45 protein-coding genes, 1 tRNA gene and 1 pseudogene (2 of these 47 only partly in view) are annotated in these 57,326 nt (G+C 72.1%); 20 read left to right on the forward strand and 27 right to left on the reverse strand.

What is annotated here, in order from left to right; all coding sequences use genetic code 11:
* Together ACZ4Z4_RS30600 and ACZ4Z4_RS30605 are read right to left on the reverse strand one after the other, a co-directional pair.
* A protein-coding gene (locus tag ACZ4Z4_RS30600) for an ATP-grasp domain-containing protein (RefSeq protein WP_468334378.1) crosses the window boundary here: on the reverse strand, nucleotides 1–704 show its 5' portion. Its footprint begins 559 nt before the window's first position; 704 of the gene's 1,263 nt are visible here — the first part of the coding sequence; the start codon lies at nucleotides 702–704; the stop codon falls past the left edge of the window.
* Nucleotides 705–1,284: 580 nt separating this feature from the next.
* Complete coding sequence (locus ACZ4Z4_RS30605; protein WP_468334381.1) at nucleotides 1,285–2,037, reverse strand: 3-hydroxybutyrate dehydrogenase; 753 nt, start codon at nucleotides 2,035–2,037, stop codon at nucleotides 1,285–1,287.
* Between the two features lie 269 nt (nucleotides 2,038–2,306).
* Between ACZ4Z4_RS30605 and ACZ4Z4_RS30610 the strand changes: the two genes are divergently transcribed.
* Genes ACZ4Z4_RS30610 through ACZ4Z4_RS30630 form a run of 5 tightly spaced genes read left to right on the forward strand, consistent with a single transcriptional unit; the run spans nucleotide 2,307 to nucleotide 8,886 of the window.
* A complete protein-coding gene (locus ACZ4Z4_RS30610) occupies nucleotides 2,307–3,512 on the forward strand; it encodes a radical SAM protein (protein ID WP_468334384.1) in 1,206 nt (401 codons plus the stop codon).
* A gap of 9 nt (nucleotides 3,513–3,521) precedes the next feature.
* Nucleotides 3,522–5,672 carry a DegT/DnrJ/EryC1/StrS family aminotransferase gene (locus ACZ4Z4_RS30615; RefSeq protein WP_468334387.1) on the forward strand — a complete coding sequence of 717 codons (2,151 nt, stop codon included), beginning with the start codon at nucleotides 3,522–3,524 and terminating at the stop codon, nucleotides 5,670–5,672.
* Nucleotides 5,669–6,853, forward strand: coding sequence for a hypothetical protein (locus ACZ4Z4_RS30620; RefSeq protein WP_468334390.1), 1,185 nt, complete (start codon nucleotides 5,669–5,671; stop codon nucleotides 6,851–6,853). The genes ACZ4Z4_RS30615 and ACZ4Z4_RS30620 overlap by 4 nt, the downstream gene beginning before the upstream one ends.
* Nucleotides 6,850–7,977 (forward strand): hypothetical protein, encoded by a 1,128-nt coding sequence (locus ACZ4Z4_RS30625; RefSeq protein ID WP_468334393.1) that lies wholly within the window; start codon nucleotides 6,850–6,852, stop codon nucleotides 7,975–7,977. Before ACZ4Z4_RS30620 ends, ACZ4Z4_RS30625 begins: the two co-directional genes overlap by 4 nt.
* 48 nt (nucleotides 7,978–8,025) lie before the next feature.
* A complete protein-coding gene (locus tag ACZ4Z4_RS30630; RefSeq protein ID WP_468334396.1) occupies nucleotides 8,026–8,886 on the forward strand; it encodes a phytanoyl-CoA dioxygenase family protein in 861 nt (286 codons plus the stop codon).
* A gap of 6 nt (nucleotides 8,887–8,892) precedes the next feature.
* Here ACZ4Z4_RS30630 and ACZ4Z4_RS30635 read toward each other — a convergent pair whose 3' ends face one another.
* Together ACZ4Z4_RS30635 and ACZ4Z4_RS30640 are read right to left on the reverse strand one after the other, a co-directional pair.
* Nucleotides 8,893–9,843 (reverse strand): Gfo/Idh/MocA family protein, encoded by a 951-nt coding sequence (locus ACZ4Z4_RS30635; RefSeq protein ID WP_468334399.1) that lies wholly within the window; start codon nucleotides 9,841–9,843, stop codon nucleotides 8,893–8,895.
* A 19-nt stretch (nucleotides 9,844–9,862) separates the two neighbouring features.
* Entirely contained in the window at nucleotides 9,863–10,864 is a 1,002-nt protein-coding gene (locus ACZ4Z4_RS30640) for a zinc-dependent alcohol dehydrogenase (protein ID WP_468334402.1), read from the reverse strand.
* 256 nt (nucleotides 10,865–11,120) lie between these two features.
* Here ACZ4Z4_RS30640 and ACZ4Z4_RS30645 point away from each other — a divergent pair, with 256 nt between their 5' ends.
* On the forward strand, nucleotides 11,121–12,674 hold the full coding sequence (locus ACZ4Z4_RS30645; protein ID WP_468334405.1) for a glycoside hydrolase family 3 protein: 1,554 nt from the start codon (nucleotides 11,121–11,123) through the stop codon (nucleotides 12,672–12,674).
* Here ACZ4Z4_RS30645 and ACZ4Z4_RS30650 read toward each other — a convergent pair.
* Together ACZ4Z4_RS30650 and ACZ4Z4_RS30655 are read right to left on the reverse strand one after the other, a co-directional pair.
* Nucleotides 12,646–14,976: a collagenase gene (locus ACZ4Z4_RS30650; RefSeq protein ID WP_468334408.1), complete on the reverse strand. Its 2,331-nt coding sequence runs from the start codon at nucleotides 14,974–14,976 to the stop codon at nucleotides 12,646–12,648. The two genes, ACZ4Z4_RS30645 and ACZ4Z4_RS30650, sit on opposite strands and share 29 nt — an antisense overlap.
* 167 nt (nucleotides 14,977–15,143) lie before the next feature.
* A complete protein-coding gene (locus ACZ4Z4_RS30655; protein WP_468334932.1) occupies nucleotides 15,144–16,304 on the reverse strand; it encodes an MFS transporter in 1,161 nt (386 codons plus the stop codon).
* A 243-nt stretch (nucleotides 16,305–16,547) separates the two neighbouring features.
* Here ACZ4Z4_RS30655 and ACZ4Z4_RS30660 point away from each other — a divergent pair, with 243 nt between their 5' ends.
* The 7 genes from ACZ4Z4_RS30660 (at nucleotide 16,548) to ACZ4Z4_RS30690 (ending at nucleotide 23,218) form a co-directional block, all read left to right on the forward strand.
* Entirely contained in the window at nucleotides 16,548–17,294 is a 747-nt protein-coding gene (locus tag ACZ4Z4_RS30660) for an AraC family transcriptional regulator (RefSeq protein ID WP_468334411.1), read from the forward strand.
* 86 nt (nucleotides 17,295–17,380) lie between these two features.
* The gene (locus ACZ4Z4_RS30665; RefSeq protein ID WP_468334414.1) at nucleotides 17,381–18,613 is read left to right on the forward strand and encodes an NAD(P)/FAD-dependent oxidoreductase; all 1,233 of its coding nucleotides are present in this window, start codon (nucleotides 17,381–17,383) and stop codon (nucleotides 18,611–18,613) included.
* A complete protein-coding gene (locus ACZ4Z4_RS30670) occupies nucleotides 18,603–18,932 on the forward strand; it encodes a (2Fe-2S)-binding protein (RefSeq protein ID WP_468334416.1) in 330 nt (109 codons plus the stop codon). Before ACZ4Z4_RS30665 ends, ACZ4Z4_RS30670 begins: the two co-directional genes overlap by 11 nt.
* Nucleotides 18,913–20,478 carry an FAD-dependent oxidoreductase gene (locus ACZ4Z4_RS30675; RefSeq protein ID WP_468334419.1) on the forward strand — a complete coding sequence of 522 codons (1,566 nt, stop codon included), beginning with the start codon at nucleotides 18,913–18,915 and terminating at the stop codon, nucleotides 20,476–20,478. Before ACZ4Z4_RS30670 ends, ACZ4Z4_RS30675 begins: the two co-directional genes overlap by 20 nt.
* Complete coding sequence (locus ACZ4Z4_RS30680) at nucleotides 20,475–21,383, forward strand: dihydrodipicolinate synthase family protein (protein ID WP_468334422.1); 909 nt, start codon at nucleotides 20,475–20,477, stop codon at nucleotides 21,381–21,383. Before ACZ4Z4_RS30675 ends, ACZ4Z4_RS30680 begins: the two co-directional genes overlap by 4 nt.
* Before the next feature lie 52 nt (nucleotides 21,384–21,435).
* Complete coding sequence (locus ACZ4Z4_RS30685; protein ID WP_468334425.1) at nucleotides 21,436–22,440, forward strand: proline racemase family protein; 1,005 nt, start codon at nucleotides 21,436–21,438, stop codon at nucleotides 22,438–22,440.
* 103 nt (nucleotides 22,441–22,543) lie between these two features.
* Entirely contained in the window at nucleotides 22,544–23,218 is a 675-nt protein-coding gene (locus tag ACZ4Z4_RS30690) for a GntR family transcriptional regulator (RefSeq protein WP_468334428.1), read from the forward strand.
* Nucleotides 23,219–23,239: 21 nt separating this feature from the next.
* On the opposite strand, the gene ACZ4Z4_RS30695 is transcribed toward ACZ4Z4_RS30690, so the two are convergent.
* Together ACZ4Z4_RS30695 and ACZ4Z4_RS30700 are read right to left on the reverse strand one after the other, a co-directional pair.
* Entirely contained in the window at nucleotides 23,240–24,757 is a 1,518-nt protein-coding gene (locus ACZ4Z4_RS30695) for a PQQ-dependent sugar dehydrogenase (RefSeq protein WP_468334431.1), read from the reverse strand.
* A 121-nt stretch (nucleotides 24,758–24,878) separates the two neighbouring features.
* Nucleotides 24,879–25,550, reverse strand: coding sequence for a lytic polysaccharide monooxygenase auxiliary activity family 9 protein (locus ACZ4Z4_RS30700; RefSeq protein WP_468334434.1), 672 nt, complete (start codon nucleotides 25,548–25,550; stop codon nucleotides 24,879–24,881).
* A 794-nt stretch (nucleotides 25,551–26,344) separates the two neighbouring features.
* Between ACZ4Z4_RS30700 and ACZ4Z4_RS30705 the strand changes: the two are divergent.
* The 3 genes and pseudogenes from ACZ4Z4_RS30705 to ACZ4Z4_RS30715 form a co-directional block, all read left to right on the forward strand.
* A pseudogene (locus ACZ4Z4_RS30705) lies at nucleotides 26,345–27,127 on the forward strand (GH12 family glycosyl hydrolase domain-containing protein); the annotation flags it as partial.
* A gap of 84 nt (nucleotides 27,128–27,211) precedes the next feature.
* A complete protein-coding gene (locus ACZ4Z4_RS30710; RefSeq protein ID WP_468334437.1) occupies nucleotides 27,212–28,699 on the forward strand; it encodes a glycoside hydrolase family 6 protein in 1,488 nt (495 codons plus the stop codon).
* A 100-nt stretch (nucleotides 28,700–28,799) separates the two neighbouring features.
* The gene (locus tag ACZ4Z4_RS30715) at nucleotides 28,800–29,891 is read left to right on the forward strand and encodes a lytic polysaccharide monooxygenase (RefSeq protein ID WP_468334440.1); all 1,092 of its coding nucleotides are present in this window, start codon (nucleotides 28,800–28,802) and stop codon (nucleotides 29,889–29,891) included.
* Between the two features lie 120 nt (nucleotides 29,892–30,011).
* On the opposite strand, the gene ACZ4Z4_RS30720 is transcribed toward ACZ4Z4_RS30715, so the two are convergent.
* Nucleotides 30,012–30,099 (reverse strand) — tRNA-Leu (locus ACZ4Z4_RS30720).
* Nucleotides 30,100–30,273: 174 nt separating this feature from the next.
* Here ACZ4Z4_RS30720 and ACZ4Z4_RS30725 point away from each other — a divergent pair.
* Entirely contained in the window at nucleotides 30,274–31,605 is a 1,332-nt protein-coding gene (locus tag ACZ4Z4_RS30725) for a DUF2254 domain-containing protein (RefSeq protein ID WP_468334935.1), read from the forward strand.
* 110 nt (nucleotides 31,606–31,715) lie between these two features.
* On the opposite strand, the gene ACZ4Z4_RS30730 is transcribed toward ACZ4Z4_RS30725, so the two are convergent.
* From ACZ4Z4_RS30730 to ACZ4Z4_RS30815, 18 genes are all read right to left on the reverse strand, one after another.
* Complete coding sequence (locus tag ACZ4Z4_RS30730; RefSeq protein ID WP_468334443.1) at nucleotides 31,716–32,813, reverse strand: sugar phosphate isomerase/epimerase family protein; 1,098 nt, start codon at nucleotides 32,811–32,813, stop codon at nucleotides 31,716–31,718.
* A 167-nt stretch (nucleotides 32,814–32,980) separates the two neighbouring features.
* Nucleotides 32,981–34,357, reverse strand: coding sequence for a nucleotide pyrophosphatase/phosphodiesterase family protein (locus ACZ4Z4_RS30735; protein WP_468334446.1), 1,377 nt, complete (start codon nucleotides 34,355–34,357; stop codon nucleotides 32,981–32,983).
* Nucleotides 34,354–35,523: a metabolite traffic protein EboE gene (eboE, locus tag ACZ4Z4_RS30740; RefSeq protein ID WP_468334449.1), complete on the reverse strand. Its 1,170-nt coding sequence runs from the start codon at nucleotides 35,521–35,523 to the stop codon at nucleotides 34,354–34,356. The genes ACZ4Z4_RS30735 and eboE overlap by 4 nt, the downstream gene beginning before the upstream one ends.
* Before the next feature lie 3 nt (nucleotides 35,524–35,526).
* Entirely contained in the window at nucleotides 35,527–36,378 is an 852-nt protein-coding gene (locus tag ACZ4Z4_RS30745; protein ID WP_468334452.1) for a TatD family hydrolase, read from the reverse strand.
* An 8-nt stretch (nucleotides 36,379–36,386) separates the two neighbouring features.
* On the reverse strand, nucleotides 36,387–37,070 hold the full coding sequence (locus ACZ4Z4_RS30750) for an EboA domain-containing protein (RefSeq protein WP_468334455.1): 684 nt from the start codon (nucleotides 37,068–37,070) through the stop codon (nucleotides 36,387–36,389).
* On the reverse strand, nucleotides 37,067–38,008 hold the full coding sequence (locus ACZ4Z4_RS30755; protein ID WP_468334458.1) for a sugar phosphate isomerase/epimerase family protein: 942 nt from the start codon (nucleotides 38,006–38,008) through the stop codon (nucleotides 37,067–37,069). Before ACZ4Z4_RS30755 ends, ACZ4Z4_RS30750 begins: the two co-directional genes overlap by 4 nt.
* Nucleotides 38,005–39,078, reverse strand: coding sequence for an SCO3242 family prenyltransferase (locus tag ACZ4Z4_RS30760; RefSeq protein WP_468334460.1), 1,074 nt, complete (start codon nucleotides 39,076–39,078; stop codon nucleotides 38,005–38,007). Before ACZ4Z4_RS30760 ends, ACZ4Z4_RS30755 begins: the two co-directional genes overlap by 4 nt.
* A 112-nt stretch (nucleotides 39,079–39,190) precedes the next feature.
* A complete protein-coding gene (locus ACZ4Z4_RS30765) occupies nucleotides 39,191–40,381 on the reverse strand; it encodes an inositol-3-phosphate synthase (protein WP_468334463.1) in 1,191 nt (396 codons plus the stop codon).
* 174 nt (nucleotides 40,382–40,555) lie between these two features.
* The gene (locus tag ACZ4Z4_RS30770; protein ID WP_468334466.1) at nucleotides 40,556–41,962 is read right to left on the reverse strand and encodes a ThuA domain-containing protein; all 1,407 of its coding nucleotides are present in this window, start codon (nucleotides 41,960–41,962) and stop codon (nucleotides 40,556–40,558) included.
* A 15-nt stretch (nucleotides 41,963–41,977) separates the two neighbouring features.
* Nucleotides 41,978–44,452, reverse strand: a complete 2,475-nt coding sequence (locus ACZ4Z4_RS30775; RefSeq protein ID WP_468334469.1) for a PQQ-dependent sugar dehydrogenase — start codon at nucleotides 44,450–44,452, stop codon at nucleotides 41,978–41,980.
* A 221-nt stretch (nucleotides 44,453–44,673) separates the two neighbouring features.
* A complete protein-coding gene (locus ACZ4Z4_RS30780; RefSeq protein WP_468334472.1) occupies nucleotides 44,674–45,672 on the reverse strand; it encodes a sugar phosphate isomerase/epimerase family protein in 999 nt (332 codons plus the stop codon).
* A gap of 12 nt (nucleotides 45,673–45,684) precedes the next feature.
* On the reverse strand, nucleotides 45,685–46,899 hold the full coding sequence (locus tag ACZ4Z4_RS30785) for a Gfo/Idh/MocA family protein (protein ID WP_468334475.1): 1,215 nt from the start codon (nucleotides 46,897–46,899) through the stop codon (nucleotides 45,685–45,687).
* Nucleotides 46,900–46,947: 48 nt separating this feature from the next.
* Nucleotides 46,948–47,988: a substrate-binding domain-containing protein gene (locus tag ACZ4Z4_RS30790; protein WP_468334478.1), complete on the reverse strand. Its 1,041-nt coding sequence runs from the start codon at nucleotides 47,986–47,988 to the stop codon at nucleotides 46,948–46,950.
* Nucleotides 47,989–48,028: 40 nt separating this feature from the next.
* Nucleotides 48,029–49,048 carry an ABC transporter permease gene (locus ACZ4Z4_RS30795; protein ID WP_468334481.1) on the reverse strand — a complete coding sequence of 340 codons (1,020 nt, stop codon included), beginning with the start codon at nucleotides 49,046–49,048 and terminating at the stop codon, nucleotides 48,029–48,031.
* Nucleotides 49,045–50,562, reverse strand: coding sequence for a sugar ABC transporter ATP-binding protein (locus ACZ4Z4_RS30800; protein ID WP_468334484.1), 1,518 nt, complete (start codon nucleotides 50,560–50,562; stop codon nucleotides 49,045–49,047). Before ACZ4Z4_RS30800 ends, ACZ4Z4_RS30795 begins: the two co-directional genes overlap by 4 nt.
* A 147-nt stretch (nucleotides 50,563–50,709) precedes the next feature.
* Nucleotides 50,710–51,891, reverse strand: coding sequence for an ROK family transcriptional regulator (locus ACZ4Z4_RS30805; protein ID WP_468334487.1), 1,182 nt, complete (start codon nucleotides 51,889–51,891; stop codon nucleotides 50,710–50,712).
* A gap of 249 nt (nucleotides 51,892–52,140) precedes the next feature.
* A complete protein-coding gene (locus ACZ4Z4_RS30810; RefSeq protein WP_468334938.1) occupies nucleotides 52,141–52,776 on the reverse strand; it encodes a GNAT family N-acetyltransferase in 636 nt (211 codons plus the stop codon).
* Nucleotides 52,777–52,912: 136 nt separating this feature from the next.
* A complete protein-coding gene (locus ACZ4Z4_RS30815) occupies nucleotides 52,913–53,860 on the reverse strand; it encodes a beta-ketoacyl-ACP synthase III (protein ID WP_468334490.1) in 948 nt (315 codons plus the stop codon).
* Nucleotides 53,861–54,131: 271 nt separating this feature from the next.
* Between ACZ4Z4_RS30815 and fdhD the strand changes: the two genes are divergently transcribed.
* The 3 genes from fdhD to ACZ4Z4_RS30830 form a co-directional block, all read left to right on the forward strand.
* The gene (fdhD, locus tag ACZ4Z4_RS30820; RefSeq protein ID WP_468334493.1) at nucleotides 54,132–54,980 is read left to right on the forward strand and encodes a formate dehydrogenase accessory sulfurtransferase FdhD; all 849 of its coding nucleotides are present in this window, start codon (nucleotides 54,132–54,134) and stop codon (nucleotides 54,978–54,980) included.
* 240 nt (nucleotides 54,981–55,220) lie between these two features.
* Nucleotides 55,221–57,110, forward strand: a complete 1,890-nt coding sequence (locus ACZ4Z4_RS30825; RefSeq protein WP_468334496.1) for an exo-alpha-sialidase — start codon at nucleotides 55,221–55,223, stop codon at nucleotides 57,108–57,110.
* Between the two features lie 10 nt (nucleotides 57,111–57,120).
* On the forward strand, nucleotides 57,121–57,326 hold the beginning of the coding sequence (locus ACZ4Z4_RS30830) for a DUF4185 domain-containing protein (protein ID WP_468334499.1). 1,051 nt of this gene lie beyond the right edge of the window; 206 of the gene's 1,257 nt are visible here — the first part of the coding sequence; its start codon is at nucleotides 57,121–57,123; its stop codon lies off the right edge, out of view.

The following is a 57,326-nucleotide window of genomic DNA, read 5'->3' on the forward strand; positions in this document are numbered from 1 at the left end:
CCGGTCTCCTCGAAGTACGGGGAGAGGGCGCCCTCCTTGCCGGAGAGCCTGCGGGCCAGGAAGAGGGGCGTGTAGCGGCCTGCGTGGACCACGCCGTCGACGCTGATCTCCGGCCCGTCCAGATACTCCTCCACGAGGATGCCCACGCGGTACGTCGGGACGCCCGGCCAGTGCGCCGCCCGCGCCTGGTCGAACAACCCCCGGAGTTCGGCCGCCGAGCGGACCAGTGCGACGCCCCGGCCGGCGCCGAGGCCGCGCGGCTTGACCACCACGGGATAGCCGATCCAGTCGGCCGCGGCGGCCGCCTCCGCGAGGTCGGCGACCACGGCGTGCCGGGGCTGCGGGAGCCCGGCGTCGCGCAGCAGGGCGCGGGTGCGGTGCTTGTCGCGGCAGTTGCGCACGGCGGTCAGGGACGGCCCCGGCACGTCGAGGGCCTCGGCGAGCCGGGCCGCGGGCAGGATCAGCGCCTCCTCGTGGCAGAGGACGCCGCGCGCCTTCCGGGTCTCCGTGACCGCGCGGGCCGCGCGGATCAGGGCGTGCGGGTCACCGGGGTCGAGCTCGGTCGAGCCGGTGAGGTACGGGGCCTGCCAGGTGGGCGCCGCCGCGTCGAGCAGCCAGAGGTCGGCGCGGAGCGCGGCCGACCGCAGCAGGTGCTCGCGGTACTCCTGGGTGCCGCTGCCGACCACCAGGACGGTGCCGGCCACTCGGTCCACTCCGGCCGCCCCGGTATCTCCAACGCCCCCCGTGGCCATGTACTCCTCGGCGGGCCTCATCGGCCCTCCTCCGCCGGGCACCCGCTTCGCCCGGCGTCTGTGTCCGTGCCCGTGCCCGTGCCTCCGACAAGGGCGTAGGCGGTCCGGTCCCCGACCGGGCCGTCGGGGCTGAACCCGGCCATGAAGACGTCCCGCACCCGAGCGGGGGTGCCGTCGGGCACCCCCGTCCCCCGCCCTCGCGACGGTCGCTCCCCCGTCCCCGGGCGGACCACCCGTGCGTACACCCCCGTAGTACGTCCGGTCACCGTCTCTTCCCCCCGATTCGGTGTTTTCAGGTCCGCCGCGGCTCCGCGACCGTGGGTACACCATGGACCCGTACATGGGCGGGGGCGACCGTGAAAACCCTGGGGTCCGGGGCCGGTGGCCGGGGTGGGCGGCCGGGCTCCGCGGGACGGGCGGGGCTGGTGGGGCGTACGACTTCGGACGCGGGGCACGTGAACCGTTGGTTCCGCCGTTCAACCACTTCGGTCGGCGGCCGAACCCAGGGTTTTCCTCTGGCGGTCCGGCGTGGTCAGCTCGCCCCCCAGCCACCGTCCACGGGGAGCGAGGCTCCGGTGACGTACCCCGTGTCGGGTCCGCAGAGCCAGCGGGCGACGGCGGCGACCTCCGACGGTTCGATGAGCCGTTTGATCGCGGACCGGTCGAGCAGGACATCCGTGACGACGTCCTGCGGAGCGACGCCGTGCACGGCGGCCTGGTCGGCGATCTGGCCCTCGACCAGCGGTGTACGGACGTAGCCGGGGTTGACGCAGTTGCTGGTGACGCCGTGCGCGGCGCCTTCGAGGGCGGCGACCTTGCTGAGCCCTTCCAGACCGTGCTTGGCGGCGACGTACGCGGACTTGTAGGGGCTGGCCCGCACTCCGTGCACGCTGGAGATGTTCACCACCCGGCCCCAGCGCCGCCGGTACATGTGCGGCAGGCAGTGTCTCAGCAGCAGGAAGGGCGCGGTGACCATCAGGCGCTGGATCAGTTCGAAGCGGGCGGGGTCGAACTGCTCGATGGGGGCGACGTGCTGGGTTCCCGCGCTGTTGACCAGGATGTCAACGGCGGCGGGCAGCCCGGGGATCGCGTCCGCGTCGGTGAGGTCCACGGCGTGCGGGACGCCGCCGACGGCATCGGCCACGGCCTTGGCCGACTCCGCGTCGATGTCGACGACGTGGACCAGGGCGCCTGCGGCGGCGAACGCCTCGGCGCAGGCCCGCCCGATGCCGCTCCCGCCCCCGGTCACGAGGGCGGTACGACCCGTGAAGTGTTCGCTCGTCATGCCCGGAACGCTAGAGAGGCGGGGGCGGCTCCTCCCATGGTCGCGGGCACCACAGTGCGGGCCGGCAGGGTGTGGGCGGCCGCCGTGCCGACCACGGTCACCGAGGGGGGCGCTCCCGTCACTTCGATCCATAATTCCGCCATCAACCACATGATTTCGCCATCAACCAGCGGGTTGTCTAGACCCATTGACAGCCTTTCTGCGGCTCCCTAGTGTCCCCAGCACCGCTTGGAAAACCACACCGCACATCGATCATGCGTGGGGGGCTCGTGGACAGCACAGCTGGTACCGGCGACATCGGAATGGCGGCCCCCCGAAATCGAGAAGGCCTGCCCGTCGTCAGTCTCGACCAGGCGCACTCGCCGCAGAAGGTCCTCGCCCACGGCGAATTGCTGCGACGGTTCGTCGCGGGCGAGGAGATCAAGCCGGTCCACATGCGGATCGGCATCATGGGCGCCTGCAATATGCGGTGCAATTTCTGCAACTTCCACTCGCCCAACGAAGAACAGTTCTACGACCTGTTCTCGTTCAAGGATTCGATCGCCACCGACAAGGCGGTCACTCTGCTCCGCGAGTTCGCCGCGAACGACGGGCGCGCCGTGACGTTCTGCGGCAGCGGCGAGTGCACCATCCACCCCGGGTACACGGAGATCTGCCGCGCCGGGCACGCGGCCGGGCTGCGCATCGGGCTGATCACCAACGGCTCGCGGCTCGGCCGGCCGAAGGTCGCCGACTGTGTCGCCGAGACGCACACCTGGGTCCGCATCGGTCTGAACGCCGGCACGGAAGCCACCTTCGACGCCGTCACGCGGGACCGCGAGCAGACGTTCTCGCACTTCATCGGCTCGGTCGGCAGGCTCAGGGAGAACGCCGCCGCCCCGGACTTCCGCATCGGCTTCAACTACGTCATCACCCTCCAGAATTACCGGGAGATCATGGAGGCGGCCCGCATCGCCCGTGAGTCCGGCGCGCATTACGTACGTTTCGAGCCCGAGTTCTACAGCGCCCTCGGCCACGAGACCATCGAATCCGTGATGCCGGAGATCTCCGAATCACTCCGGCACGCCGCCGCGCTCTCCACGGAAGCCTTCGAAGTGTCGGTGCCGAAACTGGACCGCGGCCCGATGGACCAGGTGGAAGAGGTCGAGGGCGACTTCGAGCACTGCCACTACAGCCGTTTCGTCACGGCCGTCGGCGCCGACGGAAATCTCTATCCGTGCCCGCAGGTGCACCTCAACAGCCGCTATCTGATCGGCAATGTCGTCGAACAGGGATACGCGGAAGTCCTGGAGGGCGGCCCGCGCGCCGAGTGGGAGGCGTCCAATCCGCGCAGGACCGACCTGTGCAAGTCGTGCTTCTACCGTCCGCAGAACGAGCTCCTGGAACTCCTCAAACGCGGCCGGATCAAACTCGACGAGGCGCTGGACGCCTACAAACTGGAAGTGCCGAGCACCCTGCACGGCGACTTCGTCTGAGCCGCGCGCATGCAGCTGCGTCACCTGCGCGGGCTCCTCGCCGCCGAGCCCGCCCTGCACCACGACAAGAGCCACGAGGAGAGCGCCGAGGGGCACGCCGTGCGGGCCCGCCGGGTGCGGGCCGTCGTCGAGCGGCTGGCCCGCGTCGAACGGGCCCCGCTCACCACCGCCGAGTCGACCGTCACCGAGCGCGCCGGTCTGCGCCGTGAGCGGCTCCTGTTCGCCTCGCCCGTACGCGGCTCCTTCCAGGGCACCCTCCTCGCACCGACGGAACCCGTTCCGGGCACCTCCCCTGCCGCCCCCGCCCGACCGGCCGTCCTCGTCCTCGGCGGCAAGAACGCCCGCCTGGACCAGCTCACCGGCGACGTGCCGCCGGACCACCCCGACCGCAACGTCGCCGAACAGCTGGCGCACGCCGGTTTCGTCACGCTCTCCTTCGACCACGGCATCGGCGGCGCCATGGACGCCGCGCGCCGGGCCGGACGGGACGAAGGGACGCTGCTCGCCCACGCGTTCGCCCTCACGGGACGCTCCCTGCTCGGCGCCCTCACCGGTGACGCCCTGGGCGCGCTCGACGTCCTCGCCGCGCATCCGCTCGTCGACCCGTGCCGCGTCGGCCTGTTCGGCCACAGCCTGGGCGCGGCCGTCGCCCTGCACACCGCGCTGCTCGGCGGGCGCGAGGGCATCCCGCTCTGCGCGGCAAGCCATGTGGGCAGCTACCAGGCGCTGTACGAACGGCTGTTGACCGGCCATGAGGGTGCCGTGCTCCCCGGCATCCTGGAGTACGCCGACCTGCCCGACCTGTACGGCGCCCTCGCCCCGGCGCCGCTCCAGCTCCAGTACGGCACGGCCGACTCCTACCTGGAACCCGCCGACGCGCGCGCGGCGGCGGACACGGTCAAGGACGCGTACGCAGCCGTCGGGGCCGAGGCGGAGGTCCACGCACTCCCCATGGGCCACGGCACACATGTCGGTCACGCGGCGGACTTCTTCACCCGCACACTCGCCGGGCCCGCACCCCGGGGCCCTGACGTGCCGGCCCAGCGCATCCGCTTCGAGGTGTCCGAGCGCCACGCCGTGCTGGACCGCGTCGACGCGGCGCTGGCCTCGGGCGTCCTCACGCAGGGCCCGCAGGTGGCCCGCTTCGAGGAGCTCGCCCGGCCCTGGACCGGCCGGGAGACGGCGGCCGTCGCGTCCGGCTCTGCGGCCCTGGAGATCGCGCTGCGCGTCATCGGCGTGGCGGGCCGCACGGTGCTCGTGCCGGTCAACACCTTCTTCGCGACGGCGGCCGCCGCCGTGCGCGCCGGGGCGGCCGTGCGCTTCATCGACATCGAGCTCGACGGCCTCGGCATGGACCCGGACGCCCTGCGCGCCGCACTCGACCGGCATCCCGACACCGCCGCCGTCCTGCCGGTGCACATCGGCGGCATCGTCGCCCCCTCGCTGGACGCGGTGCTCGCCCAGTGCGAGCAGCGCGGCATCCCCGTCGTGGAGGACGCCGCGCACGCCTTCGGAGCCACGCTCGCCGGGCGCCCGGCCGGTGGTTTCGGCCGGTTCGGCGCCTTCTCCTTCTTCCCGACGAAGGTCGCCATCAGCGGTGAGGGCGGGCTGCTGTCCGCGTCGGCGGCCGACCTGGAGCAGGTGCGGCGCTGGCGCGACCACGGCAAGAGCGCCCAGGGCTCCACGCTGCACGACCGGCCCGGCGGCAACTGGCGGCTGAGCGAACTGCACGCCGCCGTCGGCACGGTGGACCTGGAGCGCTTCGCCCGTACCCTCGCCGCACGCCGCGCGCTCGCCGCCCGGTACGACGCGCTGCTCGCCGACGTGCCCGGCGTCCGCCCGCACGCCGTGCCGTCGGCGGCGGGCAGCAACTACTACAAGTACCTGGCCCATCTGCACCCCGACGCGCCGCTGGACCGCCCGCTGCTGAAGAAGCGGCTGCGGGAGCGGCACGGCGTCTCCCTGGCCGGTGAGGTTTACGACCATCTGCTGTGCGACCACCCGCAGTTCGCGGCGCGGCGCGGCCAGGACGCGGCGGACGGCGCCTTCCACCGGGCCCGTTGGTTCGCACGGCACCACATCGCTCTGCCGTTGTACCCGTCCCTCACGGAGGCCGAGCAGTCACGGGTGGTCGCCGCGCTCCGCAGCGAGCTGCCGTGACCGCCGTGCTCCACGCGTTCCGCCGGGGCGAGTGGCGGACGTCCCTGGACCGGGCGCCCCTGCCCGGCCCCGGAGGGCGCGAGCTCGCCCTCGTACCGGAGATCGTCGCCGACGCGGACCGGCGATGGTGGGACAGCGCCCTGCCCGCCCTGCCCGACCTCACCGGCCGCCGCCAACTGCTGCTCGACGCGCTGGAGTTGTTCGGCCGCGGCACCGTCACCGTCGGAGGCGTCGGCGAGCAGAGCGCCGAGGACTTCCGCGCGGCGCTGTGGGAGAGCGCGGGACTGCCGGGGCCGCTGGTCGACCGGTGGGGCGCGATGCTGCGGGACCACCTTCTGAAGCGCGGTGACCCGCCCCGACCCGACGGGCGGCTGGCCCTCGTCGCGCTGCCGGGCAACACCTTCACCTGCCTGGAGTCGGTCTGCGACCAGGCCGAGCGGTCGGCGGGCGTGTGGCTGCGGCCGAGCCGGCGCGAACCGCTCTCCGCCGCCCGGCTCGTCGCCGCGCTGCTCGCGGCGGGCTGGCCTCCGGCCCGCATCGGCCTGTACCCCGCCGAACAGCGCGCCCTGCCGGGGCTCCTGCGGCTCACGGACCGGCAGGTCGTCTACGGCGGCGCCGGACTCGCCGCGAGGCTCCGCGCCTCCCCCGCGCTCACCGTGCACGGCCCCGGCCGGGGCTGCGCGCTGGTGCCCCGCGGGATGCCGGCCGACGAGGCCGTGGCGTGGCTGCTGCCCTTGGTGGCGGCGGACTCCGGGCGGTTCTGCAATAACGTACGCACCGTCGTGTGCGAGGCACCCGACGCGGCGGAACAGCTGGCGCCCGCGCTGGCCGCCGCCCTCGACGCCCTGCCCCCGGACGGCGCGTGGCCCCTGGCCGCCTTCCGTGAACCGGGCGCGGCGGAGCGCGCGACCGGCACCGTCCGCGACCGGCTCCGCCCCGGCGACCGCGTCCTGACCCGCCGCCCGCCCGTACTGACCGGCGCGGCGCACGACGTGTACGCGCTGCCCCATCTCACGCTGCTCGCGGGCCACTTCACGCACAGCGCCCCGTCCCATCCACTGATCGGCCACGAGGTCCCCTTCCCCTCCGCCGCCGTCCTGAGCGCCTCCCCCGAGGCCGCGCGGGCCATCACCGCCGCCTCCCTGTTCGTGTACCGCCCGGTGAAGCGAGGCCCCTCATGACCACCGTCTTCAGCGCCCTGTCCGACACGCTGCGCGAGCGCGTTCCCGAGCTCGGCGTGGACCTCGACACATGGACGCGCCGCATGATGCGCTGGCACTTCGACCTGGAGACCGGCAGCCCCTTCTGGGTCGCGCGGCGCGGCGCGCTCGGCTTCGACCCGGTCGAGGACATCGGCGGCTTCGCCGACCTGACGCGCTTCGGCCTCTTCGACAAGGCCGAGCTGCGCGCCGCGCACGCCCGCGACCTGCTGCCCCGCGGCTACCGCGACCGCCCCTTCCGGGTCTTCGAGACCGGTGGCAGCACGGGCGCTCCCTGCCGGATCGTCAACGTCACGCGTCTCGCGTACGACGTGGAGATCTACCGCACCGTCCTGGAGGCGCGCGGCGTGGCGGGCGGCGACGTGCTCGCGATGACGCCGAGCGGGCCGCACGCGTACGGGCACTTCGTGGAGGGTCTCGCCGACAGCTGGCGGGGTGCCGTGCACGCCATCGACTTCGATCCGCGCTGGGTGAAGGCCGAGCTGCGCTCGGGCGGCGACGCGGGCGCCTACACCGCGCACCTGATCGACCAGACCCTCACCCTGCTGACCGCCGAACGGCCCGCGCTGCTCTTCACGACCTCACGGCTGCTCGTCCAGCTCGCGATGCGGCTGCCCCGCCCCCTGCACACGTACGGCCTGCGTGCCGTGTGCACGGGGGGCACCTCGTGCAGCGCCGCCGAGGCCGCGTTCCTGCGCGAGGAGCATCTGCCGGGGGTGCGGTGGATCGACACCTACGGCAACACGCTGGTCGGCCACGCGCTCCAGGCCGACGCGGCGGCGGGCACGGCGGCGGGCGTTCCGGAGGTGCCGGGCGGCGGTGGGCACTCCTACCATCTGCCGCCGCCCTTCGCCGTGTTGACGGTCGTCGACCCGGCCGACCCGTGGCGCGAGGTCGAGGTCGGGCAGCGGGGCCGCGTCCGCGCCACGACCCTCCTGGAGGACCTGTTCCTGCCGGGCCTCCTGGAGCGGGACAGCGCGGTCAGGACCGGGCCGCATCCGTGGTTCCCCTGGGACGGGGTCGCCGCCGTGCGGCCCTTCCGCGGGTCCGGGGCCGCCGAGGAGGCGGTGGAAGGCGTCTACTGACCGGTCCACCGGCCGGTCCACCGACCGATGGATCGAGGGACACGCATCGTGAACCTGTCGTCGAACGGCGTACCCATACCCTTCACGCCGGAGCTCTTCGGCCCGCTGCGGCCCAGCGCGGACCTGCTGGCGCCGCGGGACCCCGGCGCGCTGCGGGAGCGGCTGCACGCGGACGGCTATCTGTATCTACCGGGGCTGCTCGACCGTGCGGAGGTGCTGCGGCTGCGGGGCGCGTACTTCTCGCTCTTCCCGCCGGGTCTCCTCGCGCCGGGCACCGACGCCAAGGACGGGGTGTTCTCCGGGCGGGTGCCCGAGGGCGTTCCCGAGTACGGGGTGGCGGGGCACCCGGCGTACGCGTTCGTCCGTTCCCCGCACTTCGACCGCTTCGTCGCCGACCCCGTCCTCTCCACCCTCGCCGCGCAACTCCTCGGCGCCGACGCGGAGATGCTGCCGCGCCGCATCCTGCGCCACTTCCACCGGGGCACGCGGCGCGCCTCCCGCGCCCACGTCGACTTCGATTACATGGACCGGGGCTCCCCGCGCGTCGTCACCTTCTGGATCCCCGTCGGCGACTGCCCGCCGCGCACCGGCGCCCTGGTCTACCTGGAGCGTTCGCACCGGCTGCCGCCCGAGGCGTACGCCCCGCTGCGCGACGTCACCGACCGGCCCGGCGACCGCCGGCAGATCTGCCACGACCTGGAGCTGACCGCCCGCACGCTCGGCCGTCGCTGGCTGTGGGCGGATTTCGCGGCGGGTGACGTCATGGTGCACCTGCCCCGCGTCATCCACGCGTCCCTGGACACGACGACGGACGCGATGCGGCTCTCCGTGGACGTCCGTTTCGTACGCTCCGGCGACACTCCCGACCCGCGCTGGCTGCACCCCTGGTCGGCGGATGACGGGGCGTGAGCCGGTTCAGACCCCGGTCGTGACGGTTCTGCCGCCCGCCGCGTCCGAGCGTTCCGCCGCGACGAGCACGTCGTCGACGAGGCGGGCCTCGGCCACCGGGCAGACCGGGGCGGTGCCGGTCGCCACGGCGGCCGCGAAGTCGGCGAGCAGGGGCTGGTGGGGGTTGGGCGCCGGGGGCAGCAGGAGAGGTGACCCGGTGGTTCCTTCGAGGCGGCCGGAGTCGAGCGGGTCGAGCGTCACCGCGCGTCCGCCGCCGCTGAACCGGATGCGGTCCACGGGCGGCCCGTCGCCCCACTCCACGAGGCAGTGCGCCCGCAGCCCGGACCGCCAGCGCAGGACGAGCTCGGCCTGGCGCTCGGCGCCGCGCGGGAAGCGGCGGCCGAGCCGCGCCGCCACCTTGTCCGGCCGTCCGAAGAGGTGGAGCAGCAGATCGATCCGGTGGCTCCCGGCGTCGGCGAGGACTCCGCCGCCGGACACGGCGGGATCGGCGCGCCACCGCTTCGGGTCGCCGGGCCCCGGCGCGAAGGCGCAGCGGAACCGCACCTCCACCCGCTCGGGCGTCCACCCGGCGAGCTCCTCGCGCAGCCGCCGCACGGCGGGCGCGAGCCGCCGGTAGTAGGCGACGCCCGCGCACCGCCCCGTCGTGTCGAGCGTGCCACCGGTGCCGAGCCCGCCCGCGAGCGGCTTCTCGATCAGCACGGGTAGGCCCGCGTCCAGGACGGCCCGGGCGACCGGCACGTGGAGCGCGACGGGAGTGGCGACGTACACGGCGTCGACGCCGGACAGGAGGAGGTCCGGGTCGGCGCCGGACCTCGCGATCCCGTACCGCCCGGCGGTGCGCGCGGCGCGGTGCGGGTCGCGGCCCCACAGGGCCACCGGTTCCTCGCCGAGCGCGTGCAGGGCGGGCAGCGCGCGACGCGTCACGATGTCGCCGTATCCGGCGATGCCCCATCTCATGCGCTCGACCTCCGGCCGTTCAGGGGACGATCGCCACCTTGAGGGTCTCGGGCGGCGGTCCTTCGTAGGGGGCCTGTGCGGCGTCCGGGTAGAGGGAGCGGCTGGCGGAGAGCTGTTCCAGGGCCTTGGGGAGTTCGTCGAGGGGGTAGGTGTGGGTGTGCAGGTCGGGCAGGCGCAGGAGGTCGGTGCGGCGGTGGGCGAGCCGTTCGGCGGTGGCGAGCGCCTCGGCGCGCGCGGTGTCCAGCGGCTCCGCGGAGCTGTGCACGCGCAGCCCCTTGCGCTCCCAGGTGACCAGGTCGACGGTGACGTGCGTGTCGACGTGGTGGGTGCCGAGGAGGACGACGAGGCCGTTCTGCCGTACGAGGCGCACGCAGGCGTTGAGGGTCGTGGGGGTGCCGACGGCGTCGACGGCCACGTCGAAGTCCGCCCCGACGGAGGCCAGTTGTTCCGCGCTGCCGTCCACCCGGCGTACGTCGTCGGCGCCCGCGGCGGCCGACCGCTCCAGGCGCCAGCCGTCGAGGTCGACGGCGACGACCTCGGCGGCCCCGCGCGCCAGCGCGACCCGCAGCGCCAGCTGCCCGACGGGTCCCTGTCCGACGAGCGCGACGCGGTCGCCGAGCCGGACGCCGCGGGTGGCGTGCACGGCCAGCGGCAGGAGTTGCAGGATCGCGCCCTGCTCGAAGGGCACGTCGTCGGGGAGTGCGCCCACGGAGATCTCGCGGGCGAGCGCGTAGTCGGCGTACCCGGTGGTGAGCGGGGTCCGCACGAAGACCCGCTGTCCGGGCACCACCCGCCGGACGCCCGCGCCGGTCGCCTCGACGGTTCCGGCGATCTCGTGGCCGAAACACCCCTGGGAGCAGTGCTCGCGCAGTCCGTAGTAGTGGAAGTAGGCGAGGTCGCTGCGGTTGCAGACCGTGCAGGCCCGGACGCGGACGACGACCTCCGACGGTCCGGGTTCCGGCACCGCGACATCGGTGACCAGCCTGATGTCACGCCGGCCGACGAGCTCGTACCTGCGCATGGCCCTCTCCCCTCAGCGGATGCGATCTGCGGAAGTCCCAAGGATTCCCCAACTCTCCCTCCGGGTTGGTGGATTCGCCCGTCTCGACCTGTTCCGACTCCTTGACAGCCCTGATTGGTACGAGCCAATATCCACTATCCGATTGGCCTGGACCAATCAGCAGGAGCCCCGCCACACACCCGCTCACCCCGTGCACCTTGCACATCCCGTGCCCCGTACGTCTCCCGTACGTACCCGCAACTTCGGAGGTCGCGCCATGGCATCGAGCAGTGACCCGACTCTGGAGCACCTCGCCCACTCCGTGCTTCAGCCCGGCTTCGAGGGCACCACGGCCCCCGACTGGGTGCGCCGCAGGATCTCCGAGGGCCTGGGCTCCGTCGTGCTGTTCGCGCGGAACATCGAGACGCCCGAGCAGGTCGCGCGGCTCACCTCGGACCTGCGCGCGGAGAACCCCGACCTGATCGTCGCCATCGACGAGGAGGCGGGCGACGTGACGCGCCTGGAGGCGTGGACCGGCTCGTCCCGCCCCGGAAACCTGGCCCTCGGCGCCGTCGACGACATCGACCTGACCGAGCGCGTCGCCCACGACATCGGCCGCGACCTGCACGCGGCGGGCGTCTCCCTGAACTTCGCGCCCAGCGCCGACGTGAACTCCAACCCGCTCAACCCGGTGATCGGCGTACGCTCCTTCGGCTCCCGCACCGACGTCGTCTCCCGCCACACGGCCGCCTGGATCCGCGGCCTCCAGGAAGCGGGCGTCGCCGCCTGCGCCAAGCACTTCCCCGGCCACGGCGACACCGTCGTCGACTCGCACTACGGCCTGCCCCAGGTGCAGGGCTCCGCCGAGGAGATCGCGCTCACCGCGCTGCCGCCGTTCATCGCGGCGATGGAAGCGGGGGTGCGCGCCGTGATGACCGCGCACCTCCTCGCCCCCGCCTACGACCCGGAGCTGCCCGCGACCCTCAGCCACCGCATCCTGGTGGACCTGCTCCGCGGCGAGCTGCGCTTCGACGGCCTCCTGGTCACCGACGGCATCGAGATGGGCGCGGTCACCGACCGCTACGGCATCGACGGCGCGACCGTGAAGGCGGTGGCCGGCGGCGTGGACGCGGTGTGCGTGGGCGGCGAGAGCGCCGACGAGGCCACGTTCGACCTGCTCTCCACCGCTCTGGTGAAGGCCGTGCTCGACGGCACGCTGCCCGAGGCCCGCCTGGCCGAGGCGAGCTCGCGCGTGCGGGAGTTCGCCGCCTGGTCCGGCGCGCGCTCCCGGGCCGTGGGGCGCGCCCCGGAACCCTCCGAAGTCGGCGCCATCGGCCTGGTCGCGGCCCGCCGCGCCGTGCGGGTGCACCACCGCTCCGGCACGGCGAACGCGGCGCTCCCCGTCGCGGGCGTGCCGCACGTCGTGGAGCTGTCCCCCACGATGAACCTGGCGATCGACGGGCACACCCCGTGGGGCGTCGCCGAACCGCTGCGGGACCTGCGCCCCGGCACCACGTCCGTACGCCTCACGGAGACCGACCTCGCCCACGTCGGCGACCTCCTGGACCGCGAGGTGCTGACCCCGGCGACGGGCCGCGCCCTGGTGGTCGTGGTCCGTGACGCGGCCCGGCACCGCTGGGTGACCGACACCCTCAACCGCATCCTGCGCTGCCGCCCCGACGCCCTGGTCGTGGAGATGGGCGTCCCGGCGGGCGACGCGCTCGGCGCCACCCGCCTGATCACCCACGGCGCGACCCGTGTGTCGGGGATCGCGGCGGCGGAGCTGCTCGCGGGCGGCGGTCTCACCCCTTCAGCGGCCCCTCGCAGCTGAAGTCCGCACTTCCCGCGCGCCGGTCGGACCAGATGTCCACCTCGCCGAACGAGCAGTTCATGTCGGTGAGGTTGTTGTCACCGGCCGTGGAGCGGTCGAGCAGGAAGTAGTCCACCGTCTCCGACATGTCCTTGAAGACGGTGTCGGGGTTGTCGGCCGCAGTGAGGTTCGCGGTGATCCTGCCCGTGCAGGTGTACCGCGGGCGCTCCGGTGCGCCGTTCGAGCGGCAGTCGGGCGTGATGCCCGTCGTCGCGGCGATGGAGGCGCGGACCTGGGCGGCGGTGGTGTCGCGGAGCTCGGCGACCGGTACGTACTTGGTGTCGGGCACGAAGAGGTCGTCGACGTGTGCGATCTGCTTGTCCAGGAAGGCGTCGTACTGGCTTTGCAGGCCGCGGTCCTCGCCGAGCCGGTCGCGCCAGGCGTCGAAGGCCGCCGGGTCGTCGGCCCGCAGGTGCTTGTACATCTCCTTGACGAGGGCGGGGCGTTCGGTCCACAGGAACTCGAAGAACGTGCCCGCGTAGTCGTAGAAGCGGAAGCCGTCGCCTTCGTACGTGGCGTGCAGGAGCTGGTCGACGGTCATCCGCGGGCCGCCGTTCGCCGTGTCGTCGATGATGCCCCGGACCAGTGACTTGCGGACCTTGATGCCGTCGTCGCGGGTGGCGCCGTCGAAGAACTCCGCGGTGCCCTCGTCCATGGCGGTGGTCCGGTCGCCCTGGTACCAGGGGCCCTCGCCGAAGAAGCCCGGTACCGCCCAGCGGCCGTTGAGGTAGTGCGTGTACTCGTGGCGGAAGAGCTCCTCCAGCGTCAGCGTGGAGTCCTGCGGGACGCGCCGCTGGTAGGTGTAGAAGGTCGCACCGCGCTCGATGTAGACGCCGCCGTTGTTCGTGTCCATCCCGGTGAGCAGCGGGTGGTAGTTCTCGTAGTCGGCGCGCGAGGCGTAGAGGACCGTGGTCAGCGTGGTGTTGGGGTCGCCCGCGAGCGGCTCCTCGGTGCCGACGACCCGGTGGAACTGCGCCTTGACCTGCTTGCTCGCGTAGTACAGCTGGTCGACGGTCGTGCGGTCCAGCGCCGTGCGGACCTTCATGCCGCCCTTGTCGTACGTATAGGTCTGCGGGAAGACGCGGCGCTCGATGTCGGCCTTGCACACGTTGTACGGCGTGCAGGCGTCGTACTCGTTGAGCCAGAGGGCCACCTTCGCCCAAGGGGCGCTGCCCTCGCCGAAGTTGCGGACGGTGACGGGCAGCAGGCCGCCGAGGCCGGGGACGATCTCGCCGGTGAGGCCGTCTATCTGGCCGAACCTGCCGTACTCGCTCAGCGCGTCCCGCACCACCCAGGCGTTGGCCGTGCCCTTGAGGTGGGTGTGTCCGCCGAAGGCCTTGAAGGCGGCGCGGTAGGCCGGGTCGGCCTTGACCGCCGCGTGAAAGGCGGTGTCCTTGTTGCCGGGGTACACGCCGAGGTAGCTCAGGGAGAGCGCGGCGAGCGCGGAGCCGGCCCAGGCGGTGTCCTTGGCGGTGTCGGGGTGCTTGGCGTCCATGGTGGCCAGGACCCGTTTGACCAGCGGCAGTTGGTGCTGGCGCAGCCCGGGGGCGCTCGCGGCGTAGAGCGCCTCGCGCAGCGATTCGGCGTTGGTGCGGGTCACGTCGAAGGTGCGGGCAGCCGAGCCGAAGGCGGCGACGGCGCGGCGCATGGCGTCCACGGTCGGCGCGTCGGTGACGTCGATCTCGTCGTGCGAGAAGTCCTGGTAGGCGACGGCGTGCAGATAGGTGAGCAGTTCCAGGAGGTTGCTGCCGTTCCTGCCGTCGTGGGCCGGCGCGAGGCGGGTGACGCGGCCGGAGACGGCCTGGACGTGCGCGTCCGACATGACGGGGGCGAGCCGCGGGTCCCAGGTCCAGACGAGATTCCGCAGACAGCCGTCGGCGGTGACGGCCGGGTCGGCGAGGAAGTCGGCGAACCGCTCGGGTGACAGACCGGTGACGCCGTCGAGGGTGCAGGGCGCGACCGCGGCATCCGCCGTGACCTGCTTCGCGGGCTTCGGCGTGCGGGCGCCGGGGATCCGGCCCTCCTTGAGGCCACCGGGCGCGGGGATCTCGAAGGCGCTCGGCCTGGGAGCCTTCGCCCTGCGGTCGACCACGTCGTGGGGGTTCGGTTCGGCGGGTGCGGGCGCGGACGCACGTGGGGGCTGGGACGCCGCGCGGGAGGGTTCGGCCGCGTGGCCGTACTGGGCGGCCGAGAGGCAGAGGGTCGCCGCTGTCGCACCGGCGAGCACGGATCTGCGCAGGGTTCGTAGGCGTGGCTGGGACACCGAGGGCTCCTGTGTGGGAGGTGGGGGCAAGAGGTGAGGCAACGCTGAACTGGCGCGTGAGCAGCCCCAGTTGGGGGCTGCCCTAGCGTCATGTGATGCGTAACGTAGTAATGTGAAATTGCACTGACAACCCCTCAGGAGACCCTGGCTGAACCGGAATTAGTGGCTCAGGAGTGGGGTACCTGCTCCGCCCCCGGCTCACGCAGGGTGCGCAGGAGGAGCCAGCCGAGAGCGGGCAGCACGATCAGCGGCGCGAGGGCCACCCGCAGGGAAGTGGCGTCCGCGACCGCTCCGATCAGCGGGCTCGCGAGACCGCCGATGCTCACGGTCAGCCCCAGCGTGACCCCGCTCGCCGTGCCCATGCGGCGCGGCAGATAGTCCTGGCCGAGCGTGATGTGCAGGGAGAACGGCACGTACAGACCGGCCGAGACGAGCACGACGAAGACGTACAGCAGCGGCCCGGGGACGAGGACGACGCCCGCCACCGCGAGGACCGTCGAGGCGTACGACCACCGGACGACCGGGATGCGGCCGTACCGCGCGGCGAGCCACCCGCCGGCGACGGTGCCGACCGCACCGCCGAGGTAGAGCACGAACAGCGCGACGGTACCGGCGGCCGCACCGCCGCCGGTGCGCTCCCGCACGTACAGCGCGATGAACGTACTCAGCCCGGTGAAGACGATCGAGCGGCAGACAATGGCACCGGACAGCTTGACGAAGGACGGCCAGTCGTCCTCGGCGACCGGGTCGGGCATGCCCCGCGGGCCCCGGGAACCGCCCTCTCCGTCGGCGGCCTCCCGCGCCCTGACGCTCCGCAGCGCGGCCACGCAGAGCGCGGCTCCGGCGAGGGCGGGCACGACCAGGAGCGGGGACGCGCGCAGGCCGCCCGTCGCGACGACGGCCGAGACCAGCAGGGGCGCGGTCGCGAAGCCGACGTTGCCGCCGAGGGAGAACCAGCTCATCGCCGTGTGGCTGCCCCGGCTCGCCTGCCGCGCGACACGCGCCGCCTCCGGGTGGTAGGCGGCGACACCGATGCCGGACACGGCGACGGCGAGCAGCGTCAGCGCATAGTTCCCGCCGACGCCCGCGAGGGCGACCCCCGCACCGCCCACCAGCGTGCTCACCGGCAGCAGCCACGGCATGGCCCACTTGTCGGCGAGCGCGCCGAACAGCGGCTGCACCACGGAGGAGAGCAGCGAGGCGGCGAGCACGATGCCGGACGCGGCGGCGTACGTATAGGCACGCTCGGCGACGAAGAACGGGACGAGGGCGGCGACGGCGCCCTGATAGACGTCCACGCAGGCGTGGCCGAGGGAGAGGAGGGGGATGGGGCGGGGGGCCTGTGGGCGGGGTGCGCGTGTTGCGGGTGTTGTGTGTGCGCACCCGGGTGCAGGTGGGACTGAAGGCGCAGGTGAAGGGGATGGCGGAGGTGACGGTGAAGGGGGTGGCAAAGGTGACGGTGATGGCGGAGGTGACGGGGGTGGCGAAGGTGACGGGGGTGGCTGGTTCGTCGGCATCGCCCCATCCTCGCCACGCCCCCGCATGGCCCGCTTCCGATAAAGTGCCAACCTGTGCCGAAGATCCGCCACACCCCCCAAGCCCCCACCGTCACCCGGGAACTCGCCCCCGGAGAGCGCATCGACGCACACCGACACGACGACCACCAGATCATCTACGCGGGCTCCGGCGTCGTCGCGGTCACCACCGACGCGGGGACCTGGTTCGCACCGGGCACTCGGGCCATCTGGGTCCCCGCCGGATGCGTGCACGCGCACCGCGCCCACGGCCACCTCGCCCTGCACCTGCTCGGCCTGCCCGCGGCCACGAATCCGCTCGGCCTGGACTCCCCCACCGTCCTCGCCGTCAGCCCGCTCCTGCGCGAACTGATCCTCGCCTGCACCCGCGCCCCGCACGACGAATCCCCGCAGCGCCGCCGGTTGCGCGCCGTGCTCCTCGACCAGTTGCGCGCGTCACCGCAGCAGCCCGTGCAGCTGCCCGCCCCTGCGGACCCCCGCCTCGTCGCCGTCTGCGACCTGCTGCTCAGCGACCCCGCCGACCCGCGCGGCCTGGCCGAGCTGGCCGCCGTGGCGGGAGCGGGTGAACGCACCCTGAGCCGGCTGTTCCGCCGGGAGCTCGGGATGACGTTTCCGCAGTGGCGGACCCAACTGCGCCTCTACCACGCGCTGCGCCTGCTGGCCGAGGGCATGCCGGTCACCACGGTCGCGCACCGCTGCGGCTGGTCGTCCACCAGCGCGTTCATCGACGTGTTCCGCCGCGCCTACGGATACACGCCGGGCACCCATCAGCGCCGCGCCTGAGCACCCACTCCTGACTGTCGGATCGGTCAACTGCCTTGTGCGTACGCACCCTTGGCAGCGCCAGTGCCATGTGAAATATTACTGCCGTGCTCACGAGACATCCGTCCGGACAGCCGGACCTCATCATCGTGGGGGCGGGCGTCGTCGGCGCCGCGTGCGCCTACTACGCCGCCCGTTCCGGCCTCGACGTCACCGTCATCGACCGCGGCCCCGTCGCGGGCGGCACCACCGGAGCGGGCGAGGGCAACCTCCTCGTCTCCGACAAGGAGCCGGGCCCAGAGCTCGAACTAGCCCTATTCTCGGCCCAGTTGTGGCGCGAGCTCGCGGCCGAAATTCCCTCGCGTGTCGAGTACGAGGCGAAGGGCGGCCTGGTCGTCGCCTCGACCGCGCCGGGGCTCGCCGCGCTGCGGGACTTCGCCGCGGCGCAGACACGCGCGGGCGTCAAGGCGACCGAGGTCCCCGCCGACTGCCTCGCCGACTTCGAACCGAACCTCGCCCCCGGCCTCGCGGGCGGCTTCCACTACCCCCAGGACGCCCAAGTGCAGCCCGCTCTCGCCGCCGCGCACCTGCTGCGAGCGGCGGCCGACTCCGGACGCCTGACACTGCGGCTCGGCGAGGAGGTCACGGCGGTCCTGACCGGCACGAAGGGCGAGGTGCGGGGCGTACGGACACGGCGGGGAGAGGTGCGGGCGCCGCACGTGCTCAACGCCGGCGGCACGTGGGGCGGTGAATTGGCGCGCCTGGCGGGCGTGGAGCTGCCGGTGCTGCCCCGCCGCGGCTTCGTCCTCGTCACCGAACCGCTGCCGCGCGTGGTGCGCCACAAGGTGTACTCCGCGGAGTATGTCGCCGACGTCGCCAGCGGATCGGCGGCCTTGCAGACCTCGGCCGTGGTGGAGGGCACTCCGGCGGGCCCGGTGCTGATCGGGGCGAGCCGGGAGCGGGTGGGTTTCGACCGGACGCTGTCCGTGGAGGTCCTGCGGCGGCTCGCGGCCCAGGCGGTCGGCCTGTTCCCCGGCCTCGCCGCGGTGCGTGCGATCCGGACGTACGCGGGGTTCCGCCCCTACCTTCCGGACCACCTCCCGGCGATCGGCCCGGACCCGCGCGTGCCCGGCCTGCTGCACGCGTGCGGCCACGAGGGCGCGGGCATCGGCCTGGCTCCGGCGACCGGGGCGCTGATCGCGGCGATGCTGGTGGGAGGCGAACTCCCTGTCACGGCACGCCCGTTCGCTCCTGAACGCTTCGAGTACGAAGGCCCACGCGAGAATTCGGCTGAGGTCCCGCTCAAGGCCGCCGAGAGGAGCACCCCCCATGACATGTGAAGACCGGACCGGGTCCGCCGCCGAACTCGTCGGGGCGCCTTCCGGCACCTCCTTCACGATCACCTTCGACGGGCGGCACATCGGCGCGCTGCCAGGCCAGTCCATCGCCGCCGCGCTCTGGGCCGCGGGGATCCTCTCCTGGCGGACCACGCGCGTCGGTGGCCGCCCGCGCGGCGCGTTCTGCGGCATCGGCCAGTGTTATGACTGCCTCGCAACCGTCAACGGCCGTCCCAACAGGCGGGCTTGCCTGGTCACCGCCCGTCCGGACGACACGGTCACCACCCAGGAAGGGAACGGGCATGCCGGGCTCGACGACTGAGGCCACCGCGGCGCCGGAGGGCCCGCCGCCGTACGACCTCGTGGTGCTGGGCGCCGGGCCCGCGGGCCTCGCCGGTGCGGTGACGGCAGGGGAACTCGGTCTCTCCGTAGCCCTGTTGGACTCGGCTCCACAACCGGGCGGGCAGTTCTACCGGCACCCCGCGGCGGCCACACGCGCCGCCCGCACCGAAGCCCTGCACCACGACTGGTCCACCTTCGCCGACCTGCGCGACCGGCTGGCGGCGAGCGACGTCACCCGCCTCTTCGACCATCACGTCTGGACGGTCACGCGTGAGGCGGAGGACCACTGGACGGTCCACGCCCTCACGGGCGAGGACGGCGCGCGTGACGCGGGGCAGCGTCCAGTGGTCGTCCGGTCCCGCGCCCTCCTCCTCGCCACCGGCTCGTACGAACGGCATCTCCCCTTCCCCGGCTGGACCTTGCCCGGTGTCGTGGGCGCGGGCGGCGCCCAGGCCATGCTCAAGTCGGGCCTGGCCCTGCCCGGCCGGCGCGTGGTCGTCGCCGGGAGCGGCCCCCTGCTGCTCGCGGTGGCCGCGTCGCTCGCCGAGGCCGGGGCGGAGGTGCCCGAACTGATCGAGGCCTCCGGATACCTCGGCTACGCCCGCCACCCGGCCGTACTCGCCACCCAGCCCCACAAGTTGGCGGAGGCCGCGCTGCACGGCGCGAGCCTGCTCCGCCACAAGGTGCGCCCGCGCACCCGCCACGCGGTGACCGAGGCGCACGGCACGGACCGGCTGGAGGCGGTGACCGTCTCCCGGCTCGACCGCGACTGGCGGCCGGTGCCGGGCACGGGCCGCCGCATCGCCTGCGACGCGCTGGCCGTCGGTCACGGCCTGGTCCCGCAGACAGACCTGGCCACCGCCCTGGGGTGCGCCACCCACCGCACCGTCGACGGCACGCACGCCCTGACACTGACCCCGTTGCAGGAGACGTCACTGCGCGGCCTGTGGGCGGCGGGCGAGACCTCGGGCGTCGGCGGCGCCCAAGCAGCCCTCGTCGAGGGCGAGTTGGCCGCGCTGGCCGTCACGGCCCGGCTGACGGGATGCCGTCCCGCCCCGGTCGCGCGTCTGCGCACCCTGCGCCGTCGCCGTGACCGCACGGCCGCCTTCGCCGCCGTCATGGCCGCGGCGCACGCGCCGGGCCCCGGCTGGACCCGGTGGCTCTCCGACGACACGGACGTCTGCCGCTGCGAGGAGGTTCCGGCGGGCCGGATCCGCGAGGCCGTCACGGAGTACGGCGCCCGCGACGCACGCACCGTGAAACTCCTGACCCGAGCGGGCATGGGCTGGTGCCAGGGCCGCATGTGCGGCTGGGCGACGACCTGTCTCGCATCGCCACCACCCCCGCCTTCCTCCTCGGCGCGCCACCCCCACCGCACTCCGGCCCCGCCCGCATCCCCCGACCGCCGCCTGCTGGCCACACCCGTGCCGCTCGGCACCCTCGCGGCCCTCCCGGCGGCCCCCGCCCCTCTACCTTCCGCTCCCCACCCGGCAGGCTCCCACCCGACAGAAGGACACCCCTCATGACCGCCACCACCTGGACCGCCGACCGCCCCTGGCGCGGCATCATGGTCGCCACCGCGCTCCCCCTGCGCGACGACCTCTCCATCGACTACGACGCCTACGCCGAGCACGTCAGCCACCTCATCGGCAACGGCTGCGACGGCGTCGTCCCCAACGGTTCCCTCGGCGAGTACCAGACCCTCACCCACGACGAGCGCGCCCGCGTCGTCCGCACCGCCGTGGCGGCCGCCGGCGACGGGGCCCGCGTGATGCCCGGCGTCGCCGCCTACGGCAGCGCCGAGTCCCGCCGCTGGGCCGAACAGGCCGCGGAGGCGGGCTGCGGCTCCGTGCTCCTCCTCCCGCCGAACGCCTACCGCGCCGACGAACACGCCGTACGCGCCCACTATGCCGAGGTCGCCGAGGCGGGCCTGCCCGTGGTCGCGTACAACAACCCGTTCGACACCAGGGTCGACCTGACCCCGGACCTGCTGGCCGGACTGCACGGTGACGGCACCGTCGTGGCGGTGAAGGAGTTCACCGGGGACGTCCGCAGGGCGTACGAGATCGCCGAGGTCGCCCCGGAGCTCGACCTGCTGATCGGCGCCGACGACGTACTGCTCGAACTCGCCCTCGCGGGCGCGGTCGGCTGGATCGCCGGCTACCCGAACGCCTTTCCCGCCACCTGCGTGGAGCTCTACGACGCCGCCCGCGCCGGGGACCTGGAGACCGCACTGCCCCTCTACCGGTCGCTGCACCCGCTCCTGCGCCAGGACTCCAAGACGGAGTTCGTGCAGTCCATCAAGTTGTCGATGGACATCGTGGGCCGGCGCGGCGGCCCGACCCGCCCGCCGCGCTCGCCGCTGTCCGGCGCCACGGAGGCGCTGGTGCGCTCGGCCACGGAGAAGGCGATGGCGGCAGGCCACCGCTGATCTCTCTCCCGTGTCCGCACCCGCCCCGCCATGAGAACCGGAAGGGACACCCATGCGCACCCGTCACGTCTTCCACGCCGTCGACTCGCACACCGAAGGCATGCCCACGCGCGTGATCACCGGAGGTGTCGGAGTGCTGCCCGGCGCCACCATGGCCGACCGCAGGCTGCACTTCATCGAGCACCTGGACCACCTCCGCACCCTCCTGATGTACGAGCCGCGCGGCCACTCCGCGATGAGCGGCGCGATCCTCCAGCCCCCGACCCGTCCGGACGCCGACTACGGAGTCCTCTACGTCGAGGTGTCCGGGCTCCTCCCCATGTGCGGCCACGGCACCATAGGTGTGGCCACGGTCCTGGTGGAGACCGGCATGGTCCGCGTCACCGAGCCGGTCACCACGGTCCGCCTCGACACCCCGGCGGGCCTGGTCTCCGTGGACGTACGGGTGAGCGACGGCGCGGCCACGTCGGCGACGCTCACCAACGTGCCCGCGTTCTGTCTCGCCCTGGACCGCAAGGTCGAGGTGCCGGGGCACGGCACGGTGACGTACGACATGGCCTACGGCGGAAACTTCTACGCCTTCGTCCAACTCGACGCGCTCGGCCTGCCGTTCGACCGCGCGCGCAAGGACGACCTGCTGGCGGCGGGCCTCGCCGTCATGGAGGCGATCAACGCGTCGCCGGACCGCCCGGCCCACCCCGAGCAGCCGGAGATCGCCGGGGTGAAGCACGTCTACCTGGCCGCGCCCGGCTCGGACGCGCGCCGCTCGCGGCATGCCATGGCCATCCACCCGGGCTGGTTCGACCGCTCGCCGTGCGGGACGGGCACGTCCGCGCGCATGGCGCAACTGCACGCACGCGGCGAGCTGCCGCTGGACCGCGACTTCGTCAACGAGTCCTTCATCGGCACTCGGTTCACCGGACGGCTGGTGGCGGAGACGGAGGTGGCGGGCCTGCCCGCGGTCGTCCCGCGGATCACCGGACGGGCCTGGATCACCGGCACGGCCCAGTACTTCCTCGACCCGGACGACCCTTTCCCGGCGGGCTTCCTGCTCTGAGCCCCGAGTGAGCCCTCCCCCGTACCTCCCGGCCCCCCAACTTGCCACGTGACATTGTACTTTGGTGATCCGCGCGGGCGCGGGGACCACCGGAGGGGACACCATGGGGCACCTGAAGCAGAAGAACCTCATCACCACCAGGGAGCGGCTGCGCGACCAGGTCGGCCACGCCCTGCGCGCCGCCCTGATCTCCGGCGAACTGCGCCCCGGTGAGATCTACTCCGCTCCCGGCCTCGCCGAGGACTTCGGCATCTCTGCGACACCGGTGCGCGAGGCGATGCTCGACCTGGCCAGGGAGGGCCTCGTCGAGCCGGTCCGCAACAAGGGCTTCCGGGTCACCGAGGTCAATGAACGCGACCTCGACCAGTACACGGAGATCCGCGGCCTGATCGAGGTCCCCATGATCGGCCGGATCACCCGCACCGCCGCCCGCGAGGACCTGGAGGTGCTGCGCCCGGTCGCCGAGGAGATCGTGCGCGCCGCCCGCGACCACGATCTCATCGCCTATCTGGAGGCCGACCGCCGCTTCCACCTCTCGCTCCTCGCCCTCTCGGGCAACGACCGGCTGGTCGAGACGGTCGGCGACCTGCGTAAGCGCTCCCGCCTCTACGGCCTGACGACCCTGGACGAACGCGACCAGCTGACCCCGTCGGCCGAGGAGCACATCGAACTCCTCGACCTCATGCTGTCGGGCGACGCCGAGGCCGCGGAGAAGTGCATGGCCCGGCACCTCGGCCACGTGCGGTCGCTGTGGGCCGAGAACGACAGCCGCCCGTGACGTCACACCCGTGACGGAAGGTCACCGCCCCACGGCGCATGCGTCCCCGTTGAGGAGGAAGCGCGGCGGTGGCGTGCTGTCCCCGGTGTGGTCGGCGAGGTAGCCGAGAGTGACACGCCCTCCCGGCGGGATGGAGGCGTTGTACGGGGCGTTGGCGGCCGTGACGGTGTTGCTTCCCTGGGTCAGGTCGGTGCCCCAGTCGGAGACGACGGTCTGGCCGAGGGCGAGGGGGAACTCCAGCCGCCAGCCGTTCACGGGCGTGGCGCCCGTGTTGGTGAGGGTGAGGTCGACCTTCGTTCCCGTGCCCCAGCTCTGCACGGTCCGGTCCACGCGGCAGGTGGGTTCCTCCCGTGCGAGCGAGAGGCGGTGCAGGCCGCCGGGCAGGTCGTTGACCATGTAGAGCTCCCCGTCGACGGTCGCGCCGATGGACGTCACCTGAGTGGGCAGTTCGCCGATCTCCGCCTGCTCGTAACCGCCGCTGCCGTCCGGGCGCAGCGCCCAGACGGTCGAGGAGCAGTAGTCCGTGGCGAGATACGTGCCGTCGGCCAGGTCGGCGTACTTCTTGCCGCGGTAGACGTGACCGCCGATCACCGAACACCCGCCCGTGTACGGGGAGTACGTGAACACCGGCTCGGTGTACCGCTCCCCCGGTGTGCAGTCGCCGCCCGCGAACCGTTCCAGCCCCTCGTAACAGGACCAGCCGAGGTTGAGCCCGCCGCGCCCCGGCGCGATGTGGTCGATCTCCTCCCAGCGGCCCTGCCCGACGTCACCGATCCACAGCGAGCCGTCGGCCCGGTCGAAGGAGAACCGCCACGGGTTGCGCAGCCCGTACAGCCAGATCTCCGGGCGGGCGCCGGGGACGTCGACGAAGGGGTTGTCGTCGGGGACGCAGTAGGCGAGCTCTCCGCACGTGCGGTCCACGTCGACGCGCACGATCTTGCCCAGCAGCGTGTCCAGCCGCTGCCCGGCGCGCAGGGGGTCCGCCGAACCGCCGCCGTCGCCGATGCTCCAGTAGAGGTGCCCGTCGGGGCCGAAGGCGAGCTGGCCGCCGTTGTGATTGCTGTACTCGGCGTGCTCCTGGGAGAGCAGGGGCTCCAGACGGGCGCCGTCGAGCCGGTAGCGGGCGAGGGTGACCGCGCCGTCGGGCAGGGCCGTGTACGCGAGGTACAGCTGCCGGCTGGTGGCGAAGTCGGGCGGGACGGCGATGCCCAGCAGTCCGCGTTCGTTGCCCGACTCGTCGACGGAGGACTTGATGTCGAGGAGGGGCGTGGTGGCCAGACCGGTGTCGGGGTGGTAGACGCGGACGGTGCCGGACTTCTCGGTGACGAAGAGCCGGCCGGTGCCGTCGTCGGGGGCGGCGAGGGCGGTGGGCCGTCTCAGTCCGGACGCGACCTGCGTGGTGGTGGCGTGTAGCGAGGTCAGGGGGACGTCAGCGGCGCGCGGGGTCGCGGCGGCGGTCACCGGGGCGGCGAGGGTGCTCAGCAGGAGGCTGAGGAGGACGAGGGGGAGGAAGGTGCCGATGCAGAGTCTTGGGGGCATGTCGGCTCCAGGAGGAGGGGGCACCGGGGGAAAAGGCACCGGAAGGAGGGGGCTCGAGCCGAGCCGGGCGCGTCCCGCCGGGCATGGCGCTGCCCGGCGGGACGGTACTCGGCCGTCACGATCAGCCGAAGTCGACGTCACTACAGAGGAAGTACGTCTGGTCCATGTGCGACGCCTGCCAGATCGTGTACACCACGTGGCGGCCGCTGTAGCCGGAGGTGTCCACGGGGATCGAGTAGTTCTGGCTCGGCGCGTACTTGCCGGTGCGGGCGACCAGTTCGAGATCGCTCCAGCGCAGGGGCTGGGTGACGGGGTCGTAGCCCTGCCGGCTGACGTAGACCTCGAAGTAGTCCGCGCCGTGGCTGGCCTGGTCGTACAGCTTCACGGTGAAGTCGTCGGCGAGAGGGGTGGTCCGCCACGCGCCGGGGGTGTCGAGGGCGTTGTAACGTCCGCCCTCGGTCCGGCCGCCGCTGCACAGCTGGCCGTCCGGGACGACGGCCCGGAAGTTGCCGCCGGAGCCGTTGCGGTACAGGCCGTTCCAGTTCCACATGGCATTGGGGTCGGCCCGCCACGCCTGCCAGCACATGGGGTCCTGCTGGGCCATCGCCGGGTTGAGGTGGTCGCTGCCCCAGCGCTGCCAGCAGCCGTAGTTGCGCGATGCCGGGTCGACGACCGAACCGTGCGCCACCGCGGTCCCGCTCCAGGGGACCAGGCTGAGCAGCAACGCGGCCAGGGCGCTGAAAACGAGCGTCAGACCGCGTCTCGTGCGGGGGAGATGAAAGTGACGATCCATCGGGCTCCTGCTTCCTGTGGGGGTGCGTCGGATGAGACGTGGGGGGTGACGTATGCGACGGGGGGGGCTGCGGTGCGAGGTGCCGCGTGGGAGCGCTCCCGCAAAATAATCTGCGGGTGCGGTAACACGGCGGCAACATCCGAACGCGCCACATCCGAGCGGTAGTTGACGCGGCAAGCGCGGGGCGCGGGCGGTGGCCCGGCAGCCCGTCCGGCGGCGGCCGCCCCGCTCGGCCGCCGGACGTACGGCATGAGGTGCGCACGCTGCGAGAACCGGGGCCCGGGGGCCGGCTCGCCGACCCCGCGAGTCGCTGCCCGCACCGCGCGGCGCAGTGCTCTCATCGGGCGGCGGACACCGGTTCCGCGCGCAACACCGATCCCGGCGGTGTGCGGAGGTGCGTTCCGCGTCGGCACGGCCCGCGGGAACCGGCCGGGGCGCCGCCTGTGCGCGGGCACACTCCGCGACGTCGCACCTGCTCACTCGCCCGGTCCGGCCTCGGCGCAGGGTTCCCGCCCGCGCTCCCGCAACCCTCCCGCCCAGCCCACGCAGGACGAGGACGACCGGGTCCGCCCGCCGGATGGCCACTTTCGTTCGCTGCGGGGAGGGTTACGTTCGCCCGTGGATTCCTGTACAGGGAGTCGGATTCCGTTCGACGGATCGACTCCCACAGGGTTGTCATGGACCCATCGGACTCTTACAGTCCGGCTGTGGGCGAGAGGTGGGAGCGCTCCCACCTCCCAGCCACCGAGAGACGAAAACGCCCCCGAAGGACCCCCTCGGAGAGAGGCTCCCCCATGCGCTCATCACCGCATCGCCTCCGCACCGTCCGCGCCCTGTCAGGCGCGCTGTTCACCACTCTCACCACGATGGCGGCGCTCCTCGTCGTCGGCACCCCCGCCCAGGCCGACACCACGATCTGCGAACCCTTCGGAACCACCGTGATCCAGGAACGCCACGTCGTGCAGAACAACCGCTGGGGCACCAGCGCCACCCAGTGCGTCACCGCCACCAACACCGGCTTCCGGGTCGCCCGGGCCGACGGTTCGGTGCCCACCAACGGCGCCCCGAAGTCGTACCCCTCGGTCTTCAACGGCTGCCACTACACCGTCTGTTCACCGGGGACCAAGCTCCCCGCGCGGCTCAGCACGGTCTCCAGCGCGCCGAGCAGCATCTCCTACGGCTATGTGTCAGGCGCCGTGTACAACGCCTCGTACGACATCTGGCTGGACCCGACCCCTCGCACCGACGGTGTCAACCGGACCGAGATCATGATCTGGTTCAACCGGGTCGGTCCGATCCAGCCCATCGGATCCCGGGTCGGCACCGCCACCGTCGGCGGGCGCACCTGGGAGGTCTGGACCGGCAGCAACGGCAGCAACGACGTCATCTCGTTCGTCGCCCCGTCGGCGATCACGAGTTGGAGCTTCGACGTCATGGACTTCGTCGACCAGGCCGTCGCCCGGGGCATGGCGCAGCGCAACTGGTACCTGACGAGCGTGCAGGCCGGCTTCGAGCCGTGGCAGAACGGCACCGGGCTGTCGGTGAACTCCTTCTCCTCCGCCGTGCACATCGGCGGCTGACACCTCGGCGGCTGACACATCGGCGGCTGACCAGGAGCTCCCCTGGTCCCGATCCACCCACACCCCCATCCAGGAGAACCCATGCCCGATCCGACCAGACGCACGAGCGCCCGGCCCCGCAGACCTCACCGCAAGCGACCGGCCGTCCTGGCTGCCGCGTTGAGCGCCCTGCTGCTCGGAGGGGCGGTCCAGGTGGCCGCACCCCCGGCGTCGGCGGCGCCACCGCAGTCAACGACCCCAAGAGCCTCGACCGCGGAACCCCACGTCGACAACCCCTTCGCCAACGCGTCCTTCTACGTCAACCCGGACTATGCGCGCCTCGTCGACGGGTCCATCGCCAAGACCACCGACGCGACCCTCAAGTCCCGGATGGAGCGGGTCAAGGACTATCCGACGGCCGTCTGGCTGGACCGGATCGCCGCCATCCACGGCGGCGACGCCAACGCGGGCCGCAAGAGCCTCGCCGACCACCTGGACCTGGCGCTGGCGCAGAAGAAGCCGGGCCGACCGCTCGTCGCCTCGTTCGTGGTCTACGACCTGCCGGGCCGCGACTGCGCCGCCCTCGCCTCCAACGGCGAACTGCCCCTCACGCACAAGGGTCTGGCGCGTTACAAGGCCGAGTACATCGACGAGATCGCCAAGGTCTTCGCCAGACCCAAGTACCGGAACATCCGCATCGCCACGGTCATCGAGCCGGACGGTCTGCCGAACCTGGTCACCAACCTCTCCGACCCGGAGTGCGCCCAGGCGAAGAGCAGCGGCATCCAGGTGGCCGCCACCCGGTACGCCCTCAACAAGCTGCACGCCATCCCCAACGTGTACACGTACATGGACGTCGGTCACTCCGGCTGGCTCGGCTGGGACACCAACCTCACCCAGGCCGCCCAGCTGTACACGGACGTCGTCAAAGGCACCAGAGCCGGCCTGCGGAGCGTGGACGGCCTGATCACCAACGTCTCCAACTACACGCCCTCGACCGAGCCGTTCCTCACCGACCCGGACAAGACGGTCGGCGGCAACACGGTCAAGTCCGGCACGTTCTACGGGTGGAACCCGAACTTCGACGAGACGGACTTCACCAAGGCCATGCACTCCGCGCTGGTCTCCCAGGGCTGGCCCGCTTCCACCGGCATGGCCATCGACACCTCCCGCAACGGCTGGGGCGGCAGCGACCGCCCGACCTCCGAGGGGACCAGCACCGAACTCGACACCTACGTCAGCCAGTCCAAGGTCGACCGCCGGACCCACCGCGGCCTGTGGTGCAACGTCAACGGAGCGGGACTCGGCCATCCCCCGCAGGCCGTGCCCGCGGACTCCCCGGACTCGCACCTCGACGCGTTCCTGTGGGTCAAGCCGCCCGGGGAGTCGGACGGTGCGAGCGAGGACATCCCGAACGACGAGGGCAAGCGTCCGGACCCGATGTGCGACCCGGAGTACAGAGCACCCGGCGCGGGCGGCAACCCGACCGGCGCCATGCCCGACGCACCACTGGCCGGGCACTGGTTCCACGACCAGTTCTCCCTGCTCGTACGCAACGCCCACCCGGCCGTACCCACGGACGCCCCTTAGAGCCCACGAGGGGCACACGCCTCTCCCCATCCCCCCCACCTCCCACCTCCCACCTCCCATCAGGAATCACCAAAGAGAAGGCCGAACCCACCCCATGACCATGACCCGAAGCAAGAGACGACGACCACTGTCCTTACTCGCGGTGCTGGCCACCCTGCTCAGCGGGCTCGGCCTCGCCCTGGTCGGCCAGCACAGCGCGCAGGCGCACGGCGTGACGATGACGCCCGGATCGCGGACGTACCTCTGCTATCTGGACGCCAAGACCAGCACCGGCGCGCTCGACCCGACGAACCCGGCGTGCAAGGCGGCCCTCGCGGAGAGCGGCACGAACTCGCTGTACAACTGGTTCGCCGTGCTCGACTCCAACGCGGGCGGACGCGGTCCGGGCTACGTCCCGGACGGCAAGCTGTGCAGCGCCGGTGACCGCTCCCCGTACAACTTCACCGGCTACAACGCCGCCCGCGCCGACTGGCCCCGGACGCACCTCACCTCCGGAGCGACGATCAAGATCAAGCACAGCAACTGGGCGGCGCACCCCGGCGACTTCCGCGTGTACATCTCCAAGCCCGGCTACTCACCCACGAAGCCACTGGGCTGGGGCGACCTGGAGCTCGTCCAGACCGTCACCAACCCGCCGCAGTCCGGTTCCGTGGGAAGCGAGTCAGGTCACTACTACTGGGACCTGAAGCTGCCCTCGGGCCGCTCCGGTGACGCGATGATGTTCATCCAGTGGGTACGGTCGGACAGCCAGGAGAACTTCTTCTCCTGCTCCGACATCGTCTTCGACGGAGGAAACGGCGAGGTCACCGGTATCCGCGACGGCGCGGGAGGCCCCTCTCCCACCCCGACACCCACGCCGACCCCGACCCCGACGGACCCGCACACCGGCTGCATGGCCCTGTACAAGGTGACGAACTCCTGGAACGGCGGCTTCCAGGGTTCCGTCGAGGTGATGAACCACAACACCACCGCGCGCAACGGATGGGCGGTGCGCTGGGAGCCGGGCGCCGGCACGAAGGTCGGCCAGGTCTGGAACGGCACGCTCAGCACCGGCTCCGACGGCACGGTCACGGTGAAGAACGTCGACCACAACCGCACCATCCCACCGGATGGCACCGTGACGTTCGGCTTCACCGCCACCTCGACCGGCAACAACCTGCCGACCGGCTCGATCACCTGCGTTAATCCATAGCGACCCCGCCAGGACCCGGCACGGAAACAACAGCTCCACGGAAACAACAGCTCCACGGAACCAATAGATCCGCGGAAACGACAGATCCCCACGGTTCGCGAAGAACCGTGGGGATCTGGCTGGTGTCCGAGGGGGGACTTGAACCCCCACGCCCGATAAAGGGCACTAGCACCTCAAGCTAGCGCGTCTGCCATTCCGCCACCCGGACTAGGTGTCTGCCGCCCTGCGGGGTGTTCCCCGCGGCGACATGGACAACAATACCAAGGTTTCGGAGTGCCTTTCACCTGCATATCCGTCCGCCGACCGCGGTATGCACGGTGACCCGCGCCACCCCGCCTACAGTCTCACCATGAGTGACGGATCGATTACGGATGGCACCGGCATGCTCGGCGACGTGCGGGTCCGCCGCCCCCGGATGCTCTCCCCCTTGCGTGAGCACCTGCGGGACACCATGTGGTTCGCGCCGACCGCCGGGCTCGTGGGGGCGATGCTCCTGTGGTGGGGCGCGGCGGAGCTGGACGCGGAGATCGTCGCGTCCTTGCGGGACGGGGGCGACTACGACGCGATCAAGGAGCTGATGGGGATCGCCGACGACGCCAAGGCGGTGATCAGCACCATCGGCAGCGCCATGATGACGTTCATCGGTGTCGTCTTCAGCATTTCGCTCGTGGCCGTACAGATGGCCAGCGGGCAGTTCAGCCCGCGGGTGGTGCGGCTGTACGTCCGGTCGCGGATCACCAAGATCACGCTGACCGGGTTCCTGGCGACGTTCCTCTTCTCCCTCCTGACCCTCACCTCGTTCGACAGCGAACGTGACCCTCGCCTCCTGACGACCGTGCCGCTGGTGGAGTCGGTGCTCGCGATGGTGATGGTGCTGCTGAGCCTGCTGCTGTTCGTGGCGTACGTGAACGGAACCGTCCGGATGATGCGGATCGGTTTCGTCATCGACCGGATCGCCCGCGAGTCGCTCCGGGTCGCCCGCGAGTCGTTCCGCGTCGCCGTGAAGCAGCCCACGGAGCTCCCGGTGGACACGGAGCGGCTCGGGCCCGAGACCGCCCGGGTCACACATCACGGCAGGGCGGGCGTGCTGCGTGACGTGAACATCGCACGAGCCGTGCGGGCGGCCCGGCGGCAGGGCGTCGTGCTGCGGCTGATCCCTCGGATCGGTGACTTCGTGGTGCCGGGGACACCCGTGTTCACGGTGCACGGCGGGGCGGCGCCCTCGCGGCGGGCGCTCGGCTACACCGTCTCCGTAGGGGTGGAGCGGACCTTCCACCAGGATCTCGGGTTCGGTCTGCGGCAACTGTCCGACATCGCGCTGCGGGCCCTGTCGCCTGCGGTGAACGATCCGACGACCGCCGTGCAGGCCCTGGACCGCATCGTGCAGTTCCTCGCGTCGGTCGCCCCGCACCCGCTCGGCGCGCTCGGGCACCGCGACCGGCGCGGGGTGCTGCGGCTCATCCAGTCGGTACCGGACTGGACCGCCCTGGTGGATCTCGGGTTCGCGGAGATCAGGGGGTGCGCGGTCGGCAACCCGCAGGTGACCCGCCGCATGCTCGCCGGACTCGACGATCTGCTGCTGCTCGTCCCCGAGGAGCGGCGCAAGCCACTGCTGCGGCACCGGGAACTCCTCACGCAGGCCGTGGAGCGCTCGGTACCGGAGGCGGCGGACCGCGTGTTCGCCCTGCTGCCGGACCGCCAGGGCATCGGCTGAACCGGAGCCACGATCCGGCAGGCCGCCCGCGCAGGGAGGGGCCCTCCCGCCCGACTGCGGGAGGGCCCCTCCATAGAACCGCGGGAGGACCCCCTCCAAATAGGCGTCGGTCAGTCGCCGCAGCGGCCGGTGCGCAGCGAGTGCAGGTGCTCGCTGGACTTGCGCGCGAAGGCGTAGGACTCGGCCGGATTGTCGTGCTCGGCCTGCCAGTGGTGGTAGCGCTTCCCGTGGTGGGTGCGCGCGGTCACCTTGGACAGGAACCGCTTGTAGTCGATGTCGCCGTCGCCGACGTCCGTCATGCGGTAGCCGTCGCGCGTGGTCTCATCTCGGATGCCGTCCTTGACGTGGAACAACGGGTAGCGGTGGGGCTGCTTGAGTACGTAGTCGAGCGGGTCGAAGGGCGCGGGGGTGCCGTCGGGCCGCTTGCCGAACCGGAACTGGGCGCTGTAGGCCCAGTAGATGTCCATCTCCAGGTACACGAAATCGGGGTCGGTCTCGGCGAGCAGCACGTCGTAGAGCCGCACCTTCGGCTTGTCGGTGGCGAAGGAGAACTCCTCGGCGTGATTGTGCTGGTAGAACTTCATGCCGCGCTTGCGGGCCGCTTCGCCGTACGTGTTGAAGTCCTCCGCCGCACGCTTCCAGGCGTCGACGGTGGTGCCGTAGCGGAAGGGCCCCGACGCGGTGCCGATGTGCTTCAGACCGAGGGCCTCGGCGTCGTCGAGGACCTTGGTGAGGTTCTGCGCGAACGTGTACGCGTTGGGGTTGTTGTCGGCGTAGTAGCCGACGTGGGATCCGATGGGGTGCAGACCGTGGTCCCGCGCCAGCGCCTTCAGCTGCGCGAGGGTGATGGCGCCTGCCGAGCCCTGCGTGTAGCCGGCGAACTCGATCTCGTCATATCCGTACTTCTTCAACTCCGCGAAGACGGGGGCGAATCCGAGGGTGGAGACCTTGTCGCGGAGGCTGTAGAGCTGAATGCCGAGCCGGCCGGGCGGCAGGACGGGGCGCCCGCGGCCCTTCCCCGCGCCGGCCGGGCCGGTTGCGCCGGTGGGGTCAGTGGGGCTGGTCGACGCTGCGGCCGTCGGTGCGGCCGCGCCGACGAGGGCCGCGGCGGTCGCACCGGCGGCCACACCGAGCATGCCGCGTCGGCTGAGTCTGCGGGCGAGTTCGGGATCGGAACCGGGATCGGTGGAGGACGGCTTGCGGATCATGTGGTTCTCCTCGGCTGGCTCGGGGTCGCGTCAGGGATGGGTTCGAAGAACGGATCAGGGGTCGCTGAGGGTCGGACCCTGATGGCAGGGCCCGAGCCTTCTGGTTCAGTGGAGATCAAGCAGTTCAGTGGAGATCAGGCAGCTTCAGCGGCGCGGGCAGGCGGTCGTCACCGCAGGCCCGCGAGGTCGAGCAGAAGCGCTTTCACATCGGTGGCCGCGACGCGGCCGCTGACAGCGCGGGGGGTGGAGCACAGAATGAGCGGACTTTCGTCCTCGCTCGTGGGGAGGCGGCCATGGCTGCCGCGGATAGGTGACGGGTCCAGGGGCACGACCGCCATGCGGTAGCGCATGCCGAGCTTCTTGCGGGCCAGCGCGCCCGCGGCCTTGACGCGGACGTACGGGTCCTCGGGGTCCATGAAGAGTTCGACGGGGTCGTAGCCGGGTTTGCGATGGATCTCGACGAGCTGCGCGAAGTCGGGCGCGCGGGCGTCGTCGAGCCAGTAGTAGTACGTGAACCAGGCATCCGGTTCCGCGACGGCGACGAGTTCGCCGGAGCGCGGGTGGTCCAGGTGGTGTGCCTTCTTGCCTTCGTCGTCGAGGAGCTGCTCGATGCCGGGTACGTCCTTGAGGGCGGCGCGCGTGGCGTCGAGGTCTTCCGGGCGGCGGACGTAGACGTGGGCGATCTGGTGGTCGGCGACGGCGAAGGCTCGGGACGCCATCGGGTCGAGGTACTCCATGCCGTCCTGGGTGTGCACCTCCAGCAGGCCCGCGCGGCGCAGTGTCCGGTTGATGTCGACGGGCCGGCTCACCCGGGTGATGCCGTACTCGGAGAGCGCGACGACGGTCCGGCCCTCCGCTTTCGCGTCGTCCAGGAGCGGGGCGAGGGTCGCGTCCAGGTCGGCGGCCGCCTGGAAGGAGCGCGGGTCGTCGGGGCCGAAGCGCTGGAGGTCGTAGTCGAGATGAGGGAGGTAGCACAGGGCCAGGTCGGGGTGGCGGGTGTCGATGACGTGCCGGGTGGCGGCCACGATCCAGCGGCTGGACACGATGTCCGCGCCGGGCCCCCAGAAGTGGAAGAGGGGGAACGTGCCGAGTTTCTCGGTGAGTTCGTCGTGGAGGTCCGGAGGCCGGGTGTAGCAGTCGGGTTCTTTGCGGCCGTCGGCGTAGTAGACGGGTCGGGGGGTGACGGTGAAGTCGGTGTCGGCGCCCATGGCGTACCACCAGCAGATGTTGGCGACGGTGTAGCCGGGGTGCGCGCGGCGGGCGGCGTCCCACAGTTTGTCGCCGGCGACGAGGCCGTTGTGCTGGCGCCACAGGAGTACGTCGCCGAGCTCGCGGAAGTACCAGCCGTTTCCGACGATGCCGTGCTCGGCGGGGGTGGTGCCGGTGAGGAAGGTGGACTGGGCGGCGCAGGTGACGGCGGGCAGCACGGTGCCGAGCGGCGCTCGGGACCCGGACTGGCCGAGCGTTTTGAGGCGGGGCATGTGGTCGAGGAGGCGCGGGGTGAGGCCGACGACGTCAAGAACCAGCAAGGGGTTCACGGTCATGGGAGTTCCTTGAGGCCGAGGTCGGTCAGGAGGTCGCGGGCGAGGGCGAGCTCGGCGGCGATGCCCTCGGCGAGCTGCGGGCGGCCGCGCGGGCGCAGTGCGGGCGGGAGGGCCTGCCACGTGTAGGTCTCGACCTCGAGGTGGCGGGTGAGGGGGACAGGTCCGCCGACGAGCCGGGTCAGGACGTCCTGGAGCACGGGGAGCGTGGAGGTGAGCGGTGGGGCGGGAGCGGCGTGCAGGGGGACGTGGAAGTGGGCGCGCCAGGGCGCCGTGTCGGGCAGGACGTCCGCGGTGAGTGCTTCGCCGAGGTCGTCGGTGCCGCGCAGGCCGGCGCGGGTCATGGTGCGGGTCTGGTGCAGGAAGCGGGGTTCGTCGAACGCGGCGAGTGCCTCGCGTACGTCGGGACGGTGGGGGTTTTCGGCATGGAGCGCGGCGGACAGCTGCGACTTGACGACGGGGATGCCCGCGGCGGTGAGAGCGTCGAGGGCGTCACCGGGGTCCTCGAAGGAGGTGGCGAGGTGACAGGTGTCGACGCAGACACCGATGCGGTCGTGGCCGACCGCGGTGAGCGGGGCGATGGCGTCGGCGGTGGTCTCGACGGTGCAGCCGGGTTCCGGTTCGAGGCCGATGCGGATGGAGCGGCCGGTCAGCTCGGCGAGGGCGTCGAGGCGTTGCGCGAGCGCAGTCAGGGCTGTGCGGGCGGCCTCGGCACGGGGTGCGTCGAAGGGTGTGCGCCAGGCGAGCGGAAGGGTGGAGATGGTGCCTTCCGTGACGTCGTCGGGGAGCAGGGCGGCGAGCAGCCGGGCCAGTTCGGTGGTGTGGGCGAGGCGTTCCGGATCGGTCCAGTCCGGCTTGTACACGCGGTACTTGACCTGTTCGGCGCCGAAGCCCTCATAGGGGAAGCCGTTGAGCGTGACGACTTCGAGGCCGCGCCGGTCGAGCTCGGTGCGCAGGCCGCGCAGTGCGGCAGGGTCGGTGCCGAGGGCGTGGGCGGCGTCCTTGGCGAGCCACAGACCGATGCCGATGCGGTCCCTGCCGAGCCGTTTGCGCACGGGCTCGCAGTGGTCACGGAGCTGCGCGAGCACACCGTCGAGGGTCTCGGCGGGGTGGACGTTCGTGCAGTAGGCGAGGTGGACGGTGGAGCCGTCGGGGTGCCGGAAGCGCATGGCTCACGCCCCGCCGCGCAGGATGGAGTTCCCCTCGTGGGTCGTCGCGTCCGGTTCCCGTACGTCGAGTCGGAGCCGGCCACTGAGGCCGTAGAAGGCCACGGGGTTGCGCCACAGCACGAGGTCGACGTCGTCCTCGGCGAACCCGGTCGCCAGCATGGCGTCGGCGACCTTGCGGGTCTTGAGGGGGTCGCTCTTCCCCCAGTCGGCGGCGGAGTTGATCAGCACCCGGTCGGGTCCGAAGTCCCGCAGGATGGCGACCATCCGTTCCTCGTCCATCTTGGTGTCGGGATAGATGGAGAAGCCCAGCCAGCAGCCGCTGTCCTTCGCCTCCTTGACGGTGGTCTCGTTGAGGTGGTCGATCAGGACGCGGTCCATGGGCAGGGCGGACTCGCGGACGGCATCGATCGTGCGGCGCAGGCCCGCGAGCTTGTCGCGGTGCGGGGTGTGCACCAGAGCGGGCAGTTCGTGGTCGGCGGCGAGTTGCAGCTGGGCGGCGAGCGCGGTGTCCTCGGCCGGCGTCATGGAGTCGTAGCCGATCTCGCCGACGGCGACGACGTTGTCCTTGACGAGATAGCGGGGCAGTTCGTCGAGGACGGGTGTGCAGCGGGGGTCGTTCGCCTCCTTGGGGTTCAGGGCGATCGTGCAGTGGTGGGCGATGCCGTACTGGGCCGCGCGGAAGGGTTCCCAGCCGAGGAGGGAGTCGAAGTAGTCGAAGAAGGAGGCGGGCGAGGTGCGGGGCTGGCCGAGCCAGAAGGCGGGCTCCACAACCGCGCGGACACCCGCGGCGTACATCGCCTGATAGTCGTCGGTGGTGCGGGACGTCATGTGAATGTGGGGATCGAAGATACGCATCAGGACTCCTACTCCTCGCCGGACGGAGGGCCCGCGAGGCCCGCGGGGGCCGAGGGCGGCTCGGGGGACTCTGGGGCGGTCAGACGCAGGGCGCGGTGCAGGTCACCGGGGACGGCACGGCCGGCTGCTGTCCGCTCATCCGCGTAGTCGCCGAGCATGCGGGCGAGCTCGCTGTCCCCGCGGGCGCGCCTGGGCAGGTCGGCGACGGCGTCCACGGGGACCCCGGTGAACAGGCACTTGAGGACGGCGTGGCGCCAGTCGTGGGGGCCGAGGTGTGCGGCGGCGTAGGGGCCGACGGCCGCGGCGACGAGCCTCGTGTCGTTGGTGCGCAGCGCGTCCTCGACCAGGGGCAGGGCTTCGGGGCCGGGCACCAGGTGGGGCAGGGCCAGGAGGACGGCACGGCGTTCGTCGGCGGTGCCGTGGGCGTAGACGCGGGCCAGGGTGGCCGGGGTCGCGTTCGCGGCGTGCAGAAGCAGGATGCGGGCCGCGTCGGCGTGGTCGGGGCCGCAGCGCCGTCCGGCCTCGGCGAACCGCAACTCCCAGGTGGCGAGGGGCCCGCGCTGCTCCTGCTCCGGTCGTCCTCCGTGGGCGGCGGCCTCGGCGGTGGCCTGGTCGAGCCAGGCGCGGGCGGCTCCGCCGAGTTCGGCTTCGAGACGGGTGCGGAGGGTGGCGATCCCGGGGGTCTCGGTCACGGGGTACCTCCTTCGACGGCAGCGGCGGTGGCGGTGGGGGTGGCGGCCATCGGGGTGGCGGGTGCGGCGCGGCGCAGGAAGTCGATGGAGCGGGCTGCGAGGTCGGGGCCCGCGTGGGAGTGGCGGGGCAGTTCGACGACGGTCAGCCCCTGGTAGCCGACGGCTGCCAGCGCTTCGAGGACGGGCGGAAAGTCGATCTCCCCGTCTCCGAAGGGCAGGTGCTCGTGGACTCCGCGGCGCATGTCCTCGATCTGGACGTGCCGCAGCCAGGGGGCGGCGGCACGCACGCAGTCCGCGGGAGGGAGCGGTTCGAGGCACTGGCAGTGGCCGATGTCGAGGGTGAGGCCGAGCACTTCGGGGTCCGGGTCGTCGAGCTCGCGGCGCAGGCGGTGGAAGTCGGCGAGGGAGGAGAGGAGGTGGCCTGGCTCGGGCTCGACCGCCAGCGGGACACCGGCGCGGGACGCGGCATCGAGGACGGGGCCGAGCGCGTCGGCGAGACGCTGCCACGCGGTGGCGTCCGAGGTGGCCTCCGGGGTGAGGCCACTGAAGCAGTGCACGGCGTGGGCGCCCAGGTCGGCGGCGACCTGGACGGCGCGGATGAGGAGGCGGACACGTTCGGTGCGACGTTCCGGATCGGGATCGAGGAGGGAGGGGCCGTGCTTGTGGCGCGGGTCGAGGACGTAGCGGGCGCCCGTTTCGACGGTGGCGGTCAGACCGAGGTGGTCGAGCCTGCGGGCCACCTGGCGGGTGCGGGCGGCGAGATCGGGGGCGAGGGGGTCGAGGTGCATGTGGTCGAGGGTCAGGCCGACGCCCGCGTAGCCGAGGTCGGCGAGGAGGCCGAGGGCGTCGTCGAGGCGGAGGTCGGTGAGACCGTTGGTGCCGTAGCCGAAGCGGAGCCCGGCGGGCGGGTGGGGGTGGTGTGGGGCCGTGCCCGTCATGTGACGCTCACCTTCCGTGCGAACGTGCGGGCGGCCGGGGCGAGGGCCGCGGTCAGCAGGGCGGTGCCCGCGGCGCCGGCGCGGGCGGCCAGGGCGGCCTGCAACGGGATCATGGCGCGGATCCCGCCGCCGACGGCCCGCTGTGTGAGGGGAGGTGACGGATTGAGGGCGGCGTGGAAGAGGGGTTTGGCGGCGGTTCCGACGTAGGCGAGGGCGAGCGCACCGCGGAGGGCCTGGCGGCCGGTGGGGGTGGCGGCGCCGGCGCCTTGACCGACCGGGAGGCCTCCCTGGCCGAATCCACATCTGCCCCTACCGAGACGAGATCCGCTCCGGCCGAGACGCAGCCCGCCCTGACCGCTCAGCCCGCTCCAAGCGCTCCGAGCCCTCCGGAGGCCGCCGCCCCCGCTGCCGAGCCAGCCCCCACCGTCGAGGCCACCACCCACGCCCACCAGCCGTGCCAGCGCGGCCGTCGCCGCCAAGGCTGCCAAGGGGGCGGTGGAGGAGCCGCCCTGGGTCTCGCGGCGGGAGACCACGGTGACGGCGAGGGTGTGCGCGGCGAGGATTGCGGCGGAAGGGGCGGCGGCCTTGGCGCTCGTGGCATGGCCGGGGCCCGCGGTGGCGGTCGCGCCGAGGAGCAGGTCGAGGCCGCGTGCGGCGGCCATGGCTGCCGGTCCCGCGGGGGTGTGCTTCAGGCCGAGGTCGTACGCCCACACCGTGCCGGCCAGGGCACTCGCCGTCGTGAGGGAGGGGCGGCCCGCGCGGGAGGCGAGGGCCAGGCCGGTGACGGTGAGGGCGGTCGCGGCGGCGAGGGCCGCGGGCGGGGTGATGCGGCCGGACGGCAGGGGGCGTTCGGGGCGCTCGACGGCGTCGTCCGCGCGGTCCGCCCAGTCGTTGAGGGCCATGCCGGCCTCGTACAGACAGAGAGAGGAACCGATGGCGAGGAGGGTGCGGTGGTTGGGGCGCGCAGTGGTCGTCGCCGCTCCGGCGAGGGCGTCGCCGGGGACGGTGAACAGGGCGGGGAGCCGGAGGAGTTCGACCCAGGCGTGGGCGGCGCCGTGTGCGGCGATCATGCGGCATCACTCGCCGACAGGGCGAGCGGCACCTTGTGCCTGGCCGTCGGCGCGGGCCGCCCGCACCGAGCGGCAGCCTCCGGCACAGGGCCTCCCCGTATCTGTCGAAAACTCATCGGCCGCCCTCCCCCAGCCGCTCCGCGAAGTTCAGGAGGGAGGTGAATTGGTCGCCCAGGGCGGCGGGGGCGCCGGGGTCCGGGTCCTTGAAGTAGAAGGCGAGGGCGGGGAGGGGGCCGGAGAGGCCTTGTTCGTGGGCGCGGGAGGTGAGGCGGGCGAGGTCCAGGATGAGGGGGGCGGCGAGGGCCGAGTCGCAGCCCTGCCAGGTGGTCTGGAGGACCATGCGGGTGCCGAGGAAGCCGTCGAAGGCGATGTGGTCCCAGGCCGTCTTCCAGTCGCCGAGCGAGGGCACGTCGTCTATGTGGACCTCGCCTTCGGGGGTGGAGCCCAGCGTGTCGGCGAGGACGCGTTCCTTGCCGGCGTTCTTCGCGGCGGCGGCGGCCGGGTCGGCCAGGGCGGCGCCGTCACCGCCGCCCAGGAGGTTCGTGCCCGACCAGGCGCGCACGGCGAGTGCCCGCTGCGCGAACATCGGGCCGAGCACGGAGCGGAGGAGGGTCTGGCCGGTCTTGCCGTCCCGGCCGGCGTACGGGAGGCCGGAGGCGCGTGCCGCCTCGGTGAGGCGGGGGTGGTGCAGGCCGGTGGAGGGGGTGAAGTTGACGTAGGGGCAGCCGGCGCGGAGGGCGGCGGCCGCGTAGAGGGAGCTGGCGGGCAGTCGTTCGTCGCCGTCCGCGGGGCGGGGTTCGGTGGAGGCGACGTTCACGACCACCGCGCGGGCCAGTCCGCGGCGGCGTACGAAGTCGCGGAGGTCGGCGGTGAAGGCGTCGATGAGTTCTTCGTCGCTGCGGGTGTCGCCGGGCTGGGGTCCGCCGGGGCGGATCTCGGCGTCGGCGGCGGCGAGTTCGGCGCGTACGGCCGAAGGGAGGCCGTGCGGGAGGACGCCGCCCGCGGCGAGTTCCTCGGCGCGTTTGGGCAGGGGGCAGCTCGCGGTGTCGTGGCCGCCGAAGACGAGCGACGACAACGTTGGCAGTCCGCGGTCCTGGAAAGGCGGCGATTCGGTGACCATGCCGGTGGGCGCGTGCAGTCCGGCGGCCACCGCGGCGCATCCGGCGACGGCCGTGGTCGCGACCGAGCCGCGTGCCCCGATCAGCCATACGCCGGTAGGACCGCCGGGGCCGGTGCGGTCGGCGGGCGACGTCCCGAGGGGGGAAGTAGAGGGCGTGGATGTAGAGGTCGCGGATGTGGACACGGCTGCCTCCTGCCAGGGCCAGGGCTCCAGAGCTCGGTACACGACCCGGGAGCCCGATGCGGGGATCCGATACGGGAGCCCGATGCGGGAACCCGATACGGGACACCGGGTTCGACGAACGGATCGCGGTGCGGGACGGCGGGCGGAGGTCCGGCGTCCTCCGCCCGCCGCCGTCTAGCGGCCCGCTCCCGGGTGACGGCCCGCTTCCGAGCCGTCCGGTGCGGGTGTTCCGGCGTGGCGGGCCGGCAGGTCCTTCAGCCGGATGTTCCGGAAGGAGACCTCGTCGGCGTCGCCGTGGTTCTGGATGCCGATGTGGCCTTGGCGCAGGCTTCGCGCCGGGTCGGTGTTGGTGAAGTCGTTGATCTTGACTCCGTTGAGGTGGACGCGAAGGCGTTCTCCCTCGACGCGGATCTCGTAGGTGTTCCACTCCCCCGGCCGGTTCAGCGCCCTGTCGCGCTTCTTCAGGTCGGCGGAGCGGAAGCCGTAGACGGACCCCGTGGTCTTCGCGGGGACGTCGGTGGCGTCGATCTGGATCTCGTAGCCGTTGTTCACGGCCGACCAGGGGTCGTCGGAGGGCGGGAAGCCCACGAAGATCCCGGAGTTGTCGTCGCCGCGCATGCGCCAGTCGAGTTTGAGGGAGTACGAGCCGAGTTCCCGCCGGTCGTACCAGAGCATGCCCATGCCGCCGACGGTGGTGAGCGTTCCGTCGTCCTCGTCCAGTGCGAACGATCCAGGGCCTGCCTGTTTCCAGCCTTCCAGCGAGGCCGCCGTCCCGTCGAAGAGCGGGCTGTAGCCCTTCTCGGGGCGGCAGTCTGCCTGGGCCGCGCCGACGGCCCAGCGGATGCCGCCGAGAAGGTGCTGCCGGAAGGCCGGTTCGGCGTAGGACTCCTTGGTGTGGCCGCCGCCGGTGTAGAAGGAGCGGCCGCCCTGGTAGTCGCTCTGGCACCAGGCGATCGGGTGGTCGCCCGCCATCGTGCCGCCCGTGTACGACGTCTCGTCGAGGGAGGCGAGGACGTGGGCTTTGTCCCGGGGGTTGGCGCGGTAGTTGTACCACTCGTCGGTGCGGTCCCAGCTCCCGGTGCCCAGGTGGGAGGTCGCGGGGTGCGCGTGGTCCTCGACGTGGATCCTCGCGGGCTGGATCGCGGGGTGCGACTGGAAGTAGCCGCCCGCGAGCCCGCCGTAGAAGGGCCAGTCGTATTCGGTGTCGGCCGCGGCGTGCACGCCCACATAGGCGCCGCCGCCGCGGATGTACCGCTCGAAGGCTCCCTGCTGTGTGGCGTTCAGGACGTCCCCGGTGGTCGACAGCCAGACCACGGCGTCGTACTTGGCCAGGTTGGCGGCCGTGAAGGCGCCCGCGTCCTCGGTCGCGTCGACGGCGAAGCCGTGGGCGGCGCCGAGTTCCTTGACGGTCGCGATGCCGGTGGGGATCGAGTCGTGCCGGAAGCCCGCGGTCTTGGAGAAGACCAGGACCCGTTCGCCGGCGCGGGCCGTGTCCGGTTCGGACGCCGCGGGGCCCGACACGCACCCGATGAGCAGTGCGGCGGCCGCGGTCGCGGTCATGAGCCGTGCGCGTCTGCGCATGGTGCCGCCCCTTCCTCAGCCGGAGCTGGAGCTGGTGGTGAAGGTGAAGTCGTCCACGTCGTAGAGCGCCCCCGAGCCGTTGCCCTTGAAGACCAGGAAGAGCGTCGTGGTCTTCGTCGGCGGCTTGCTGATCGCCGTGCTGACGTCGGTGTACGTCTCCCAGCCGCCGGTCGGCGTCACCTTCGCGGTGCCCAGCAGCCTGCCGCCGGCGGATCCGCTGCGCACCTCCAGGGTGCCGCCGGCGCCGCCGGAGGCGACGCGCGCGGTCAGCTTGGTGGCGTTGCCGAGGATGTACGGCTTGAAGGAGATCCAGTCGCCGTTGTGGATGTCGCCGACGGTCTTGCCGCCGTGCGCAGGGGTGTGGTTGACGACGGAGACGCCCTTGGAGCTGTTGAAGTGCTCGCCCTGGCGGTGCTTGGGCTGGACGACGTTCTGGTCGTGGGTGGTCAGCGCGGGCTGGCCGTTCGCGCCCTTGTCGGTGTATTCGGCGTCGAAGACTCCGAAGATGTTGGCGTTCGGGTCGTGCTCGCCGTCCGCCGAGGTCTGGATGGTGCCCTCGCAGCCGTTGGCCGAGGTGACCGGGTGGCCGTGGCTGTCATGGCCGAGGATGTGGGTGACCTTGACCTTGGCGCAGTCGACGGGGCCGTCCTCCGGGTCGGTCACCTGCACCTTGAAGGGCACCTTGTCGCCGAAGGTGAACAGCTGGCCGTCGCCGGGGAGTTCCAGGGTGACCTTGGGCGCGGTGTTGCCGACGGTGATGTGCGCGCTGGCCGAGCCGGTGCGTCCGGTGGAGTCCTTGACGGTCACGGTCGCCGTGTAGACGCCGTTCTTCCTGTACGTGTACGTGGGGTTCTGCTGGGTGGACTTGCCGCCGTCGCCGAAGTCCCACGAGTAGGTCAGTGTCCCGCCGTCGGCGTCCGTCGCCTTGGCGGTGAACTTCGTGCGCAGCGGTGCCTGGCCGCTGGTGACGGACGCGCTCGCCTCGGCGACCGGGGAGTGGCCGTCCGTGGCGTTCTCGATGCGGTAGAGGCCGGAGTTCTCGTCGCCGCCGAACCAGGCCGTGCCGTAGTCGAGGACGTAGAGGGCGCCGTCGGGCCCGAACTCCATGTCCATCACCTGGGTGCCCGTCCAGGGGAAGGGGTTGATGGACTGCACGGTGCCGTCCGCGTCGTGCTCGATGCGCTTGATCCAGCGGCGGCCGAACTCACCGGCGAAGTAGTCGCCGTCGTACGCCTCGGGGAACTTCACCGGGGAGGTGTTCGCCGCGTCGTAGCGGTAGACGGGGCCGCCCATCGGCGATTCGGAGCCGTTGCCGAACTCGGGGACGGATCCGCCGTCGTAGGGGATCCAGGCCTCCTGCGCGGGCGGCAGCTCGGTCAGTCCGGTGTTGTGCCGCGAGTCGTTCTTGGGGGCGGCGCAGTCGAAGGTCGCGCCGGAGGTGCCGGTGGCGAAGTCGTAGTCGACGTAGGGCTCGTTCTTGCCGGTGCAGAAGGGCCAGCCGAAGTTGCCGGGCTTGGTGACGCGGGCGAATTCGACCTTTCCGGCCGGGCCGCGCTTGGGGTCGGCCGCGCCGGCGTCGGGCCCGTAGTCACCGACGTACACGATGCCGGTGGGCTTGTCGACGCTCATGCGGAAGGGGTTGCGGAAGCCCATCGCGTAGATCTCGGGGCGGGTCTTCTCGGTGCCCTTGGGGAAGAGGTTGCCGTCGGGGACCGTGTAGCTGCCGTCGGCGGCGACCTTGATGCGCAGGATCTTGCCGCGCAGGTCGTTGGTGTTGCCCGCGCTGCGGCGGGCGTCGAAGGCGGGGTTGCGGTTCGGCCGCTCGTCGATGGGGGTGAAGCCGTCGGAGGCGAAGGGATTGGAGTCGTCGCCCGTCGACAGGTAGAGGTTGCCTTCCTTGTCGAAGTCGATGTCGCCGCCGACGTGGCAGCAGGTGCCGCGGCTCGCGGGGACGTCGAGGACCTTCTTCTCGCTGGCGTTGTCCAGGGTGCCGTCGGCCTTGAGGACGAAGCGGGAGAGGCGGTTCACGCCGTCGAACTTCTTGAACTCCTCGGCCGTGCCGTTCTCCGGGGCGTCGCCCGCGGGGGTGTCCAGCGGCGGCGCGTAGTAGAGGTAGATCGCGCGGTTCTCGCTGAACTCCGGGTCGATGGCGACGCCCTGGAGGCCCTCTTCGTCATGCGTGTAGACCGGTATCTTCCCGGCGATCCTGGTGTTGCCCGCCGCGTCGGTGAGGCGGAGCGTGCCGTCGCGCGAGGTGTGCAGGACGGAGCGGTCGGGGAGCACGGAGAGCGTCATCGGCTCGCCCGTCTCGGGCTCCCCCTTGGCGAGGGTGACCTGCTGGAAGTCCTCGGCGGCGGGGGCGGCGGCCGCGGGCGGGTCCGCCGGGGCGGCGCCGGCCTGCGGTACGGCGAAGGTGAGGGTGGCGCCGGTGAGTACGGTGCCGGTGAGCAGAGCGAGTGTGGTGCGGAGTCTCGGGCGTTTCCTGTGCACGGGGTTCCTCCGGAAGGGGGCGGGTGTCGTGCGGTGCTCCGTGCGCCGGGGTGCGCCGTCACCCCGGAGTCTTATGTCCTGTACATCTCAACGACCGTAGCGAGCTTTGTCCTCGGCCGAAAGCCTCTGCACACCGGCGGAGTTGAGCTTCTTCCAGTACCAGGACAAAGTGGTACCGGAATCACCGGCTTCGCCGGGTTCGTCCTCAAACGCCGGACGGGCTAATGATTGAACGCCGCGTCGAAGGAGGCGGTCGGCGCCTCGAAGTCGTACGCCTTCAAGCGCGTCAGCGCCTCCGGCGCGCCCTGGAGGCGGTCCATGCCCGCGTCCTCCCACTCCACGGAGATCGGCCCGTCGTACGCGATGGAGCGCAGCATCCGGAAGACGTCCTCCCAGGGGACGTCTCCGTGGCCCGCCGACACGAAGTCCCAGCCGCGCCGCGGATCGCCCCACGGGAGGTGTGAGCCGAGGCGGCCGTTGCGGCCGTCCAGGCGGCGCCGGGCCTCCTTGCAGTCGACGTGGTAGATGCGGTCCCGGAAGTCGTAGAGGAAGCCGACCGGGTCGAGGTCCTGCCACACGAAGTGCGAGGGGTCGAAGTTCAGCCCGAAAGCAGGACGGTGGCCGACGGCCTCCAGCGCCTTGTGCGTGGTCCAGTAGTCGTACGCGATCTCCGACGGGTGCACCTCGTGGGCGAACCGCACGCCTTCCGCGTCGAAGACGTCCAGGATCGGGTTCCAGCGCTCGGCGAAGTCCTCGTACCCCCGCTCGATCATCGACTCGGGGGCGGGCGGGAACATCGCGACCAGGTGCCAGATCGACGAGCCGGTGAAGCCGACGACGGTGTCGACGCCGAAGGCCGCGGCCGCCCTGGCCGTGTCCTTGATCTCGGCGGCGGCCCGCTGCCGCACCCCCTCCGCCTCGCCGTCGCCCCAGATGCGGGCGGGCAGGATCGCCTGATGCCGTTCGTCGATGATCGCGTCGCAGACGGCCTGGCCGACGAGGTGGTTGGAGACGGCCCAGCACTTGAGCCCGTACTTGTCGAGCAGCGCGTGCCGTCCGTCCAGGTAGGACGGGTCGGCGAGCGCCCTGTCGACCTCGAAGTGGTCGCCCCAGCAAGCGAGTTCGAGACCGTCGTAGCCGAAGTCGCGGGCGTGTCGGCAGACCTCTTCGAGCGGCAGGTCGGCCCACTGGCCGGTGAAGAGCGTGAACCTACGGGGCATGGCGGGGCCTCCTCAGGCGGGGATCAGCGTGTAGACGGAGTTCTTCGCCGCGCTCTCCTCCACCGCGGCGAGCACCCGCTGCACGGACAGGCCGTCGGCGAAGGAGGGCTCGGGCCGCGCCCCGGTGGCGATGGCGTGCAGCAGGTCGCGGGCCTGGTGCACAAAGGTGTGCTCGTAGCCGAGGCCGTGGCCGGGCGGCCACCACGCCTCCAGATACGGGTGTTCGGGCTCGGTCACGAGGATACGGCGGAAGCCGGACGACGCGGCGGGTTCGGTGTGGTCGTGGAACGACAGCTCGTTCAGGCGCTCCAGGTCGAACGCCAACGAGCCGTCGGAGCCGTTGAGTTCGAGCCGCAGCGCGTTCTTGCGTCCCGCCGCGAAGCGGGTCGCCTCGAAGGAGGCGAGGGCGCCGGACGGGAACCGCGCGGTGAAGACGGCCGCGTCGTCGACCGTGACCGTCCCGAGCCGGCTGCCGCCCGCCGCCGTGAGCCCGCTGGACGCCCCCTCCAGTACGGGGCGTTCGCGTACGAAGGTCTCGGTGAGCGCCGACACCCCGGCCACCGGCTCCCCCACCAGGTACTGCGCGAGGTCCACGATGTGCGCGCCCAGGTCGCCGAGCGCCCCGGAGCCCGCGCGGTCCTTGCGCAGCCGCCAGGTGAGCGGGAAGTCGGCGTCGACGAGCCAGTCCTGAAGGTACGTCAGGCGTACGTGGCGGAGCGCGCCGAGGCGTCCTTCCACGACCATCCGGCGGGCGAGCGCGAGGGCGGGCACCCGGCGGTAGTTGAAGCCGACCATGGCCACCTGACCCCGGGCGCGGGCCCGTTCGGCGGCCTCGGCCATCGCCTCGGCCTCCTCCACGGTGTTCGCGAGCGGCTTCTCGCACAGCACGTGCTTGCCCGCCTCCAGGGCGGCGACGGCGATCTCCGCATGGCTGTCGCCCGGTGTGCAGATGTCGACGAGGTCGACGTCGTCGCGGGCGATCAGGGTGCGCCAGTCGGTCTCGGCGGCGGCCCAGCCGAGCCGGTCGGCGGCGGCGCGCACGGCGCCGCCGTCGCGGCCGCAGACGGCCGAGAGCACCGGCCGCACCGGCAGGTCGAAGGCTCGCCCCACGGTGCGCCAGCCCTGTGAGTGGGCGGCACCCATGAAGGCGTAGCCGACCATGCCCACTCCCAATGGCCGCTTGCCGGCCCCGGAATCGGCTCCGGCCTCGGTCTCCGTCTCACGCATGCGGTGATCCTCCTCGTCGACGCTCGGTGGGGGGTGCGGGCGTGCGCATCACTTGAAGCCGGTGGACATGTACTGGCCGACGTTCTCCTTGTCGACGACGGCCGAGTAGCAGGTGACGAAGGACGGGATCTCGAACTCCGCCATGCCGCTGACGCCCTTGCCCTGCCCGAGTGCGCGCGCCAGGTCGATCGCGGACGCGGCCATCGTGGGCGGGTAGAGGACGGTGGCCTTCAGGACGCTGTTGTCCGCCTCGATGGCCTGCATCGCGGAGAGCGCGCCCGCGCCGCCCACCATCAGGAAGTCGTCGCGGCCCGCCTGCTTGATGGCGCGCAGCGCGCCCACGCCCTGGTCGTCGTCGTGGTTCCACAGGGCTTCGAAGTTCTTCTGGGCCTGGAGGAGTTGGGACATCTTCGCCTGTCCCGACTCGACGGTGAACTCGGCGGCCTGGCGGGCGACCTTCTTGATGTTCGGGTAGTTCTTGAGGGCGTCGTCGAACCCTTTGGTGCGCTGCTTGGTGAGTTCGAGGTTGTCGATGCCCGCCAGCTCGATGACGCGCGCGTTCTTCTTGTCCTTGAGCTTCTCGCCGATGTAGTGCCCGGCGCTGAGGCCCATGCCGTAGTTGTCGCCGCCGATCCAGCAGCGGTAGGCCTGCGGTGAGGCGAAGACGCGGTCGAGGTTGACGACGGGGATGCCCGCCTTCATGGCCTTCAGGCCGACCTGGGTGAGGGCCTTGCCGTCGGCGGGCAGGACGACGAGGACGTCGACCTTCTTGTTGATCAGCGTCTCGACCTGGCCGATCTGGGCCGCGGTGTCGTTCGAGCCCTCGGTGGCCTCCAGCGTGACGTCCGAGTACTTCTCGGCGCGCTTCTTGGCGTTGTCGTTGATGGCGTTGAGCCAGCCGTGGTCGGCCTGGGGGCCCGCGAAGCCGATGGTGACCTTCTTGCCCGGCTTGTCGTCGGCGACCTGCTGTGCCGTGTCCTCGGACCCCTCGTCCTTGGAGTCGTTGCTGGTGCACCCCGTGATCAGGGCTCCGGTGGACAGGGCGGCGGCTCCGAAGAGGAGCCCTCTGCGGCTCGTGTGGGATGGCATGGGTGAACCCCTCAACTCAGGAAGTGGTGGCCGGATCAGCTCACGTGGTGGTGGCCGTACGTCGTTGGACGAGCACCGCGGCGACGATGATCGCGCCCTTGGCGATCTGCTGGGTCGCGGTCTCCAGGTTGTTGAGCGCGAAGATGTTGGTGATCGTGGTGAAGATCAGTACGCCGAGCACGGAGCCGGTGATCGTGCCGCGCCCGCCGCTGAGCAGGGTGCCGCCGATGATCACCGCGGCGATGGCGTCGAGTTCGTACAGGTTGCCGTTGGTGTTCTGGCCCGAGCCGGAGAGGACGATCAGCAGGAAGGCCGCGATGCCGCAGCACAGGCCGGAGAGCAGATACAGATAGAGCCGCTGCCTGCGGACGTCGATGCCGGCGAGGCGCGCCGCTTCCGCGTTGCCGCCGACCGCGACCGAGCGCCGCCCGAAGGTCGTGCGGTTCAGGAGCAGCCAGCCGACGACGGTGACGGCGGCGAAGACCAGGACCAGCGGCGGGATGCCGAGGATGTACGACTCGCGGAGGCCGAGGTCCAACACCCCGTCCACGGTGACCATCTGGGTCTTGCCGTCGGTGATCTGGAGGGCGAGGCCGCGGCCCGCCGCCAGCATGGCGAGGGTGGCGATGAACGGCACTATCCCGCCGTACGCGATGAGCAGGCCGTTGACGAGGCCGCACCCCATGCCGACGACCACGGCCGTGAAGAGGATGCCCGCGAAGCCGTACTCCTGGGTGGCGACCGTCGTCGCCCACACCGAGGCGAGCGCGACGATCGCGCCGACGGAGAGGTCGATGCCGCCGGAGATGATCACGAAGGTCATGCCGACGGTGACGACGCCGATGACGGAGGCCTGGGTGAGGATCAGCTGGACGTTGTCGGTGTCGAGGAACGAGTCGGGCTGGGTGATGCCGCCGATCACGATCAGCGTGGCGAGCACGCCGAGCAGTGACAGTGTGCGCACGTCGGCGCGGGCCAGCGTGGCACGCCACGGGCTTCCGCCGTCGGCAGGTGCGCTCTTGCGGGTGGCGGCCTCGGCCGCCGGGGCTGGCTGGGTCATGCCGCCGGGCTCCCTTCGAGGACGAGGTCGAGTACGCGGTGTTCATCGAGGTCACGGGCGGGCGCGGTGTGTACGACGCGGCCCTCGCGCAGGACCAGGACGCGGTCGGCGAGGCCGAGCACTTCGGGCACCTCGCTGGAGACGAGGAGCACGGCGAGGCCCTCGTCGGCGAGCCGGCGGATCACCGCGTACAGATCGGCGCGGGCTCCGACGTCGACGCCGCGGGTCGGCTCGTCGAGCAGCAGGACGCGGCAGCCGCGCAGCAGCCAGCGGGCCAGGACGGCCTTCTGCTGGTTGCCGCCGGACAGGGTGCGCACGGGGACGGAGGGGTCGTCGGGGCGCAGCGACAGCTCGCGTGTCGCGGTGCGCGCGGCCGCGCGTTCGGCGCCGCGGTCGAGCCAGCCGCCGCGCGAGAAGCGGGACATGGTCGAGACCGACACGTTGCGGGTGACGGACTCCAGCATGAGGAGGGCCTGTGCCTTGCGTTCCTCGGGGGCGAGTCCGAGCCCCGCGCGGACGGCGGCCCGCACACTGCCCGGCCGCAACTCCCGCCCTTCTACCGAGACTTGGCCGGTGGTGGGCTTGCGGGCGCCGTAGATCGTCTCCAGGATCTCGGAGCGTCCGGAGCCGACGAGGCCGGCGAGACCCACGATCTCGCCGGGGCGCAGATCGAGGTCGAGGGGTTCGAACTCGCCGCGCCGGGAGAGGCCGCGGACGGTCAACACCGGTTGCGCGGCGGGTGGTTCGGCGGGCCGGTCCGGGAAGACGTACTCGACGTTGCGGCCCGTCATCAGCGCCACGACGTCCCTGGTCGGGGTGGATTCCGCGGGCAGCCCGCCCGCGACGGCGCGCCCGTCCTTGAGGACGGTGACGCGGTCGCCGATGCGGCGGATCTCCTCCAGCCGGTGGGAGATGTAGACGACGGCGACGCCCTCCGCCGTGAGGTCGCCGACGATGCGGAAGAGGTTGTCGACCTCGTCGGGGTCGAGGGCGGCGGACGGCTCGTCCATGACGATGAGGCGTACCTCGTGGGAGAGCGCGCGGGCCATCGAGACGATCTGCTGCTGGGCGGCGGAGAGGTCGCCGACGAGGCGGCCCGGATCGATCTCCGCGTGCCCGAGCCGCTGGAGCAGTGCGGCAGTCGAGGCTTTGGCCTCGCGGCCGCGCACCACGAAACCGGCGGTGGTCGGCTCGTGTCCGAGGTGGACGTTCTCCGCGACGGAGAGGCCTTCCACCAGGTCGAGTTCCTGGTAGATGGTGGCGATGCCGAGCCGCATGGCGGCGATCGGCGAGCGGAGCGTGATGCGCTCGCCGCGCCAGGTGATCTCGCCGCCGTCGGGCTGGTGGGCGCCCGCGAGGACCTTGATGAGGGTGGACTTCCCGGCGCCGTTCTGGCCCAGGAGGCAGTGCACTTCCCCGGCCTGGACCTGGAGGTCGACGCCGTCGAGGGCGCGGACCCCGGGGAACGACTTGGTGATGCCGGACATGGTGAGCAGGGGTGGTTCTGGTGCCATGACGGTTCCCCTCGGCGGCGGCCGCAGCAGGGCAGGACGGATTCAGGGCAGGGCGGAATTGCCTGGGTGGTCGCACCGGCGCAGGGCGGAGCGGGGTGCTGTGCCGGGTGAGGTGACGCGGTGGCGTTGCTGGACTGGGGCCGGCCGTCAGGCCGGTGAGAACAGGTGGTCGCTGATGAGCCGGGCGCCGCCGATGACTCCGGCGGTGGGGCCCAACTCCCCGAGCACGATGGGGAGGTTGCCGGTCGCCAGGGGCAGCGACTGGCGGTAGACCTGGGTGCGGATCGCGGCGAGCAGCGTGTGGCCGAGGCCGGTCACGCCGCCGCCGATCACCACGAGGCCGGGGTTGAAGAAGCTGACGAGACTCGCGATGACCTGGCCGGTGCGATTGCCGCCCTCGCGGATGAGGTCGAGCGCGGCGGGGTCACCCGCGGCGGCGGCCGCCGCGACGTCGACGGCGCTGAGCCGTCCCGCCGCGTCGAGCCGCGTGGCGAGCTCCGCCGAACGCCCCTCCCTGGCCGCCTCCTCGGCGTCGCGGGCGAGCGCCGCGCCGCTGAAGTAGGCCTCCAGGCAGCCCTTGTTGCCGCAGGCGCAGGGGCGTCCGTCCGGTTCGGACTGGATGTGGCCGATGTCGCCGGCGCTGCCCGTCGTACCGCGGTGGACCTCACCGCCGACGACGATGCCGCAGCCGATGCCCGTGCCGATCTTGACGCAGAGGAAGTCGCCCACGGAGCGTGCGACGCCCGCGTGCTGCTCCCCCATCGCCATGAGGTTCACGTCGTTGTCGACCATGACGGGACAGCCGAGGTCCTGGCTGAGGGCCTCCCGGACGGGGAAGCCGTCCCACCCCGGCATGATCGGCGGGGCGACCGGCACGCCCTCCGGGAAGCGGACCGGGCCGGGGACGCCGATGCCGGCGCCGTCGAACCCCTCCGCGAGCCCGGAGGCCTTCAGCTTGGCCGCCATGGCGAGGACCTGCTCGAAGACCGCGACCGGGCCCTCGCGCACGTCCATGGGCTGGTTGATGTGGCCGAGGACCTCCAGCTCGGCGTTGGTCACCGCGACGTCGACCGAGGTCGCGCCGATGTCCACGCCGAGGAAGCGGAGGGCGGGGGCCAGGCGGATGTTGTGGGAGCGGCGGCCGCCGCGCGAGGCGGCGAGCCCGTCGGCGACCACGAGTCCGGTCTCCAGGAGCCGGTCGACCTCCACGGCCAGCTTGGACCGTGAGAGGTCGATCTGATCGCCCAGCTGGGCGCGGGAGTTGGGTCCTCCGTCACGCAACAGGCGCAACAACCGTGCCTGGTGCGCATTGGCGGGTCGAGCCGTCATGCGTCTCACGCGCCCCTCCCCGCCTCATCGGGCTTCCCATGCCGTTGCCCCCGGGGCGGTGGCGCCGTCGTGCGGCCGCCGTCGCCGTGGGGCTTCCTTCAGGCTTTCGAGGGGAACGTAGCAGTGCCTGCCGGGGCTGGGAAGAAGTTGAGCGCGAATTACCCATGACTTTCTCCAGTCACAGGACAAAGGGGCGCGGGGCCGTGTTCTTGGGCCGACTTCTGTGTTCCTGGGCCGATTTCCGTGCTCTTAGGCCGGCTTCCGGAGCATGCACCACGTGCGGGGGCCGTGGTCCGGCAGTGTGACGTCGGCCGTGACGGTGAAGCCGAGCCGTTCGTAGAACGCCACGTTCCGCTCGGTCGACGTCTCCAGGAAACACGGGTGCCCCGCGCGGTCGGCGGCCGCCAGGCCGGGTTCGAGCACCGCGCCGCCGAGCCCCTTGCCCTGCTCGTCCGGGTCGACGCCGACCGTGGCGAGGAACCACGCCGGGTACTGGGGGCGGTGCGGCAGGAGCACGCGGTCCGCCGACTCGAACCAGGGCGCGCGGTCGCCCGCGAGCTCCCCGATGAGCGGGCCGATCGCGGCGAAGCCCGGCGCCGGGTCGCGGTCCGGTGTGGTCCAGACGGCCACGGCACGGCCGGCGTTCGCGACCCAGACGCGCCCGTACACCATTCCGATGCGGGTCAGGAAGAGTTCCTGGAAGCGGCGGATCCGCTCCTCGTGTCCGTCGGCGGCGACGACGTGGCGCGTGAAGGGGTAGTCGGCGAAGGCGCGGGCGAGGGTGTGCACGGCCACCGGCACGTCCTGCTCGATCAACGGGCGTACGCGCACGTCCTGCTCGATCAACGGGCGTACGCGCACGTCCTGCTCGATCAACGGACGCATGCGGTGCTCCGTGCTCATGTGCGTCTGTTCCCCGTCCCGATGGCCCGTCGCGGACATCGCCGCCCCTCCCCGAAGACTGCGTTTTGTCCGCAGTCTACGAGTCACAAATAGCCGGCACGGGTGCGGTGCCCCGGCGTCAGGGGCAGCGCACGACCTGTCCCGCGTACGAGAGGTTGCCGCCGAAGCCGAAGAGCAGGACCGGGTCCCCGGAGCTGATTTCGCCGCGCTCCACCAGCTTGGAGAGCGCCATCGGGATGCTCGCCGCCGAGGTGTTGCCGGATTCGACGACATCGCGCGCGACCACGGCGTTCACGGCGCCGATGCGCTCGGCGAGCGGTTCGATGATGCGGAGGTTGGCCTGGTGCAGGACGACCGCGGCGAGATCGGCCGGGGTCAGCCCCGCGCGCTCGCAGGCCGCGCGGGCCAGCGGCGGCAGCCGGGTCGTCGCCCAGCGGTACACGCTCTGGCCCTCCTGGGCGAAGCGCGGCGGCGTGCCCTCGATGCGGACCGCGTTACCCATCTCGGGCACCGAGCCCCACAGCACGGGACCGATGCCGGGCTCCTCGCCGGGCCCGCACGCCTCGACGACGGCCGCGCCCGCGCCGTCACCGGTCAGCACGCAGGTGGTGCGGTCCGTCCAGTCGGTGACCTCGGACATCTTGTCCGCGCCGATGACCAGGGCGCGGGTCGCGGCGCCGGCCCGCACGGTGTGGTCGGCGGTGGCGAGCGCGTGGGTGAAGCCCGCGCAGACGACGTTGAGGTCGAGGGCGGCGGGGCCGGGGACGCCGAGGCGCGCGGCGACCCGGGCGGCCATGTTCGGCGAGCGGTCGATGGCCGTGGAGGTGGCGACCAGGACCAGGTCGATCGCGTCGGGGGTCAGGCCCGCGGCGGCCAGGGCCTTGCCGCCGGCGTGCGCGGCCAGCTCGTCGACCGGCTCCTCCGGGCCCGCGATGTGGCGGGTGCGGATGCCCACCCGGGACCGGATCCACTCGTCGCTGGTGTCGACCCTGCTCGCCAGCTCCTCGTTGGTGAGGATTCTGGCGGGCTGATAGTGGCCGACAGCGGCGATGCGCGAGCCGTGCATGTACGGGTCCCCCTTGTTGCCGAAGATGCGGGACCCTCCAGTTTGGTCAGCGACTCATCAGTAACGATGCACGTGATGCGACAGGAAAGGACCTCTGGGTTTGGATGCTTCTCATGATGTGGTCACCCTCCGAAGAGCGGTGTGACCTTGTGTGCGAGTTCGTACAGCGTGTCCGCCGCACGGCGCGCGTGCAGGACAATGAGACACGGCGATCCCCGCATCAAGGGCCGCTTCGGCCACCAGCACGGACAGAACCGGGACTGATCGAGACATGGGACGAGTCACGGAGCGACGCAAGGTGATCCGCGTCAGGGACGGCCACGTCTCGGAGCGGCCCGACACCCTCGTCGCGGAGGAACCCCTGGAGATCCGGCTGAACGGCAGGCCGCTCGCCATCACCATGCGCACACCGGGCGACGACTTCGCGCTCGCGGCGGGGTTCCTGGTGAGCGAGGGCGTGCTCGCCTCGGCGGACGACCTGCGGTCGATCGTCTACTGCGCGGGGGCGCGGGAGGACGGCTCCAACACGTACAACGTGGTCGACGTGCGGACCGCCGAGGGAGTCGTCCTTCCCGACATCACCCTCGAACGCAACGTCTACACCACCTCGTCGTGCGGGCTGTGCGGCAAGGCGAGCCTGGACGCCGTCCGCACCACGGCGCGCTTCCCGATAGCCGATGCGCCCCCCGTCCGGCTCGGCACCGAGCTGCTCGCGAGCCTCCCCGACCGGCTGCGCGCGTCGCAGCGCGTCTTCGACAGGACCGGCGGCCTGCACGCCGCGGCGCTCTTCGACGAGGAGGGCACGCTCCTCGACATACGCGAGGACGTGGGGCGGCACAACGCCGTCGACAAACTGGTCGGCCGCGCCCTGCGCAACGGCGACCTGCCGCTGTCCCGCGCCGTCCTGCTCGTCTCGGGCCGCGCCTCCTTCGAGCTGGCCCAGAAGGCCGTGATGGCGGGCATCCCGGTGCTCGCCGCGGTCTCCGCGCCGTCGTCGCTCGCCGTCGACCTCGCCGCCGAGACGGGGCTCACGCTGATCGGTTTCCTGCGGGGCTCCTCCATGAACGTGTACGCGGGCGAGCACCGCGTCGCCCTGCGGACCACGGCCGCCCAGGGCTGACCCGGGCCGCCCCGCCCCGGCCGTACGTGCCGTGCCGCGACCGGCCGGGGGCGCATGAGCCTGACGCACGCTTCTTGTGGGGTGTCGAAGCCCGCAAGTAGCGTCGGTCCACGTACGTTGGACATGGGACGTGGGATGTCCATCACATCATCACTGCCCTCGCCGTCGTCATGCCTACGCCAACGCCATCGCCATCACCATCGCCATGAGTCGCCGTCGCCATGAAAGGCGGACCGCACCATGTCATCAGGTCTCCCCGCACGCCGTGTACGCCTCAGATCGCTCCGCGCCGTCACCGCCGCCGTCACCGCGGTGGCCGTGGGCGCCCTGCTGCCCGCGCCCGGCGCGCGGGCCGCGCAGTCGCCGCCGTTCGAACAGCAGGTGCTCTTCAAGGCGGACCGGGACCCCGGCTACGCCTGCTTCCGCATCCCGGCCGTGGTGCGGACGACCAAGGGAACGCTGCTCGCCTTCGCGGAGGGCCGGGTCAACGACTGCGGCGACGCGGGCGACATAGACCTGGTGCTCAAGCGGTCGCACGACGGCGGCCGCACCTGGGGCCCGCTCCAGGTCGTCAACGAGGGCGCGGGCGACACGCACGGCAATCCGGCACCGGTCGTGGACCGGGAGACCGGCCGCATCCTGCTGGCGGAGACGTACAACACCGGCCGTACGGACAGCAGGAACTGCGACGTGCCGTGCGACCGCACCCCGCACCTCCAGTACAGCGACGACGACGGCCGCAGCTGGTCGGAGCCGCGCGACCTCAGCGACCAGATCCTGCCGGACCACTGGAACTCCTGGTACGCGACCGGCCCGGTGCACGGACTCCAGCTGACCCGCGGCCGGCACGCGGGGCGGCTCGTCTTCACCGCCAACACCGAGACGTGGGACGGCGGCCGGGTCACCGCCAACCACGCCGCGCTGATCGTCAGCGACGACGGCGGCGACCACTGGAAGATCGGCGCGACGGATTCGTACCCGATACCGGCCGGCGGCACGTTCCGTCAGAAGCCGTCCGAGATGACCATCACCGAACGGCCCGACGGGGCGATCCACGTCAGCGGCCGCGAACAGGACGGCACGGACCTGGGCCACCGCACACAGACCGTCAGCCGGGACGGCGGCGACTCCTTCACCGCCCCCTTCCGCGCGATCCCCGACCTGTACACCCCCCAAGTGCAGGGCGCCACGCTTCAGTTCGGCAAGCGGATGCTGCTCGCCTGCCCCGCCGACCCGGACCGCCGCCGCACGATGCAGATCCGCTCCTCCTACGACGGCGGCCGCACCTGGGACAGCGTCGACCGCGGCACCACGGTGACCACCGACTGGTCCGGCTACTCCGACCTGGTGCGGGCCGACCGGACCCACGTGGGGCTGCTGTACGAGGGCGGCGCGGTGGACGCGCGCGACGAGATCCGCTTCGCCCGCTTCACCGAGGAGTGGCTGAAGCCGCGCCGGGGCCCGGATCCGACCACCCGCGACCACGCGCCGGGCGCCCGGCCCGCCGCCGTGCTCGGCGGGGCGCACGGCACGCCGGGCCGCTTCGGCGGGGCGATCTCCTTCGACGGCACGGACGACGCCGTACGGCTGCCGTACCGCAGCCGATTGCCGCTGGGCGCCGACGACTTCACGGCCTCGCTCTGGTTCCGCTACACCGCGACGGCCGGCGAGCAGCCGCTGCTGTGGATGGGCGGCATCGGCACCAATCAGCCGCAGGTGTGGCTGCGCGGCGAGCCCGCGAGCGACCGCCTCGCCGGCCTGATCACCACCCGGGACGGCGCCGCGCCCCCGAAGTCCGCGTTCGTGCGCACGACGGGCGCGTACAACGACGGCGAGTGGCACCACGTCGCGCTGCGCCGCGGCGCCGGCCGGCTGACGCTGTTCCTCGACGGCACGCAGGTCACCGCCGCGGACGTGCCCGGCTCGGTCAGCCGCAACTCGCCCTTCGGCGTGCACGTCGGGCAACGGCTCGACAGCCGGGCCCACTTCACGGGCGCGATCGACGAAGTGCGGGTGTACGACAGGGCGTTGGACGACGCCGAGGTGGGGGCCCTGCGCACTGCCGATGCTCCTGTGACACGGGACACCGTCGTGCGGCTCCCCATGGACCGGGTGCGCGACAGCAACTAACGTCCCCGGCGTGTCCGCCCGTGAACGTCCCGCGCCGGGGGCGCGCAGCGTCTGGCTCGTCCTGCTGCTCGCCCTGGTCTGCGCGGCCGTCCTGCTCATCGCCCTCCCGGATGACGACCGGGAGGGCGATGCCGCGGCATGCACCCCCCGTACCGTCGCCTCCTGGACCGCCGACGACAGGTCCACCGGGGAGTTCGCGCGCTACGGCGACGACAT

It is taken from the genome of Streptomyces sp. NPDC030245 (genome assembly GCF_055572995.1).

Coding starts and splice junctions, on each gene's coding strand:
- ACZ4Z4_RS30725 (WP_468334935.1), top strand. CDS start 30,274: ATGCTCGGCGACGTGCGGGTCCGCCGCCCCCGGATGCTCTCCCCCTTG.
- ACZ4Z4_RS30770 (WP_468334466.1), bottom strand. CDS start 41,962: ATGCGCAGACGCGCACGGCTCATGACCGCGACCGCGGCCGCCGCACTG.
- ACZ4Z4_RS30805 (WP_468334487.1), bottom strand. CDS start 51,891: ATGACGGCTCGACCCGCCAATGCGCACCAGGCACGGTTGTTGCGCCTG.
- ACZ4Z4_RS30815 (WP_468334490.1), bottom strand. CDS start 53,860: ATGCACGGCTCGCGCATCGCCGCTGTCGGCCACTATCAGCCCGCCAGA.
- ACZ4Z4_RS30790 (WP_468334478.1), bottom strand. CDS start 47,988: ATGCCATCCCACACGAGCCGCAGAGGGCTCCTCTTCGGAGCCGCCGCC.
- ACZ4Z4_RS30760 (WP_468334460.1), bottom strand. CDS start 39,078: ATGATCGCCGCACACGGCGCCGCCCACGCCTGGGTCGAACTCCTCCGG.
- ACZ4Z4_RS30800 (WP_468334484.1), bottom strand. CDS start 50,562: ATGGCACCAGAACCACCCCTGCTCACCATGTCCGGCATCACCAAGTCG.
- ACZ4Z4_RS30785 (WP_468334475.1), bottom strand. CDS start 46,899: ATGCGTGAGACGGAGACCGAGGCCGGAGCCGATTCCGGGGCCGGCAAG.
- ACZ4Z4_RS30690 (WP_468334428.1), top strand. CDS start 22,544: ATGGGGCACCTGAAGCAGAAGAACCTCATCACCACCAGGGAGCGGCTG.
- ACZ4Z4_RS30745 (WP_468334452.1), bottom strand. CDS start 36,378: ATGCGTATCTTCGATCCCCACATTCACATGACGTCCCGCACCACCGAC.
- ACZ4Z4_RS30605 (WP_468334381.1), bottom strand. CDS start 2,037: ATGACGAGCGAACACTTCACGGGTCGTACCGCCCTCGTGACCGGGGGC.
- ACZ4Z4_RS30700 (WP_468334434.1), bottom strand. CDS start 25,550: ATGGATCGTCACTTTCATCTCCCCCGCACGAGACGCGGTCTGACGCTC.
- ACZ4Z4_RS30810 (WP_468334938.1), bottom strand. CDS start 52,776: ATGCGTCCGTTGATCGAGCAGGACGTGCGCGTACGCCCGTTGATCGAG.
- ACZ4Z4_RS30645 (WP_468334405.1), top strand. CDS start 11,121: ATGGCATCGAGCAGTGACCCGACTCTGGAGCACCTCGCCCACTCCGTG.
- ACZ4Z4_RS30825 (WP_468334496.1), top strand. CDS start 55,221: ATGTCATCAGGTCTCCCCGCACGCCGTGTACGCCTCAGATCGCTCCGC.
- ACZ4Z4_RS30755 (WP_468334458.1), bottom strand. CDS start 38,008: ATGACGGGCACGGCCCCACACCACCCCCACCCGCCCGCCGGGCTCCGC.
- ACZ4Z4_RS30715 (WP_468334440.1), top strand. CDS start 28,800: ATGACCCGAAGCAAGAGACGACGACCACTGTCCTTACTCGCGGTGCTG.
- ACZ4Z4_RS30615 (WP_468334387.1), top strand. CDS start 3,522: ATGCAGCTGCGTCACCTGCGCGGGCTCCTCGCCGCCGAGCCCGCCCTG.
- ACZ4Z4_RS30675 (WP_468334419.1), top strand. CDS start 18,913: ATGCCGGGCTCGACGACTGAGGCCACCGCGGCGCCGGAGGGCCCGCCG.
- ACZ4Z4_RS30710 (WP_468334437.1), top strand. CDS start 27,212: ATGCCCGATCCGACCAGACGCACGAGCGCCCGGCCCCGCAGACCTCAC.
- ACZ4Z4_RS30640 (WP_468334402.1), bottom strand. CDS start 10,864: ATGCGCAGGTACGAGCTCGTCGGCCGGCGTGACATCAGGCTGGTCACC.
- ACZ4Z4_RS30730 (WP_468334443.1), bottom strand. CDS start 32,813: ATGATCCGCAAGCCGTCCTCCACCGATCCCGGTTCCGATCCCGAACTC.
- ACZ4Z4_RS30795 (WP_468334481.1), bottom strand. CDS start 49,048: ATGACCCAGCCAGCCCCGGCGGCCGAGGCCGCCACCCGCAAGAGCGCA.
- ACZ4Z4_RS30670 (WP_468334416.1), top strand. CDS start 18,603: ATGACATGTGAAGACCGGACCGGGTCCGCCGCCGAACTCGTCGGGGCG.
- ACZ4Z4_RS30735 (WP_468334446.1), bottom strand. CDS start 34,357: ATGACCGTGAACCCCTTGCTGGTTCTTGACGTCGTCGGCCTCACCCCG.
- ACZ4Z4_RS30780 (WP_468334472.1), bottom strand. CDS start 45,672: ATGCCCCGTAGGTTCACGCTCTTCACCGGCCAGTGGGCCGACCTGCCG.
- fdhD (WP_468334493.1), top strand. CDS start 54,132: ATGGGACGAGTCACGGAGCGACGCAAGGTGATCCGCGTCAGGGACGGC.
- ACZ4Z4_RS30635 (WP_468334399.1), bottom strand. CDS start 9,843: ATGAGATGGGGCATCGCCGGATACGGCGACATCGTGACGCGTCGCGCG.
- eboE (WP_468334449.1), bottom strand. CDS start 35,523: ATGCGCTTCCGGCACCCCGACGGCTCCACCGTCCACCTCGCCTACTGC.
- ACZ4Z4_RS30685 (WP_468334425.1), top strand. CDS start 21,436: ATGCGCACCCGTCACGTCTTCCACGCCGTCGACTCGCACACCGAAGGC.
- ACZ4Z4_RS30625 (WP_468334393.1), top strand. CDS start 6,850: ATGACCACCGTCTTCAGCGCCCTGTCCGACACGCTGCGCGAGCGCGTT.
- ACZ4Z4_RS30695 (WP_468334431.1), bottom strand. CDS start 24,757: ATGCCCCCAAGACTCTGCATCGGCACCTTCCTCCCCCTCGTCCTCCTC.
- ACZ4Z4_RS30680 (WP_468334422.1), top strand. CDS start 20,475: ATGACCGCCACCACCTGGACCGCCGACCGCCCCTGGCGCGGCATCATG.